This is a genomic window from Bacteroidota bacterium, assembly GCA_017303905.1.
Classification (GTDB): domain Bacteria; phylum Bacteroidota; class Bacteroidia; order B-17B0; family Aurantibacillaceae; genus JAHEYG01.
This window is the reverse complement of sequence record JAFLBH010000004.1, coordinates 57,672-115,342: the sequence shown is the minus strand read 5'-3', so window position 1 is coordinate 115,342 and position 57,671 is coordinate 57,672. Positions and strand designations below refer to the sequence as shown.

Sequence of the window (57,671 nt, the reverse complement as noted above, 5' to 3'; positions counted from 1 at the left end):
TTTGTTAACGAAGAAGTATACGGTGATTCCAAAAATGACCACAATGGTTACACAAACCAGCCCAATAATTAATGCAACTTTAGTTTGTGTTTTCATTTTTCTTTTATAACATAACCCATGCCTACTACTGTGTGAATTAGCTTAGGTTCGAATTCAGCATCAATTTTCTTTCTTAGATAATTAATGTATACATCCACAACGTTGGTGCCCAGATTAAAATTAATATCCCAGGCGGTTTCTAATAACTGCATTCGAGACAATACGTTGCCTTTGTTCTTTAAGAGTACTAACAATAAGCGGTATTCAGTAGCAGTAAGAGTTATTTCAATTCCCTTACGTGTAACGATTTTGGTTTTGTCGTTAAGTTCCAGGTCGGCAATTTTATAAACGATATTACTTTCTTTTTCATTGGCTTCATTTTGTGAAGAGCGACGTACTAAAGCATTGATGCGTGCATTTAATTCAATAAACTTGAAAGGCTTAACGAGATAATCGTCGGCACCAATATTTAAGCCAAGAGCAATATTTTCCGATGTTCCGAGTGCTGTTAAAAATAGAATAGGGGATTTTATGTTTTGTTGTCGCAATTTCTGACATACTTCAATGCCGGTGATATCAGGAAGCATGATATCTAGAATATATAAATCAAAACCGGTTTCTGCGCTTTGTTTTAAAGCCGACTCGCCATCAACGGCCACTTTAACAGTGTGTCCCGCTTCGGTTAAACCCTTTTTGATAAAATCAACCACGCCGGCTTCATCTTCCACTAAAAGTATATGTGCTGAAATCTTTGAATTCATGAATCGATTTTGATTTGTTCAACTATACTACTGAAAATTATTCATAATTGAACGTAAAATCTTTTATTTAACAATCCAAACGGGGGTTTCATCTCTTTTAGGTTGTGAAGTAATTTGTTTTCTTTCTCCACTCTGAATATTTAAAATCCAAATATCGTAATTATTAGAATTTCCGGATGTAAAGGCCAGCCATTTACCATCAGGTGACCAAGAGGGTGAATAATCCTCTGCAACATCATTTGTAATGTTTTTAATATTACTTCCATCCAGATCCATTAGAAAGATATCCCAATAACTTTTTTCGCTTTCGCCGTAAAAGGCGATGGTTTTACCATCAGGTGAAATTTGTGGTCCACCATCAAAACCTTCCCTTGTAGTTAATCGCTTTTCACCGGTTCCATCAGTATTTATAATAAAAATTTCTCCGTTTGATTTTGATAGTGAATCAGACGGATCTTTTATATCACGAGTAAAAATTAGTTTTTTTCCATCCGGACTCCAAAAAACAGCATCTTCATAAAACATATTGTTTGTTATACGTTTAATTTGACTACCATCACTATTTGCAATATAAATCTCTCCTTGTTTTTCATCACGGTTAGATTCGAAAACTATTTTTTTTCCGTCCGGAGAAACTGTTGGTAATCTATCTTCTGATTTGTTGTTACTTAAATTTATAGGATTACTTCCGTCTAAATTCATTACATAAAGTTCTTCATTTCCGTCGCGATTAGTTGAGAAGTAAATTTTTTTGTTTTGTCGACTGTATGAAGCCCAATAATCAGTCTTAGAATGATTGCTTAAATTTTTTGCGTTTTGTCCATCAGAATCCATAATGTAAATTTCAAAATTTCCATCACGAGTACTCATGAAAGCAATTTGCCAATCCTTTAAGCTTTTTTGCGAAAATCCTAAAAAAGAAGTCGTCAGAAGAGTAAGTAAGCTTATATAATGTTTTTTCATTCTTTTTTGTTTGTTTTGAGTATTGGATTTTTTAGAAGTTAAAAATTGATGTTTTTAAATTTCAAGTTTTCTTGCTTTAGTGCCTTTTTCAAAACAGGAATAGCGCTTTTACCAATTCCATGTAGTTTTAGAATTTCCTTTTCGCTATATTTAGATAATTGGTTTAATGTTTTTATGCCTTCGTTTTTGAGAGCTCTTTGTGCAGGAGCGGATAAGCCTGACATAAACCCGGCACTGTCTTTTTTTAGTTTTTCACAAACGGGACAAGTGGGACAAGAGCTTGATTTGTAAAATTGATGCCCTTTGTTACATGTTTTTAAAATGCCCTTTGTTTTTTTAGCGGCGTTTTTTTCTGAAATTTCCTTCGCCCTGAACTTAACCATTTTGGTAATTAAGTCGAGAGGCAGTTCTTTATTTAAAGGAAACTGAACAGCGCCTTTAGAATGTTTGTATGGCGTCAATTCTTTTTTTAAATGAACGAGTGGAGAAGTGCTTGGGTAAAAACCAATGTGATTTTTGTAAGCGGCAAAATAAGCAAGCACACCATTTAATTTGTACGCCGGCATATTATAACCAATGTGTTCTATTGCATCCGGTGCTGCTTTTTTTATGCAAGCGCGTAGCTGAATCAACAGCTTCTTTTGAATAGGTTCTTGCAAATTAATGTATTCGTCAACGCTGATATATTTTTTCATGATAGTTTAAATATGAATCCCAATTATACAAACGTCATCTACTTGCTCCAGATTTCCTTTCCATGAATTAAATGCTTCGGATAATATTTCTGCTTGCTGTTTAGTTGGATGATGATAAGAAGATAACATTAATTCCTGCAGTTGTTTGTATTTAAATTTTTTACCGTTAGTTCCTCCAAATTGGTCGGCGTAGCCGTCTGTAATTAGATAAAATATTGTATCGGAGGTTAAGGCTAATTCATGCGTTGCAAACCGTTGAGGATTATCAATCATTCCTATCGGCTGCTTCGTGGCTTTAATTTCATTTAGTTCATTGTTTTGTATATACCAAAGCGGATTATTAGCCCCACTCCAGCTAACTTTTTTATTTTTTTTATCAATACATAATAAGGATATATCCATTCCGTCTTTTACATTGTTTTGACTTTTCTCGAAAGTTTCAATAACGAGTAACCTTGTCTTATCTAGTATTTCTCCCGGTTTTCTTAGGTTAAATTCTTTTACGGCTCTGTTTAAAGCATTTGAACAAACCACAGACACGAGTGCGCCTGGAACGCCATGCCCCGTACAATCTGCCGCGGCTATATAAAAACAGTCCTCAGCAACATCTGCCCAGTAAAAATCACCCGCAACAATGTCTTTTGGTTTGTAAAGTATAAAACTGTTCGGAATATGATGATTAATAAACTCAACAGGAGGAAGAATGGCCTCTTGCAAACGTTTGGCATACGAAATGGAATCGATTATTTCTTTTTGTTTTTCCTCTACCAGATGTTTTTGTTTTTCAATTTCGTTTTTTTGCTCGTTAATCTCTTTGTTTTGATTGGCTAAAAGTAAATTGGCTTTTTTACGTTGAATGTTTCCATAAATAACGTAGCCGGCTAAAACCAATAATAAAGTAATTCCCAGTATGGCAAATAAGAATTTATTTTCAGCATTTTTTCTTTCTAAGGATTCTTTCTCTGCTTTTTCGTTGGCGATTTTTTCTGATGCTTTTCGTTCAGCAATTTCTTTATCCTTTTTAGCTGTTTCATATTTGGTATTCATTTCGGCAATTTGTTGAGTGATATCTGCATTGTATAATGAATCCCAGGTTTTATGATAAAGAACTTCATATTGATAAGCGTTTTTATAATCTCTTAATTCACTGTAAGCATTTGCCATGGATAAATACGAGTCGGAAATCCCCAGCATATTATTAGCTTCTTTACGCATTTTGAGAGCACGTTCGTAATAGTTAACGGCTTCGCGATAATTCTTGGCGTCATAGTAAATTACTCCAATATTATTTAGTAATCCTGCAACACTTACCTTATCACCAATTTTTTCTTTAATTGTTAAGGCTTCTTTATAGTATTTAACAGCATTGGTATTGTCTCTCTGTCGTTTATAATTATTTCCAATACTTAGCAAAGAGGTGCCTTGCCCAGGAATGTCATTTAGTTTTATCGCTATTTTTAAAGCTTCATCCATATAAAATTTTGCCGAATCATATCTTCTCGTTTCGCTATGTAAAACGCCTAAACCATTTAACGTATGCCCATAACGGTATTCATCTCCTATGTTTAAACACATTTCCTTCGCCTTATAATAATATTTAAAGGACTTTAATGTATCACGTAATTCTTGATAAACGGAGGCGAGATTAACGTAAGAGTAGGCAAGCCCTCTTCCGTCTTTTTCTTGTTCTTTTATTTTAATGCCATCCAAAAAACATTTAAGCGCTTCACTTTTTTTTCCAATGTTAGAAAGTGAAGCACCTAAATTATCTAAGCAGCCGGATAATGCTAAGTTTTCTTTTAGTAATTTTAATATCAGTATTGCTTCCTTATAGTCCTCAATTGCTTTTGTTTCATTGCCCAATTGACTTTCGGTTATTGCAATGTTTTGTAAGGCGTTTGCAATATTTAAAGAGTCTTTAATTTCGCGCATTACTTTCAGCGCTTTTTCATAATAATCTAATGATTCTTTTGCCGCACCTTGTCTGTAATACATAATGCCGATATTCATTGTTAATCCGGCTATTTGATCCTTGATGTTGATTTTTTTATATTCTGCGAGTGACTTTTTAAAATACTCTAATGCATTTGGTAAATTTCCTTTAAAATATTCCATCGTTCCATGAAGATTCAGAAGATTAGCTTTCATTTCTGTGTTTTTGTTTTTTTCGGCAAAGAGATAGCCTTTATTCAAAGATTCTTCACACCCTTTCATGTCGCCCTGGTCGCGCTTGACTCTTACAATGGCAGAATAGATGGCAGATACTCCGTCTACATAATTAATGCTTTCACCTAATTTTAATCCTTCTTCAAAATAACTCAAAGATTTATTAGCGTCTTTCTCTTCTTGCAGTACAATTCTACCTTTGTTAAGCAGAATGGTCACTTTTCCTTGAGGGTAGTCAGCACTTAGCTTTTCAGCTTCACTCAGTAATTTTTTAGCCTCTTTAATATCATCTTTATAGATGTTTTTTATGAGTTTGTTTATTACATCAACTCTTTTATTTCCTTTTACTGTTTTTAATTCTAAACGTAAACTGTCGGTTTTGCTTAACTCGGCAGCATAAGTTAATTGATTCAAGAAAATTGCAAGAAGAAAAAATATTTTTTTTGACATGTTATAGGTTTTGTTTAATCGTATTATTTCTTCGGTATGTTCTTTAAAATCTCCAAAACATAGTTCCAGTATTTTTCTGCTGAAGCAATATTGGCTCTTTCATCCGGAGAGTGCGCGCCTTTAATAGTCGGACCAAATGAAATCATGTCCATGCCAGGGTAATTCCTTCCCAATATGCCGCATTCCAATCCGGCGTGACAAGCTGCTACTTTTGGTTTTTGTCCGTTTTGTTTTTCATACAACTTTATCATCATGTCTAATAAAGGTGATTCTACATTGGGTGTCCATCCCGGATATGCACCCGCAAACGTGACTTCACAACCACATAATTCAAAAGCACTTCTTAAAGCATCGGCTAAATCATATTTACTGCTCTCTACGCTTGATCGCGTTAAACAGAGGATTGTTATTTCGCCATCTTTCACTAATACTCTGGCTACATTATTGGAGGTTTCAACTAAGTTAGGAATATCAGCACTCATGCGGTAAACGCCATTATGCGCCGTGTAAATCGATTTTAGCAATGATTTTTGTGCTTCTGCTTCCATTACTTTAGAAGGAAGAGAAGTTTCTACTAATTCAATTGTTAGATTTTTCTCGGTTGTTTTGAATTCGAATTTTAATTCCGACTTGCGTTTTTCAAATTCTTCTTTCCATTTATTCGAATTGTCTGACGGTACTACAACTACAGCTACACTTTCACGGGGAATGGCATTGCGTAAACTACCACCATTAATTTCACTCACACGTACACCGAATTTTTCATAAGCCGAATACAATAATCGGTTCATCATCTTATTGGCATTGCCTAATCCGCGATGAATGTCCATGCCGCTATGTCCGCCGTTTAAACCCTTCACCGTAATGGTAAATGCTTTATTATTACCGGATACACTTTCTTCTTTGTAATTTCTCTTCGCGGTTACATCCAATCCACCGGCACAACCAATGGTTAACTCATCATCTTCTTCCGTATCTAAATTCAATAAAAAATCACCGCTTAATAAACCGCCTTTTAAACCTAAAGCCCCCGTCATGCCGGTTTCTTCGTCAATGGTAAACAAAGCTTCAATGGCTGGATGTTCAATTTCTTTACTCTCTAAAATAGCCATGATAGTAGCCACACCTAATCCGTTATCTGCTCCTAAGGTTGTTCCTTTTGCGCGCACCCATCCGTCTTTCACATACATATCAATTCCCTGAGTGGAAAAGTCAAAATTGGTATCGTTGTTTTTTTGATGCACCATGTCTAAATGACTTTGCATCACAATAGTTTTTCTGTTTTCGTAACCTTTACTGGCGGGCTTTTTTATAATAACGTTTCCTGTATCATCTTTAATAGTTTCTAATCCTAACTTCTTTCCAAAGTTTATCATGAATTCAATCACACGTTCCTCTTTTTTAGAGGGACGAGGTACTTCATTTAAGTCGGCAAATTTATTCCAAAGTGCTTTTGGTTCAAGGTTTCTGATTTCTGAGCTCATGTTATTGTATTAATTTGTTTAAAATGTCTTTTTCAAATGCTTTGCCGTTATATCCTGTAATGGCATCGCTAATCATTTTTTTGTATTTGCTTTGTGCGTAAAAGAATTTAATTGTTTCAGCGGCAGGGGAGGCAAGTCGACCGTTATTACTTAAAGCCGCGTTAATGCAATTATTTAAAAGCGTTGCATCAAAGTAGTTTAACTTTCTTAAAGATGACATGGCGTTGGCGCGTGTAAGAAATTCGTATGAGTTAGAAGTATAATTTACTAAGTCGTTTAAATACTTGTTGTCTTTCTCAGCAGCAATTTCCAGCCATTTTATTTTTACATTTCTTCCGCTGTTGCCTTCAAAGTCTTTTGTTGCATCTAAGTATTTGGCCGTATTTTCGGGAAATTGATAACACAGTTTTTCTAATAAGGAGGCAATCATCATGTAGGAAGAATCAGTGAGTAAACTTTCGTAATCATTTAGTAATTCTTTAGGAATGGTTCGTGTATTCATGGCAATACCTTTTCTCACCAAAACATTTTTATCATGCAGTGCTTGTTTTACTAATTTCATGCCGGCTTCATTTCCTGCATTTAATAATTGCGTTGCAATTTCTGTTTTAATAGCGTGAAATGAATTCTTATCGTAAGCCTCATTTAATACATCCAGTTTCATATCCACAGGAATGTGTTTCATGGCTTGAATGGCATCATATCGGTCTAACATATTTGGAGCTTTCAAAGCCTGTGACTTCAACATTTCCAATGGTTTTGTGAAGTTCACAGTTTTCATAATCTGACTGTTTGGGTCAAATAAAACAAAGTCAATCTCTTTATTGTTTTTGTTTTCAATTTTTACAATTTCAGTTTCTTTTTCAATCCAAACAGTTTTACTGTCTTTACTGCCATCTTTATAGTACACATCAAATACAATTGGCATTTTAAATAAAGTAATGATATCATTAGTTGCGTGTACTTGTTTTACCGTGAACTGAGATATGCGTTTACCATTTTGAAGGTTATCCTCATAGGTTACATTGTAAATTGGTTCTCCTCCTCTGTAAACCCACTCATCCCAAAACCACTCAAGTCCCATGCCTAACTCTTCCTGAAAAGCATTCAATAAATCATCCGAATCTACATTGGCGTATTTGTGATTAAGTAAATAACGCTTTACGGATTTATTAAATGCTTCACGTCCGGTTACGTATTTCAGCATTTCCAGTACTTGTGAGCCTTTTTGATAAATAGTAGTGGATGAGGCACCGCTATGAGAAATGGATTTTTTATCCTGAACGCCAATGCCCGCTAAGTGAGCCTGACGACGCGCCCAATCAAAATGATCTTGTCCGAAACACTCACGCTCGGCAGTTACATTATAATGTGTAGCAAAACTTTCTTGTAACCAGTGACTGTTACTGCTGCGGGCTGTAATAAAATCCCCAAACCATTGATGAGCTAATTCGTGCGCGTTTACGGCAACATAATTTCTGTCATTATATCCGCGTGCATCTACTTCAAAAAAATCACCGAATAAAGTAGCGGTTGTATTTTCCATGGCGCCAAACATAAAATCCTGCACCGGAATTTGTGAATAGGATTCCCATGCATATGGCACACCAATTTCACTCTCTAAAAAATTAAAAATGGTTTCATTGTATTTGTAGGTGTAATCATAACGGTCTTTCCATTCCGGATAATACCACTGACGTAAAGGAACACCGCTTTTCGATTTGGTTTCTTTTATTTCATATTTACCAATACCTAACATAACTAAATAGCTGGCATGCGGATGACTCATTTTGTAATTCCAGGTTTTTGTTCCGTCTTTGTTTTCCTTTTCTGCCACCTTCACACCATTCGCTAAAACTTTATAATCCTTATTGAATTTTACATATACTTCAGTAATTAGTTTGTCATTTGGCGTGTCATAGCAAGGAAACCAGTGACGGTTATCAATGCCTTGTCCTTGTGTCCAAATTTGTTTGCGACTTATGTTTTGAGGGTCATTCCAGCCAATGAAATAAATTCCCTTTCGAGGATAGGCTTCATACGTTATCACTAAACTGTCTTTTTCTCCCCAATGTAATGTAGAGGAAGGAAAGAAAGATATTCCATCTGAATTGTTTTTGAATTTAATCTCCTTGCCATTTAGTTTGGCCTCCTTAATACTAATTCCGGGCCCATCTAAAAAGAAAGAGTCTACATTCTGACGCAAAGGCGTAAAGAAATGGGTTATTTTCCCTTTCACTAAACCTTTTTCAGGTTCAAACTCCACCCATAAACGCATGCGTTCGAAATCGAGAACATGTTCACGCATTGGAGCGCCCTCGTCGTATTGATAGGAATAGGTTTTGATTTGCGATTTTAAAATCGAAGTCAATGACAAAAAGAAAAGGGATGCAAAAAGGGATGATTTTTTCATTTTTTAATCGTATTTACAGGAAGCACAATTTCTTAAAAAAATACTTAAAAGCATCGCTTTAGCATAAATATTTAATAAAATATTGGTAATTCTTTTCGTTATATGGTTCGCTTAAAATGTGTATTTTTAGTGGTATTGTATAAACCCCTCAATAGATATTTATTATTTTGCTTTTTCGTAGTTTTTGCTGCCGTATACAAAGCTCAGTTTGCTAGGTTTAACCGTATTACTGTAGATGATGGATTAACGCAGAATTCGATAATATCCATGATACAGGACAAGAAAGGGTTTATTTGGCTGGGAACCTATAACGGCTTAAATAAATACGATGGCGTAAAAATTACCAATTACAACGCTAACATTGATGACAGTACCGCCATTTTTAATGGAGCCATCCGGTGTTTATATGAGGATGATGATGATAATTTATGGGGAGGTACTGCAGGCGGCATATTTAAAATGAATTTGCGTAATGGTAAAATCACAAATTTTAAGTACGATACTTTAAATAAAAACTGTTTAAGCAATGAGATAGTAAATACAATTGCGGAGTTCGAGCCGGGTAAACTTTACATTGGTACAAATGATGGATTAAATATCTTGGATAAAAAATCCGGAAAGTTTACTGTTTTCAGAAAGATGGGACAAAACAGTATCCCATTTCTGAGTGATCGCATTAAGCACATGGTGAAGGATACGCGGGGACATATTTGGTTCTCGCATTTAAATGCAGGTATAACAGAATTCGACCCTGTTACCGGAAAATGCAAGTATTACTCATCCAATGAAGGACACAATAAAATTAATTCTAATTCGGTGCGTGCTTTGTATCTGGATAAAAAAGGATACTTATGGATTAGTTGTTGGAATGCAGGTGCCAATGTGATAGACACCAAAACCGGGAAAATTTATAGCAGTCAAGATTCGGCACATCCTATAAAAATGTTAAAGCATGCTGCACTCATATCGGCATTCCATGAAGACGAGAAAGGAAATATATGGTGGGCAACCGCTGAGCGCGGTTTAGTGCGAATTAGCAGTGATTATAATATTATTACCTTTTTTGAGAATAATAAGGACGATAGCGAAACTATAAGTGATAATACTATATTCACCATTATGCAAGATAGAAGTGGACTGCTTTGGGCAGGAACTTGGCAAGGTGGAGTAAACACCTTGAATTTAAGAACACTCCATTTCGGTTATTTTAAGCATGAAAGCGCAAAATCAAATAGTTTATCCGAAAATTCAGTACAGTGTTTTGGTAAAAAATCTGAAACGGAAGTTTATGTTGGTCATAGCGGAGGGGTTGATATTTTTAACTTGGAGAAAAAGACTTTCAGTAAATTTCCAATCGATGAAAGTAATCCTAATTCATTAAGAAAAAATTCAATAGTACTGGAAGTTTATACCGACCCAAAAGACAGCAGCGTTTGGTTTTCTACTTCCGGCGGATATCCGTATCGTTATTTTCCAAAGAATAAAAAATATGCAAATTACATAAATAGCGGCGACACAAATTCATTTGGACATCATACCAGCTATACCATTATCAGAGACAATCAGGGTAAACTTTGGATTGCGTCTTCTTTGCAGGGATTGTACCTCTATAATGATTTGAAAGATAATTTTACTTCTATAAAAAGTTTGAAAGGCGATGAAAATACAATTTCTAGCAATTCCTTGACTAAAATACTTCCGGATGGTACCGGAAAATTCTGGGTTGTAACCATTGATGCGGGTGTTAATTTGTTTGATCCTGTAACACGAAAAAACAAACAGTATATACGCGACGCTGATGGAAAAATATTTTTTAAAGATGGTGGTGTATCAGGTTCCTATGTTGATCGTGACGGTAATTTGTGGTTGGGAACAACAATTGGTTTAGTTGTATTCGAGAAAGGTCAAACTAAGGCAAAAAGTTTCGATACGCTCAATCCAATTTTTAAATCAGTTATTTATTCAATTACACAGGATCTGTCAGGAAAAATTTGGTTTGCATCCGACAAAGGATTGGTTTGCTTTAATCAAAAGAATTTAAAGTTTGACATCTTTCAAAATGCGGATGGACTGCAAGGAAAAGAGTTTTCGTTGAATGCCGCTTTAACGTTGCAAAATGGCAAATTATTGTTTGGTGGTAACAATGGTATAAATGTGTTTGATCCAAACGATTTGGAGAGAAATACAACTGAACCTAAATTGGTTTTTACCGACTTTACTGTTCTTAATAAATCAGTAAAGCTACCGTATGATGTTGCCTATACCAATGAAATTGATTTAACCTATCGCGATTATTTCTTTTCCTTTGACTTTGCAGCACTGGATTACACAAATAGCTCGGAAAACATCTATGAGTACAAGCTTGAAGGTTTTAATGAAGCCTGGGTAAATATTGGTAACGAACATCGCGTCACATTCACCAATTTGGATGCCGGTACTTATACTTTGATGGTTAGAGCCTGCAACAATGATGGTGTATGGTGTAAAGAACCCGCTTCTGTAACTATTACAATTTCTCCGCCTTTCTGGAAAACAAAATGGTTCTATGGCTTATGTTTGTTGTTAATTGTTGCAATTATCTACGCTTATATTAAATGGCGAGAACAAAAGCTCTTAAAAGAAAAGGCGATACTCGAAAGTAAAGTGGAGGAGCGTACACTCGAGTTAAAGGAGGAAAAACAAAAAGTGGAAGAGGCTCATAAGGAGATTAAAGACAGTATTAATTACGCGAAACGAATTCAGGAAGCAATACTGCCGTTAAAAGAAAGTATCGATAAATACTTAAATGATTACTTTATTTTATACCGACCGAAAGATATTGTCGCGGGAGATTTTTATTGGTTCCATGCACTGCCAAATGAAAATGCAGTATTGATTGCGGCGGTAGATTGTACCGGACATGGTGTGCCGGGTGCTTTTATGAGTATGATTGGTAACGAACAATTATCTAAAATCATTAATGAGAAAAATATCACGCAGCCCGATTTAATACTAAACGAATTGCATAAAGGAATTCGCGCGGCACTTAAACAAGATCAATCGGTAGGTGAAACACGTGACGGAATGGATATCGCTTTATGTAAAATTTATTTAAAAGAATCTTATTTGGAATACGCCGGTGCTATGCGTCCGTTATGGTTGGTTCGAAACGGAGAGTTAATAGAATTAAAGGCCGATAAACAACCGATTGGCGGTATCGATGCAGATTATAGAAAACCATTTACGAATAACAGAATGGATATAAGTAAAGGCGATTCACTTTATATGTTTACCGATGGATATGCCGATCAGTTTGGCGGTGAGAAAGGGAAAAAATTCATGGTTAAGAATTTTGAAAAATTACTTATCGAAATAAATAATCAATCGATGACACAGCAACTTCATTTGTTGGATGACAGAATGAAAGACTGGAGAGGAACACATGAACAGGTAGATGATGTATTAGTTATCGGCATACGAATTTAAATCATGAACTTATTTGTAATTGGCGACGTACACGGTTGTTATCATACTTTCAGGGCTATGCTGGAGTTTTGGGAGCCTGAAAAGGAAATGCTGATTCAGTTGGGAGATTTAATTGACCGTGGAAATTTTACGCCGCAGTTGGTGAAATATTGCCGAGACTTAGAGCAAAAACATCAGGCAGTTTTTTTAAAAGGTAATCATGAATGGTTGGCACTTCAGTATTTTAATAAGGATAAAGAGGAAAAATGGTACGATAAATATGGGAAGAAAGTGCTTTGGCAATATGTTTTGGCTGAGAGGAGTTTCGAAGAGGATGCCAAATGGTTTAAAAGCATGAAAACCTATTGGCAAAACGAACATGTGCTTATTAGTCACGCCGGCATTAGTGAATCACCTTTTGCATTTGAGGAAAGTCATTATAGCGGATTGTTGTGGCAACGATTAGGAATTAAAAACATTGGAAAGGTGCAGATATATGGTCATACACCGGTGAAAGGGAATAAAATAACTTTTGATCATTCAACAAATTCTTACAATATAGATACCGGGGCATATCTCGGAAAATCGCTTACCGGCCTCAAATTGAAAGAGAATGGCGAATTAATTGATACCTTTACCATCCGAACAATAGAAAAAGATATAGACTAATATGAAGAACTTAAGAAAGCCAAAAACAATTTTATTAATCCTCTTTGGGATAATTTTGTTATTGCAACTATTTCAAACGAATAAAAATGAAGGACAAGCTTTTGGTGAGAATGATATTCTGCATGCTACAAACGTACCGGATGATATAAAAAACATTTTAGTGACTTCATGTTACGACTGTCATTCGGATTTTACCAATCATATGTGGTATGAAAACATTCAACCTATTGGTTGGTGGATTCATCATCATATCGATGATGGTAAACGTCATTTAAATTTCTCTCAGTTTAATACCTATAAAGATAAAAAAAAGGCGCATAAGCTGGAAGAGCTTAGCGAAATGGTAAGTTCAGGAGAAATGCCAATGTCGTCTTACACTTTAATTCACGGTAATGCCGAATTGACGGATGTTCAAAAGAAAGCTTTGATTGACTGGGCTAATGCGGCGCGCTCGCAATTTGCCAGTACCGAACAGGAAGAACACCAAGAGGAACATCATTAATCTATTGAAGCTTAAAGCGCATCAATAAATTAATTGTTTCTCCTTTTTCATTAAACTCCAACTTACTTAAGTTCTCCTGAACGAATTGTTTGATTTTTTCGTTCTCCGCATTAATAATTACTTCTTCTGCTTTACCTTGCTCATTTACCTTAAAAGATAAACGAATTTGGTTTTCTGATTTGTTATCGAATAACTCAACAGGTAATTCGAGTTTGGTTTTCAATTTTTCTACTGCTTCACCTGTACCTTGGTCTGATGGCTTTGCCGCTAAACTCAAGAAGATGAAAAAGAAGGCCGGGATGATTGCTTTTGTTTTCATGACTTTATTTTTTATAGTTTATATTGTTATTTTGAGTGCTTTTAGTAATTAGACGTAAAGTTCCGTGGTTTAGTTACAGTAGTTGTAAAGAAATGTGTTAACGAATGTAAATGCGTTTAAAAATCACGAAATTGAGGGGAGAAGCTTATAACGTAGAATGGGGGATAGAAGCCAATAAAAATTATTATCTTAGATTAAACCTTTATTGATTTTGGAGGTCTTACATTAAACTATCATCCTCATGAAACAAAAAATACGTTTATTATTCACTTTATTATTTATTTCGGCAAGCTTTATTTACGCGCAAACCGTATCAACACAGTTTGGTCCGGTACAAGGAAGTTTAAACGGAACTATTCATCAGTTTTTAGGAATTCCTTTTGCTAAACCGCCTGTAGGTAATTTAAGATGGAGAGCGCCTCAAAATCCAACAACATGGACCAGTACATTGCTCACCAATAGTTTTGCGCCGGTTTGCCCTCAGAAAAAATTCACTCAAGGAAGTTCAACGTATACAATCACCGGAAATGAAGATTGTTTGTATTTAAATATTTGGACGCCTCAAACAGGCGCTGGGTCGAGACCGGTATTGGTTTTTATTCATGGTGGCGGCAATCAACAAGGTGGCGCCAGTGAAGATGGTGGAGGTACTCAAATGTACATTGGGAAAAATTTAGCAGAACGTGGCGATGCTGTGGTAGTAACCATTCAATATCGTTTAGGGCCGCTCGGTTTTTTAGTTCATCCCGGATTGGAACCCGAGAATGCCAATAATATTTCAGGAAATTATGCGGTAATGGATCAGATATTAGCATTAACCTGGGTGAAAAATAACATTGCTAATTTTGGTGGCGACCCTAACAAAGTAATGATATTCGGAGAGAGTGCAGGAGGAATTAATGTTGGAAATTTAATGTTAACGCCAATGGCAGCTAATTTGTTTCAGAGAGCCTGTATTCAAAGCGCCGCACCTGTGGTTGGCGACTACAACACCGTAAAGAATGATGGTGTGGCTTTCGTTGATAGTTTTATTTCTACTGGTACCGATGTGCAGAAAATATCATTTATGAGAACAGTACCCGCTGATAGTTTGGTGAAAGATCAGGAATCGCCACTTACCGGTGGAACAGTAGGATTAAATTGGTTAGCCGTAAAGGATAATGTATACTTTAATGATTTTCCGCAGCAAGCCATCCAAAACGGAAACTTTAATAAAGTTCCTTTTATGATTGGTTCTAATTCCGAAGAAATGAGTTTATCCGCGCCTCCAACGGTTTTACCGGGTATGGTTACCTTGTTAATTAATGCAACGGTGCCTTCCAGTTTACAAGCCCAGGCAACTGCTTTATATCCTCCGGGTACAACAACTACACAAGCACGCCAATCTTATATAGGCATATTAAGTGACGCGCAATTTACGGCTAATGCCAGAAGAACGGCGCAATGTGTTAGTTTAAATCAGACACAACCGGTTTGGCGTTATTTCTTTACGCATAAACATACGGTTAGTGTTTTAGCACCATTAGGTAGTTACCATGGAATGGAATTATTTTATGTGTTTAATAATTGGGAAAATGCAACCTTGGGGAGCGGACCGTTATTTAAACCACAAGATGATTCGGTACAGAATGCGATGTTAAAATATTGGGTGAATTTTGCCAATACAGGAAATCCAAACGGAACGAACTTAGCATCCTGGCCTCAATATAACGCAAGCAGCGATTGTTATTTGGATATAAAAGCAACACCGAATGGAAGTCAGTGTGGTATAAGAACAGCCGAATGTAATTTATGGGACAATTCCATTGCGTATACGCCTTGCATTAGTACAATAGGGATCAATGAGGGGAATAAGCAGCTTTTTACATTGAATGTTTATCCTAACCCAACCCATGTAAAAGCGGTACTTGAAATGCCAAATGATATGGAGAGTTGCGAGCTGCAAATATTTAATGCTATCGGACAGTTAGTATTTAAGAAGCCGGTTTATGCAGGTGAAAATCAATTGGATTTTGAGTATTTATCAAAAGGACTTTATACTTGTACCCTTTTAGAGAAGGGGATGCCTATTGGCCGTTGTAAATTGGTACTTAATTAAACTAGGTAAAGAATACCTTTTCTTATATTGTTTTTAAAACTATATTAGTAGTCAGCGAATCATTTGGTTTGCCAAGCTAATATTACGAATCTGGACTTTGAACTTAAGGAAACTAATAGGTGTTATTTTTATTTTTTTTGCTATTCATACGCAAGCAACAACTAGGCATTTTCTTGATAGTTTGTTAAAAGCTCTGGATACCACAAGTGAACCCCTTGCAAGGTTAAATTGTCTTTACACCCTAAGTTTTGAATATGGATTTATTGATCCGCCTTCCGGTATCCGTTATGGTTGGCAATGTCTTGGTTTAGCGAATCGTGAAGGCAATTTGCAGTATCAGCTTAATGCTTATAATGGAATTGCCAATAGCTATGAAACTTTAGCAAAATACGATTCGGCTTGCCATTTTCATACTTTATCATACAATATTGCAAAGAAAATGGGAGTGCCTCAAAAAATGGCATTAACACTCTTTAATGTTGGTTTGTGTTATAAAGAACTAGGTGAATATGAAAAGGCTTTAAAGTATTATTTAACAGCCTATCGTTTGTTTGAACGAGATTCCGTCTATAATCCGAGAATCCATTTTTACTTAGGTGAAATGTATCTTAAGATGGGAAACTATAAAGATGCGGAGTACCAATCCAGATTAGGAGTTAGAAAGTGTAAGGAGTTTAATCATGATTATGTAATTTATAATTTATACATAAACCTAGCCAAATGTTTGAGTCATAAAAATCAAATCGATTCGGCAAAGCACTTACTTAATACAACGTTGCAAGGCTTATTAAAGCATACCGACGAGAACAGTATTGCAATTTGTTACAATGCGCTGGGCGAATTGCACTTGTCTTGTAAGGAGTATGATAAGGCTTATGAAAAGTTTGAAAGTGAGTTAGAGATTCAAAAGAAACTAAATAACTCAAGCGGACAGCAACTGGCATATTTAAATCTTGCTTACTGTTCTGCGCATATAAATCCCACTAATTCGGCAATTATAAGTAATTACGTAAATGAGGCTGAAAAATTGTTCCCGTCAATTACAAAGAATGACGATTTGCTGTTGGAGAGCTATCGCAAAATGGCCGAAACAAACGAACTTGTTAAGAACAGCTTACAAGCGATAAAATTTTACAAATTATTTTACGCTTTGCGTGATACGCTAATGAATAAGGAAAAATTAAGATTAGTATACGATTTGCAAACTAAATATGAAACCGAGAAGAAGGAAACGCTGATAAAGGATCTTGAGCAAAGTGACTATATAAAGAGTCTCGAAATTAAGAAACGTAATATGTATATTTTGATCGTGTTGCTGCTGATTGTGTTTGTTGGCATATCTGCATATCTTTTATTGTATAAACAACGTTTAAAGGCAAAATACGACGAGGAAATAGCAATTAAACGTACAGAAGAGAAGGAGAGATTAAGGATGGCTAAAGATATTCATGATGATTTAGGTTCAGGTTTGTCAAAGATTAATTTTTTAAGTGAGTTGATTAGTCGCGATAAATCACAAAGCAAGGAGGTTTCGGAGAATGCTTCGTCTATTGCAGAAACTGCGCAACGTTTGGTTGTAAATATGCGCGATTTAATATGGGCTTTGGATCCCGAAAATGTAACTTTACAAGGACTGGTAGCGCGCATAAGGGAGTATGCGGCAGATTATCTGGAAGATGTTTCCATTGAGTTAAATGTTCACATGGATAAAGACATACCTATAACACCAATTAAACGCGAATCTCATCGCGAAATTTTGATGGTTGTGAAGGAATCATTGAATAATGTTGTCAAACATTCTAAAGCCGATCAGGTAGATTTAAAGATTAGTTTAAATAATCAGGTTTTAACCGTTTCCATCAAGGATAATGGAAAAGGAATTTCTGAAGTGGCCCAACAAGGTAACGGATTAAAAAATATGAGAAATAGGGTTGAAAGTATTGGAGGGTCTTTTAATATACACACAAATTCCAATGGTACATTAATTGATGTACAGGTACCATTGCAGGCTATTTTAACGCACTAAATACCACTTAAGTAGTAACTGTAAAATCAACCTTGTGATTATTTTTGTAAGATGGAATTGAAAATAGGGATCATAGAAGATGAAAAGCAAATTCGTGAGAATGTTACAGCTCTAATTAATGAAAGTGAAGGCTTTTCCTGTGATTATGCTTTTGATAATGCGGAAGAAGCTATAAAATTGATTCCTAAATTGAGTCTTGATGTTGTATTGGTGGATATTCATTTGCCTGGTAAAACGGGTATAGAATGTATTGCTGAACTCAAGCCGCTTTGCAAATCCACTCAGTTTATAATTTTTACTTCGTTTGAAGATACCGAATCTGTTTTCAATTCACTGAAAGTTGGAGCAACAGGTTATCTTACAAAAACAACTCAGCCGTCAAAGATATTAGATGCTTTGGTTGACGTTTATAAAGGCGGCTCGCCAATGAGCAGTCAAATTGCCAGAAAGATAGTTAGCTCATTTCACGTTACTGAAAAAAACGAGGAATTAGAAAAATTGACTTCCCGTGAACAAGAAATCCTGAACCTATTAGCAAAAGGTTATCGTTATAAAGAAATCGCAAACGAAATATTTTTAAGCACCGAGACCGTACGCACACATATTCGCAATATTTATATAAAACTTCAGGTTAATTCAAGAACCGAAGCTCTCAACAAGGTTTTTCCTAAGATGTAGTATAAGAATTACTACTTTTTTCGTATTGCTCACTCTTTATTTTTAGAGCACTTTTGAGGAATAAACCTACAATTATGAAAACAAAGAAAATGCTGGTGGCATCGCTGCTATTTTTAAGCGGAATACTTTCCTCACAAACCGAATTTAAAAAAGAATGGGAGACTAAAGTCGATGTAGAAAACAAATGGAATTCCTGTAACGCGGATTTGTCAATGATTATTATTGGTGATTTAAAAGCCTTTTCGATGGTGGATGGAACCAATGGTAAAACATTATGGACATTTAACGCAAAAGAACGTCTAGGTATTAAGTCTGTTGAAGACTGGACTTTCTTATGGGCTAAAGAAGGAGATCCGGTTGAAGTGGTTTATAACAAGCCAAAAGAAGATACTAAAACTACAATTTACCTCGATTCCAAAACCGGACAAATAAACAGTTCAGTTACTGAATCTACTCTGAAAGACAAAAGTAATAAGATTAAAAAATCGAAGGTAAAGCAAACATTTGCTACCTATACAGTTGATGAAGCTACTAATACATTCGTTGAACTTTACTTCAAAGATAAATTTTTAAAGAACTCAAGTGCGGGTAATACGTTTGATGTAACCGTTAAAGCTTCGGGAGGAAACACTTGGTCAACTGCTATTAAAGCCAGGGCAGTAACGCATATTAACCGTTTGTTGTTGAGCAGTGATGACCCAGATATTATGATGAATGTAATGGTTAAAAACGGAAAGGTGTTTGTGATTTATGAAGGTATTACTGTATTAGATTTAAAAAATGGTTCAGTCTTATGGACAACTACTTTTGATATGGTAGATGCAGGCATGACATCTCAAGAAATCGGGAAATCACCGTTACCTACCGTAGATAAAGATGCGGTATATCTTTGCGACTTGTCAAAAGGCGAGAAGGCAATCAAAAAACTTGATATAAATACCGGTTCACTTTTATGGAAGAGTGAAAAGTTGGATAATAATGATGTTGTTTCTGAATTATTAGTATCGGATAATGTTTTAATTGCAAAGTTTGGCGGATATATACGTAAAGCAAAATCTGTATACAATGCTAATAATGGCGCAACAACAAATATTGCAAAGGTAGTTTATGAAGGAAAATCGGATATTCGTGCATTCGACGCGGCTAGCGGAAAACAATTATGGACTGCAGAGACGGTGTTTACAGAAGATAAATTTTCAAAATCAGAGTGTACTATTTTGATGGATGGAAATACACTGGTTGCCTGTTCTCCAAAGTTTGTGTATTATTTAGAACCGTCAACAGGTAAAGTAAAGAGTAAAGTAGAGTTGGGTAAAGAAATTGGAAAACCGAAGTATATTTTTGAGTACGACAAAAACTATATTGTTAAGGGTGAAGAAGGAATTGCATCTTATTCTCCGGCAGGAGTAAAAAATTACGCTACTTCCACAAATAAAGTTTTGTTTACAGAATTTAAAGGAGATGCTTACATTGTATGGACCGGCAAGGATGAAGATGATCAAAATGAATTTGTTCGTTTTGATTTGACAAGTGGTAAAATATTAGGAAAGCTTAAGGGTTGTTATGCACCTCGCTTCGATCAAACAGGTAATTATTTTATTCGATTTAACGAACAAACAATTACCAAACACAAAACATTATAAAAAAACGATAATTGCGATTAAGCCTCATAACATAAAAGTTATGGGGCTTTTTAATTAAAATTATTGACGGTTAACTCAAAGGTTTTATAGTATTTGTTGGAACGCATCCAGCCTTTTACCAGATTATCGCTATCAGGATAATACGGGGCATGAGTGATGATGTCGCGGCAATCATCCATAGAATTTATTTGATGACTGGAGTCAATAAAACCATATCCTTTGTATTGATTGTTTTCAATTAGAATCAAAGCTCTTTCTTCATGATGGCGGCCTTTGTCGAGCAAGATGAAATTTGATTTTTCATAGGCTGATTTTTTTATCACCTCTTCAGCACGTTTGTTATAAGCTTCAACTTCTTCTTCATTGTTACAAATGCCTTTACATTTTTTTATCTGATGATTAAAACAAACAGAGTCTTCTCCTGTTAATCCGCAATAACGTAAACACAACTCATATTCATCAATCCATTTTTCGAGTTTTTCGCGTGCTGAAGAGTAGGTGACGAATGACTCAACAGCGTTTTCCGATTCTTCGTAAGGCACAATCTTAAAGTTAATGATGTCGCTTTTGTCTTTGAAGGAGTCGATACTGTGAGTAAATTCATCGGCTTTGCGTGCACGGTTATATTTGGGTTTATGCTTTTTAATTTCAGAAGATTCATGCAGCAGCGCTACTAATTCACTTCCGGTAACTACAAAATCAACATTGTATAAATCATTCAGGAGCTTTTTGCTTTTGTTCTCCTTACTGTTAAAGTGCGCAATAGCCCGCTGATACATATTGGTACTTTTTCCAATGTAAATAATCTCTTGTTCCTTATTCAGGAAATAGTAAACGCCACATTCCTCCGGTAATTTTTTAAGAATATATTCTTTAATTTTATCAATGCGGCGCGTCATGATTTCTTCTACGCCCATATTTTTGTATTGAGGATGTTGTGATTTTAATTGCAATAACAAATCAAATAATTTAGCCGTAGCTTCCGCATCTCCTTGTGCGCGGTGTCTTCCTTCAATTTCTATTCCCAAGGAGGCGCATAAATGACCTAAGCTGTAGGAAATTCTTCCCGGGATTAATTTTCTGCTTAGTCTAACTGTGCATAAAGTATCCTTTCTGTATTTGTATCCTAATGACTCAAATTCTTCTTTTATAAACCCATAATCAAAACCTACATTGTGCGCAACAAAAATGCAACCTTCGGTCATTTCAATGATTTTCTTAGCTACTTCATAAAATTTAGGGGCATCAGGAACCATGTCATTGGTTATACCGGTGAGGCTGGTAAAGTAAGTGCTGATATGGCACTCCGGATTAATGAGTGTCGACCAAACATCTACTACTTGTAAACCATCGTGCTTTACAATACAAATCTCAGTAATTCTTCCATGGCGGAAATCAAATTTTCCCCCGCAGGTTTCAATATCGATAATTGCAAACACGGGATAAATTTAAGCACGGATTAAGAAAATTGTTGCTACAAATTGTAGAATTAAAAATCTTTATAATATAAAACCTCTTCCGTTTTATTAAAACAAGCGTTAATCATCGCTTTTGAGAGTTGGCTCACCTGAATGCCTTTGTATTTGGATAAACTGCCGAATAAAAGAGGGTTGATGATGGAAAATAAAGCAATCCCAATCTTTTCACCAATACGCATTTCTTCTCTGTTACCCAATAAAAAAGAGGGACGAACAAATACGGAATGTTTAAAATTTGATTTTACACCTTCTTCCATTTCACCTTTGGTACGTAAATAGAAATTCGATGATTTGGCATCAGCGCCAATAGAAGAAACTGTAACCATTTTTTCGGCGCCAAGTGTATTAGCATATTTGGCAATTTCAATAGGATAATCACGGTCAATGATTTGTTGTGCTTCTTTTGAACCAGCTTTTTTTATGGTAGTTCCCAAGCAACAGAAAACGTGATCAGCCTTTATAGAAGGCATTTCTTTAAAGTTTTTATAATTGAAAAGTATTTCTTCAACTTTTGGATGTATAAATCCGCAAGGTCGTCGGGTAACGATATAAATTTTGGAGTAACGGGCATCCTCTACGATATTGTGCAAAAGAGCTTTTCCGGTTAAACCAGTCACTCCAAATATAATGGCTGTTTTCATGAATAGACGAACTTTGAACTCTTAACTCCGAACTAACTAAACCGCTTCGCTTACCACTTCTTTTACGTGATCAGGTAAAAGGCGCTTTAATAAAGCTTCAATACCGGCTTTGAGAGTCATTGTGCTGCTCGGGCAACCACTGCAGCTTCCTCGCATTTGAACTGTTACAATACCGTCGTTTAATTCTTTAAAGGTGATGAGTCCGCCATCTTGTTCAACAGCGGGACGAATATATTGCTCGAGTACTTCAATGATTTTGTTTTCAATATCATTTTTGGGAGCATTATGTTGAGTATTGATATTAACCGTTTTTGTAAAAGAAGAGTCCGCCGCAACTTGTTGCTCGGGTAATTTATCTACAACAGTATTTCCTTTATTTAAATAATCCGTAATAAAGATGCGTAATTCATAAGAGATATCTTCCCACAATACTGAGTCGTGCTTGGTAATGGTAATGTAGTTAAACGAAATGAAAACATGTTTTACAAAAGGGAAATTAAACATTGCTTTTGCGATGGGTGCATCTTTGGCATCAGCAACTGATTTATAATCGGCCGTTGCACCACTCACTAAGAGTAAACGGTTTGCTACAAATTTCATGGTAGCAGGATTAGGAGTTTCCTCGGCGTAAATGATGTATGGGATTTCGTTCGGATTCATGCGTCAAATTTACGAACAATAAAGCGTATAATTGTTTACCTTTGAGTGTTAAATTATGCAACATAAAACCGACTATTTAGTAATTGGTTCTGGTATTGCCGGCCTCAGTTTTGCTTTAAAGGTAGCGGAAACCAAAAAGGTGTTTCTTATTACCAAAGCAAATGAAGAGGAGAGTAATACCAAGTACGCACAGGGAGGTATTGCCGCTGTGTGGCATGATAAGGATAGTTTTGAGAAACATGTTCAGGATACATTAGTGGCTGGTGCCGGATTATGCGATGAGAAAATTGTGCGAAAGGTGGTAACCGAAGGAACGCAACGCGTAAAAGAATTGATTGAACTTGGTACACGTTTCGATAAAGCACAAAATGGCGAGTATGATTTGGCAAAAGAAGGTGGTCATAGCGAACATCGCATTTTACATCATAAGGATATAACCGGATATGAAATTGAACGGGCTTTAATTGAACAAGTACGCAAACATCCCAATATTAATATTCTCGATCATCATTTTGCTATTGATATTATTACGCAACATCATTTAGGTGAGTTGGTAACGTCAAAAACAAAAGGAATTACATGCTATGGAGCTTATGTTTTAAACACTAAGTCACAAAAAATTGAAACGGTGTTGGCAAAAGTTACGGTAATGGCAACGGGTGGGGCAGGACATGTGTATGCAACTACTACTAATCCAACGATTGCTACAGGTGATGGTATTGCCATGGTGTATCGCGCCAAAGGTCATGTTAAAGACATGGAGTTTGTTCAGTTTCATCCAACCTCGCTTTATAATCCAAATGAGCACCCGAGTTTTTTAATTACAGAAGCAATTAGAGGATTTGGAGCGGTATTGAAGACACTCGATGGAAAAGAGTTTATGCAGAAATACGATTCGCGCGGTTCTTTAGCGCCACGTGATATCGTTGCACGCGCCATCGATAATGAAATGAAAATACGCGGTGATGATTTTGTGTATTTGGATTGCCGGCATTTAGACCGTAAAGGATTCATAGAGCATTTCCCGAATATTTATAATAAATGCATGAGCTTAGGTATTGATCCTTTCATGCGTATGATACCGGTGGTGCCTGCTATGCATTATTTATGCGGAGGAATTATTGTAGATGAAAACGGTAAATCTACAATTGATAATTTATTTGCGATTGGTGAATGTGCTTGTACCGGATTACATGGCGCAAACCGATTGGCAAGTAATTCGTTGTTGGAAGCCTGCGTGTTTGCACATAGCGCCGCTGAACATGCTTCGTCAATGATTGATTCTATTCAGTTCAAAGAAAATATTCCTAACTGGAATGCAGAAGGAACAGAGCAGGCGGAGGAAATGATTTTGATTACACAATCTCAAAAGGAAGTGCAGCAAATTATGAGTAACTATGTTGGGATTGTGAGAAGTAATTTACGTTTAAAGCGTGCCTTCGATCGTTTAGAAATTTTATACAAAGAGAACGAAGCGCTTTACGATAAAACTATTATTACACCTAAATTATGTGAGTTAAGAAATATTATATGCGTTGGCTATTTAATTATTAAACACGCCATGCAACGCAAAGAGAGTGTTGGCTTGCATTATATGCAGCAGTATAAAAAAACAGAAGTTGTTGAATAAAAAAGCCCCGATAATTCGGGGCTTTTTTTAAGTATGTACTACTTCAATTTCGTTAATCAATTGGCTTTTTAAAACCTTTAATGATTTGGAGTAGTTTAGAATGTTATTGATGCAATTAGCTGAAGGCTCTGCGAATTCAGGTAACTGCTGTTCTTCTTTTTTAGAAGTTTCAGTTTTGTTTTCGGTGTGTAAAGAAGAAGGTAGAGTAGATGTTTTTATCATCGGCGGGGATTTATGGGTTTATACTTTCATTTTAAGTAATAACGGAAGGTATTCCAAAATATTGTCCGCCTCCAAAAAAAGGGTAAAAAAAATCCCGACCGGTTATTAACACGATCGGGACCTCAAAAAACTAAAAACCATGGCGTGTTTTTAGTTTGCTCTATCCGGAACTCGTCCGGACGGATTATTTTTTAGTTATTCGGCTGATAATCAATGAATAACTAGCGGCTTATTTTTTGCCGTCCATTTTGTCTTTAAGGTCAGATAAAGCTGAAATATCACCTAAAGTGGTTTTTTCAACATTGTCTTTAACCTTTTTTACTGCTTTTTTAGCGTCTTCGTAATCCGCTTTTTTAGCCGCTTTGTCAGCTTTCTTAGCTTCTTCTTTCACTTCTTCGTGTAAACGAGCGTGAGAAACTACGATACGCTTAGCATCCTTGCTAAATTCGATTACTTTAAACTCTAATACTTCTTCAGTTTTAGCAGTTGTACCATCAGCTTTAGCTAAGTGGCGAGCAGGACAGAATCCTTCAACACCATAAGGTAAACCAATGATAGCACCTTTATCATTTACACTCATAACTGTACCGTTGTGGATAGAGTCGATTGTAAATACAGTTTCAAATACATCCCAAGGATTATCTTCTAATTGTTTATGGCCTAAAGATAAACGACGGTTTTCGCCATCAATTTCCAATACAACCACATCCATTTTATCACCTACTTTGCAGAATTCGCTAGGGTGTTTAATTTTCTTGCTCCAAGATAAATCAGAGATATGAACTAAACCATCAACACCTTCTTCTAATTCAACAAACACACCAAAATTGGTGAAGTTGCGAACAGTTCCTGTGTGACGAGTACCTTTAGCGTATTTCTCCATAATCATATTCCAAGGATCAGGAGTTAATTGCTTCATGCCTAAGCTCATCTTACGCTCATCGCGGTCTAAGGTTAAAACTACAGCTTCAACTTCATCACCCACTTTTACGAAATCTTGAGCGCTACGTAAGTGTTGACTCCAGCTCATTTCACTTACGTGAATTAAACCTTCAACACCAGGAGCTACTTCAATAAATGCACCGTAATCAGCAATAACTACAACTTTACCTTTTACTTTATCACCAACTTTAATTTCGGTGCTTAAAGCATCCCAAGGATGAGAAGATAATTGTTTTAAACCTAAAGCAATACGTTTTTTGTCATCGTCGAAATCAAGAATAACCACTTGAATTTTCTCGTCTAACTTAACGATTTCTTCAGGGTGGTTAATACGACCCCATGATAAATCAGTAATGTGGATTAATCCGTCAACACCACCTAAATCAATAAACACACCGTAAGAAGTAATGTTTTTCACAGTTCCTTCCAATACTTGTCCTTTTTCTAATTTAGAGATGATTTCACGTTTTTGGTTCTCGATTTCAGCTTCAATTAATGCTTTGTGAGAAACTACTACGTTTTTGAATTCGTTGTTGATTTTTACAACTTTAAATTCCATAGTCTTACCAACGTAAACATCGTAATCACGAATTGGTTTAACGTCGATTTGAGAGCCAGGTAAGAATGCTTCGATACCGAATACATCCACGATAAGTCCGCCTTTGGTGCGACACTTAACATAACCCTTAATAACTTCGTTAGAGTTAAGAGCTTCATTAACGCGATCCCAACTTTTGTTAGCACGCGCTTTTTTATGAGATAAAATTAATTGGCCTGCTGCGTCTTCAGCTTTCTCAATGAAAACTTCAACTTTATCACCAACTTTTAAATCAGGATTATAACGGAATTCTGATAAGGCTACAACACCATCCGATTTATAACCAATGTTCACAACAACTTCACGGTTGTTTTTTGCCACTACAGTACCTTCCAGAATCTGAAGATCGTTTACAGTACTTAATGATTTACCATACAATTCATCAAACTTAGAACGTTCGTCGTTTGAATAATTGTCTTGTTTTTTTCCAATGGAATTCCAGTCAAAATCCGGATTTCCTACTAAGGCTTTATCTGCCATTTTTTAATTTACTTGTATCGGGTTTATCAGGGTAAAGCCGAGGGGTTTAACTAATTAATTTTATAAAATCCGTTCTTCCCTGAAAAAACGGGCTACAAATATACGATTTAATTCGGTTGAAAGGGGCTTTAATTCTAATTTTAACGAAAAATAAGTATTTGAAAATTAGATTGTTAAATCTTTTGTTTAGAAGGTAAAAAAGATATTAATTTGTAGGCGCGAGGCATTTCTTAAATCCACAAAAATGACCAAAACCTTAACTCATAACATTGAAATTTCTGTCGAGTGCAAATATTGGCCGGAACAATCGAATCCTCGTGAAAATCATTATTTCTTTGTTTATTATATAACCATAGAGAATAAAGGCAATCAAGCCGTGCAGTTAATTAAACGGCATTGGGAAATTTTCGATAGTATTAATGAAGTTAGAACGGTTGATGGTGTTGGTGTAGTTGGTGAAACGCCAATTTTAGAGCCGGGAGAAAAGTTCGAGTACAATAGTGGTTGTAATTTAGTGTCTGAAATCGGGTATATGCAAGGCTATTATACCATGAAGAAAATGAGCGATGGTTCCGAGATAGAAGTTACCATTCCGCAATTTAATTTAATCGTTCCCGCTAAACTTAATTAGTCGGGATAAATCACAAAATTTCTAGGAGTTTCGTATAATGTAACTTGTATATCGAATTGTGTGTTAATTTTCGGTCGCATAATATTATATACAACTTTCGCGATGTTTTCAGCTGTAGGATTCAGATTTTTGAATTCAGGTACATCCAAATTTAAGTTACGATGATCAAAACGCTCCGAAATTTCTTTGTTTAGTATATCACTGAGGTCTTTCAAATCCATTACAAATCCCGTTTCAGGATTTACCTCACCGGTTACTTTAAACAGCAAATCATAATTGTGTCCGTGATAATTAGGGTTAGCGCATAAACCAAAAACTTCTTTGTTTTTAGTGTCATTCCAATTGGGATTATGCAGGCGATGGGCCGAGTGAAAAGTTATTTTACGTACTACAGAAGTCTTCATTTATTTACAATATTGTTCAATTAATTTATAAGCCATTTGATCACCAAGAGCATCGGCTTTTTCCAAATCCTGACATGCACCGCGTTTATCTTTGCTTGCAAATTTAAGTGCTGCGCGGTTAACATAAGCGGCCGGATAGTTAAATTTTAGCTTGATGGCATAATCCAGATCTTTTAAACCTTCAACTATTTGCTTATTTTCTCCTTTGGCTACGCCTCTGTAATTATAAATAACAGGGTTTTTAGGATTTAACTTCGCTGCATCATCGAGGTCAACGATTGCCGAGCTAAACTCATTTGAGTTAATTTTTGCTGCGGCACGTGAAATTAATGCTTCTTCCTGATTGGGATTCGCGTCAATATATACGTTCCAATCAGTCACAGCGCCTTTATAGTCTCTTAGCTCGAACTTCGTTTTAGCTCTTGTCTTATATAAGTTATAATCAGGTTTATCGGCAGGAATAGTTTTTTCCGCATCGTTTAATTCTTTTAAAGCGTAATTATAATCTTTCATGGCTAAACGTATTTCTGCTTTGAGCAAATAAGCTTCCGTATATTTTTTATTTTCTTCTGTGGCATAGTCGGCCAAGCTTAGGGCCTTTTTATACTCTTTTCCTGTAAACATTAGTTTAGCGCGATAGTAAAAAAATTCAGGATCATCCACCCTTTGATTACCCGCGCTATCCATATACATTTTGGCATCGTTGTAGCGTTTGTTTTTAAAATAAATGATTCCCAAGTATTTAAGCGCTTCAAAATTGTTTGGCTCAATCTTCAACGACCATAAATAATCAAACTCAGCCCCCATGAGGTCTTCTAAGTTGTATTTGGCAAAGCCCATTTTATTACTGGCGTTTAAATATTCAGGGTTTATTTTAAGTGCTTTCTTAAGAGGAATCATCGATTCTTTCCATTTAGCGGAATCCTGAAGTTTAATGGCTGCCTTATAAAAATCTTCTTCCGGTTTTTTTTGAATGGTATCTACGGAAGAGGTCCCGGCATCTTCAACCGAAAAGTCCCCCTTTTTCTCTTGTGCGTTTAACAAATGTGCCAAAAACAACAATAAATATATTAGTAACCGCTTGTCCATTTCTGTTACCTTAAAAGTAATAAAAAATCAGGCTCTCTTGTTTTTTTGATATATTTAAAAAAAAATAAAAACATGGGAATTGGTACAATTATTTTATCAGTATTAGGATTACTTCTATTGCTGTTATCATTTAAAACCGTACAACAAGGTACTGTTGCGGTTATTACAGTGTTTGGAAAATACAGTCGCATTTTGAGACCGGGATTAAATTTCAAAATTCCTTTTATTGAACGTGTAGCAAAAAAAATCTCTATTCAAAACCGAAGCGCCGAATTGGGGTTTCAGGCTGTAACTATTGATCAAGCGAATGTGAACTTTACCGCAATGCTACTTTATTCAGTGTTGAATCAAGAGGAAGAAACGATTAAAAATGTAGCATTTAAATTCATTGATGAAAGAAATTTTATGCAGGCTTTAGTTCGTTCGGTTGAAGGTTCGGTACGTGCTTTTGTGGCTACTAAAAAGCAATCGGAAGTGTTAATTCTCCGTCGTGATATAGTTGAAGCAGTAAAAGATCAATTGGATAAAACATTAGAAGAATGGGGGTATCATTTAATAGATCTTCAATTAAACGACATCACTTTTGATGAAGAAGTAATGCGCTCGATGGCTAAAGTAGTAGCAAGTAATAACCTAAAGGCAGCCGCCGAAAATGAGGGCCAGGCCCTTTTAATTACTAAAACAAAAGCAGCCGAAGCTGAAGGAAATGCCATTAAAATTGCGGCTCAAGCCGAGAAAGAAGCTTCCCAATTACGAGGACAAGGTGTGGCTTTGTTCCGTGAAGAGGTAGCTAAAGGTATGGCCGTGGCGGCTCAGCAAATGGTTGATGCTAATTTAGATGCAAATCTAATTTTGTTTAGTATGTGGACGGAAGCCATTAAAAATTTCGCAGAACATGGGGAAGGAAATGTTATTTTCTTGGATGGTAGCGTTGAAGGAATGCAAAAAACCATGAAAGATATGATGGCCTTAAATCAACTAGGTTTAAAAGACAAAAAATAGATAAAAATTTGCATTCAGGACTTTGATTTTGTAACTTTAATGAAATAAACACACACAAACACATGAAAAAATCCATACAAACTTTATTACTTGCTTTCTCATTGAGCGGCACAAGCCTTCTAGCTCAAGAACAGCAAACCGTAATGCCTTGTGCTACCTACGACGCCATGGAGGCCGCTTTTCAAGCAGATCCTTCTTTACGTGCGAAATACGAGGCCGAACAAGAAAAACTTCGTCAAGCTACAGTTGCCTATGAGGAAAGCTTAAAAAATCAAAAAGTAGGCGCTGCTTTTCAATACACCATCCCTGTTGTATTTCATATTTTACACGAAAATGGTGCTGAAAACATTTCAGATGCGAATTGTATTGCTGCGTTAGCTAATATAAATAACGATTACTCAGCTGCAGGTTCGGATGTTGGTACAATTAGTCCATTGTTCTCGTCTTTATATATCAATAGCGATATTAAATTCATGTTAGCTCATAAAGATCCTAGTGGAAACTGTACATCAGGTATAAACCATTACTACAATACAGGAACTAACTGGAATCAGGCGTCTCCTAGCTATGCGTATTCAGGAACAGGTGCTACTCAATGGAATCCAACTAAATATTTAAATATTTATGTTGTAAAATCTATCTGCCCTAATACCGCGACTTGCTCATCATCAGGTGGAGTAATTGTTGGATATACTTATAAGCCCGGAACATGGCCTGCAGGTAATTCACGCGATGCATTTGTTATTCGTTCAGGTTGGGTAAGCAGTAACTACATCGATTCACGTACTTTAAGTCATGAAATCGGACACTGGTTAAACCTTTCTCATACTTTTGGTAATACTAATAACCCTGGCGTTTCTTGTGGCGATGATGGTATTGCTGATACACCTATGACCAAAGGATATTTTTCAACTTGTCCGTCCAGTGCTTCAGGTAATACCTGTGTTGGTAGCGGTCAGGCTAACGTAGAAAATATTATGGATTACTCTTCTTGCCCTAAAATGTTTACTAACGGTCAAACAAACGTAATGCGTGCCGCCTTAGCTTCAAGTACAAGCGGACGAAATAATCTATGGGCTACTGCTAATTTAACTGCAACCGATGTTAACGGAACAGGTACATGTGCACCAATCGCAGATTTTCACTCTGTTTACGGTACAGCAGTTAACGTTTACACAGTTTGCGCAGGTAGTACTTTGAATTTTATTGATGATTCATATAATGGAGCTGTAACCGGTCGCGCTTGGACAGCTACAGGAGGTGCGTCAATCGCTAATCCAACCGGAGCTTCAACAGGTATTACTTTTAGCTCTGTTGGCACACAAACTGTAACTTTAACTGTTAACAATGCACAAGGTTCTTCTGTTAAAACAAAAACAGTGAATGTTATTTCAGGTGTTGCTAATGTTAGTGGAAGCTACCAGGAAAGTTTTGAAACTGCAGGTTTACCTACAAATTGGGCAATCATCAATCAAACCGGTGGAACAACTTGGCAACAAAATACAGGTGCTGCGGCATCAGGAAGCAATTCGTATTACATGAATAACACTATCAATCCGGGTGGAGCAATTGATATCTTAGAAACTCCTTCTTATAACTTTGCAGCAAACTCAGGAGCTACATTTACTTTCAAATATGCTTATGCACAGTATAATGGAACTTGGGCAGATGTATTTAAAGTACAAGCAAGCTCTAACTGCGGTGGTAGCTGGACAGATATTTATGTGCCTGCACCTTCAACAATGGCTTCTGGTTCTGGTGGTGTAACAACTACTCCATTTACTCCAACTCCTGCTCAGTTTAAGCTTTATACTTTAACTTCTCATCCGGCATTTAATACATTCAAAACTCAACCAAACGTAAAAATCCGTTTCTATTTCCAAGAGAATACTGCTTCCGGATTTGGTAATAACTTTTACCTAGATGATATTAATTTTAATACACCTCTTGGTGTAAATGAATTAAGTCAGTCAATAGGTTTAGGTTTATATCCAAACCCTACAAATGGTTCAGCTAATGTTGTATTTTCTTTAAGTGATCATGCAGAAATTAAAGTATCGGTAACTGATGTTATCGGAAAAATAGTTGAAGCAGAAAAGATATTTAATTTAAATTCGGGTGATCATACTGTAACAGTGAATGAATTCCAGCAATTAAAAGCAGGTATGTACATTGTTAACGTTGAAATGAACGGGCAAAAAATCACCAGAAAATTAATTATCGAATAATTATCAATTAGTAAATTGAACGCCGCAGCAAAAAACTGCGGCGTTTTTTTATGTTTAGCACAATAATTTAAAGCTTGTTTATCAATTAAATCGGGACTATTTTTACCGTAAATTCAAATACTTTATGCCATTGAAGATTCTTTTGTTGTCTGATTCACGCTCCGAGCATACCGAAAAATGGGCTATGGGCTTGGCATCGAAAGGAATTCATGTAGGTGTTTTTAGTTTTAATAAAGCAACATACGATTGGATTAATAATCATCCGTTGATTACTCTGCTGCACGAGGCGGAAGAAACGGTTAATGCCAAAAAATTAAAGACAAAAATAAAATACATTAAAAATGTTGGCGCATTAAAAGCCGCTATTGCAACATTTAAACCAGATATATTACACGCACATTATGCAACCAGTTACGGGTTAATTGGTGCGCTTTCCGGATTCCATCCTTACATTATTTCTGTTTGGGGAATGGACGTGTATGGTTTTCCCAATGCCTCTTATCTCCATAAATCACTATTGAAGTATAATCTCCGTAAAGCTGATATGATTCTCTCAACAAGTGAAATCATGAAGCAGGAAACATTAAAATACACTGAAAAAAACATTACGGTGACTCCTTTTGGTGTTGATACGGCCGTATTTAAAAAAGCAGAAGTGTCTAAAGAGTCAAATACAATTTACATCGGTACTATTAAATCCATTGAAGAGAAATACGGAATCAGATATATTATTGAAGCTGCGAAAATCTTGAAGGATCGTATCAGAAATCAGAAATTAAAATTTTTGTTGATTGGTGCAGGTAGTCAATCCGATTATTACAAAAAACAAATTGCCGCTGAAGGATTAACCGACATGGTAGAATTAACCGGGCGGATAAAATTTTCAGACGTCCCGCATTACCATAATTTATTGGATATCTTTTTAAATGTATCTATCGATGACAGCGAAAGTTTTGGTGTAGCTGTTGTAGAAGCAATGTCGAGTGAAACGCCGGTTATTGTATCGGATGTAGGAGGGCTGATGGAAGTTATTGATAAAGGTAAGTTCGGTATCATTGTTAAGAAAAAGAACGCTTTGGAGATTGCTGATGCCATTGAAAAATTGATAAACAATCCGCAATTAAGAGAGGAAATGGGTAAGAAAGGACGCGAACATGTTTTAAATACTTACGACTTTAATGTGAGTTTAAATAAAATGATTGAAGCCTATAATTCTGTTTTGAAAAAATAAAGTGATTTTAAAGCCGGTTGAAAATAAGGATTTGTTTTACGAGAAAGCCTCAGCGGCTGTTGGTGTCTTTGCCTCTAAAGAATGGTTATCTATTTATGGTTCTGAATTAAAATTAGTGGGAATACATAACGATGATCAAAAATTTATCGGTGGTTTCTATTATTCTCAAACTAAAAAATTAGGCGCTTCATTTATAAAATTACCACCATACACACCGCATTGCGGCTTGTTTTATTTCTCGGAAGCAAAGAACCAGGCATCGGTCAATAGTTTTTCAAAAGAGGTTGTTTCCGAAGTTTGCAACTATTTGAGTTCACTGAAAAGTAAATTACTGGTCTTAGCTTTTCATTCTTCTGTGAAGGATATGCAGCCTTTTATTTGGGAAAAATATAAAGTCATTCCGAATTATACCTATCGTATCGACCTCCATAAAAGTCTTGATGATATTTATTCCAATTACGATCCTAAAAACAGAAATAAAATCAACGCTTGTCTCAAACAAGAACTTTCAATAAAAGAAGACGGATTAAGCAACGAAAATATGTTTGCTTTCTTTAAGCAGGCATTGCAATCGGCCGGTGCTAATGTTTACGAAGCGGAGTTGAAAAATATTTTTTTAAAATTCGCTAAGCCTAGCAATTCGTTTTGTTTGAGTGCGTTTCAAAACGGCAAGTTGCAAGGCGCCGTTTTCTGTGCATACGATAAAGAAGTATGTTATTATTTATTCGGCGGACTCGATAAAAACGCTGAGGTGAGTGGTGTCACTAATTTACTTTTACATAAAGCTATCGAGAAAGCGAAGAGCTTAGGTTGTCAAACGTTCGATTTTGAAGGCTCCATGTTAAAAGGAGTGGAGAAGTTCTTCAGGAGTTTTGGTCCGCAATTAGTACCATACTTTACCATTAATAAAGCCTCTTTGCCATTGGAAATGCTATTGAAGTTTAAAAAACGGGAGTTGTTCTAATGAGTAAACTACATTACATAACTCACCGTGAAATTGATTTCCTTAAATGGGATCAAACGATATTAAATTCAAAAGCACCCTTGGTATTTGCACAATCTTTTTATTTAAATGCCACTTCACCCGGATGGGATGCCTTAATCGGTGAAAATTATAAATGTGTTTTTCCCATTACTTCAAAAACAAAGCACGGAATAAACTATTTGCCACAACCTCATTTTACATCGCAATTGGGTTTGTTTGGTGATTTTACGAAGGAAGATTTAAATTTTTGCATTGATTATATAACGAAAAAGTACAAGCTTATTGAGATTGAATTGAATCATTTATGTAATCATAGCACAGCGATAAAATGTACCTTTGTTATAAATTATAAAAAATCGTATTCGTTTAACGAAAACACCAAACGCAATATTTCAAGAGCGCAGAATAACGGTTTTAAAGTGGAGGAAGTGAAGGGTAGCGATGCTATGCATTTATCTCAAACCTATTTAATTCCTTTTTTGAAAAACGAATTGGGATTAAATGAAGAAGCACAATCTGTATTTATGATACTCCTCAAAAATGCGGCTGAGGTAAATAAACTCCATACCTTTAAAGTGATAAATGCAAATGGGGAGGTCATGGCAATTGGTACATTTATTTCAAACGGAAAGCATACCATTTTTTTAAAGGGCACTAATTTTGATAAGAAAGAGAATACCGGAAGTATGCATTTATTAGTGAGTCATGCTATCAAGTACTTTGAAGATAAATCAGAAACCTTTGATTTTGCCGGCGGTTCTTTATCGGCCGGCTTAGCAGGTTTTTATAAAGGTTTAGGTGGCGAACAATTAGATTACGGTTATTTAAACATCAATAATTTACCCTGGTATATTAAATTATTTAAGAAGTAGTGAAAGCAATTATTTCCCACGATATTGATCATATTACGGTAAGCGAACACTTACTGCGCGATATGATTGTGCCGAAATTCATGGTACGCACCAATATTGAGTTGACTTTAGGGAAAATCGGATGGCAGGAATACTTTTTACGTTGGAATGATTTTTTAAAGAATAAATGGCAAAACATTGATGAATTAATCGCTTTTAATAAAACTAAAAATATTCCCTCCACATTTTTTATAGGCGTTGATAAAGGAATAGGATTAAATTACAGTAATGATGCAGCCGCTGTTTGGATAAAGCGAATTATAGAGCAGGGTGAGACGGTTGCAATACATGGCATTTGTTTTCAAAGCTTAGATAAAGTAAAAAACGAAAAGCAATGTTTCGAGAAAGCGTTTAATATTAAGCCTAAAGGAATGCGCATGCATTATGTAAAACGAAACGAGAATACACTTAATTATTTTAACGAAGCGGGATACCGTTTTGATACAACCGTACACGCTTATGAAAATCCTTATAAAGTTGGTACTATGTGGGAATTCCCCTTTCAAATTATGGATGGCTGGGTTATTGAGAATGGAAAGAAGTGGCAAAGCCGTAGTTTAGAAGAATGTAAGGAAGCGACTAGAAAATCCATCGACAAAGCCTTTGAGAGCAATTTAAATTACATTGGTATCGATTTTCATGATCGTTACTTCAGTAATAGTTTCAAAACCTGGATAGATTGGTATATTTGGCTTTGTGATTATCTGATTGAAAATAAAATCGCTTTTACATCTTTTGAAAATGCGATGAGCGAATTAGAATCACAAACGCAAACTAAACTTCAAGCTACACTATAATTGGCAATCAAATTACTCATATTAACTCAATACTTTCCGCCTGAAGTTGGCGCACCGCAAAACCGTTTGTATGAATTGGCCGTGCGTTTAAAAAACAAAGGTGTCGATGTGAGCGTACTAACCGCCATGCCCAATTATCCTAAAATGGAAGTGCAGAAGGAGTACGCCGGTAAGAAATATATGTATGAAGAAAGTGAAGGGTTGAAAATTCATCGCAGCTGGATTTATGTTTCTAAAAGCAAAGGCATCATTAAACGCCTCTTGAATTATTTTTCTTTCGTATGCTCAAGTGCCTGGTATGGAAAACGAAAAATTGGGGATGTAGATTTTATTTTATGTGAATCGCCACCTTTATTTCTGGGTTACTCGGCTTTGCGTTTAGCTAAAACCAAAAAAGCCAAATTAATCTTTAACGTCTCCGATCTTTGGCCGGAGTCGGCCGAGAAACTTGGCGTGGTTACTAATTCTACCATGCTTAAAATGGCGTATAACCTCGAAGAGAAATTATATAAAGCTTCGGTGTTGGTAAGCGGACAAACACAAGGGATTTGTCAGAATATTAATCAACGCTTTCCACAAGTTAAAACCTATTGGCTGCCGAATGGGGTAGATATGAATTATTATAACCCTCAGCAGATAGCGGCCGGTGATTTCAGAATTAATAACAATATCGCTCAAAATGATTTTGTTTTCCTTTATGCCGGCATCATTGGCTTGGCGCAAGGGTTGGAAATAATTCTGGAAGCGGCTAAAGCGATAAAAGATAAACCGCATTTGAAATTTGTGTTATTGGGCAACGGTCCGGAGAAACCAAGACTCATAGAGCTGCAAAAGCAATACGGATTAAGCAATGTGATATTTATTGATTTTGTGCCAAAGAGCCAAATGCCTCAGGTATTAAAATCGGTGAACGCAGCTATCATTCCCTTAAAGAAACTCGATTTGTTTAAAGGTGCTATTCCTTCCAAAATATTTGAAAGTCTGGCTATGGAACTGCCCATTTTATTGGGTGTAGATGGTGAGGCGCGTGACTTGTTTATCAATAAAGGCCAATGCGGATTGTATTTTGAACCCGAGAATGTAAATGAATTGGTAAAGGCTGTAATTGATGTGTCTTCTGATTATACAAAGGCCAAACAATTAGGTGTGAATGGCAGAAACTATGTGAACCAAAATTTTAACCGCGATACCATCGCTGAAAAATTTTACAATCAAATAATTCAATTGTAAGTGAAAACGCGCAGCCAAATATTTTTTGAAAATCTGCCGGTGTTGTTCACCTTCTTAATGCCATTTGGATTAAACTTATCCATTCTCATCATACTCTGGTTTATTACCTCTTTGTTTGTGGCCAAAAAAGACGATATGTTAAGCGGTTTAAAAAATCCATGGTTCCTTGTGATGCTAGGTTATTTTACATTACACGTTATCAGCGCAGCTCTTTCTGATAACAAACATGAATCCATCCGGGCCATTGAAGTAAAACTGGGTTTTTTAGCCTTTCCATATTTTTTCTTTCTATTTAAAATCAATACAGCCACCATTCGACGTATCGTGATTGCTTTTGTAAGTGGATGTTTCTTTGCCTTGATAGCTTGTTTAATGCGGGCCTTGTGGATTTATATAGTGGACGGAGAAAATCATTTTTACTACAATAAATTTTCTTATTTCATGCATGCGGGTTATTTCTCCATGTACATGTTGTTTGCTTCAGTCGTTTTATTTTTAGTTTATCCTGTATGGTTTGAGAAAGAAAAATGGCTCACCATCATGCGCGTGTTTTTAATGCTAAGTTTTGTGACCGGCATCTTTTTATGCGCATCTAAAATCGGTATCATTGCTTTATTAGCTGTAGGTATTTTGCTTCCGATTATTAAATACAAGGAGGTAATTACACCCGGAAGATTTGTGGTGTTTTTATTAGCGCTTTGTGCTTTAGTTGGCATTTTATATGTGGCTTTACCAACACCATTTGAAAGACTCAGTAATGCTTTTAAAACAGCTTCTTCAGCTAACGTTGATAAAACTTCCGTGGAGAGTACAGCCGTTCGTATGTTGATTTGGGGAGAAAGCATGGAAATCATTAAAAATAATTTCTGGTGGGGAGTAGGTGTAGGCGATGCGAATGATGTTTTACAAGCGGCCTACAAAGAGCATGGACTCACCGGCGCCTTAGAACATAATTTAAACACCCACAATCAATACTTTCAAACCTTTATCGGATTGGGTGTAGTTGGGACATTGCTTTTAGTAATAGGGACGCTTGGTGGAATGATTTATGGATTTGCTAAACGTAATACTGTTTTGGTTTTATTCAGCGTGATTATTATGCTGAATTTTTTGGTAGAGTCGATGCTGCAAACACAAGCCGGTAATTTGTTTTATGGCTTTTTTGTGTGTTTGTTGTTGCGGTATGAGTTGATGATTTTACCTGAAAATGAGACAAAACATCAGCATTAAACCTATTTCAGGTTTAACAGCGAGTGATAAATCTTCGTAGTTGCGGAATTAAAAGAAAATGCAACAGAGCATAGCAGTAACAACGAAGTAAATCACAATATCCAGTAAACGTTCCTGAGTATTCATTTAATCATTCAAATTACTTTTATATAAAGCTATTACAATTTGAACGCTTATTGTGTTAAAGGATTATGGGTTTTGAACAGGGTTTTGTTCATTCGGTAGTTCTTTCTTCTTCCCGCCCAAAATGGCAAATAGCATTACCGGCAGTAAAAAGATATCGGCGAGTACGGCAATGATAATGGTGACGCAAATTAAAAAACCGAAATAATAAGTACTCTGAAAATCGCTGATCATTAAACTCATGAATCCTCCCATTAAAATGAAAGTGGTGAGCAATATGGGTTTTCCTGTTTCAAAATAGGTGCGCTTAAAAGCGTACATTAAACTCTTGCCGTAACCTAATTCTATTTTTAAACGCGATATAAAGTGTATGGTGTCATCAGTAGCTACACCAAAAGCAATGCTAAACACCAAAGAAGTGGCCGATTTTAATTCGATGCCCATAAAGCCCATCACGCCCGCCATAATGGCTAAAGGAATAACATTCGGTAAAATAAATACCAATACCATTCTCCAGCTGCGGTGTAAAAAGTAAGTGAGGATGACAATCACAATAATCGAAAACAAAAAGCCCTGCATCATGTTTTCTACCATGTAATCGTTATTCAAATCTACCAAATGCGCCGCTCCTGTAACTGTTATTTCTAATTCTTTGGCATTAATGTTTGCCGCTACATATTCGTTTAATTTTTGATTGTGTTCTTTTACAATGCTACTGCCCACATCCTGAATTTTTGCACTGATGCGCGCGGTTTTAAAATCGGCACTCACCAAACGCTTGATGTCTTTGTTCTTTTTGTTGTTTTTTAATTCCTTGGTAATGGTTTCAAAGTCTTCTTCATTCGGTATAGTCAGACCCGCATTATCATTCAAAGCTTTGTTGAGCGACTTTACCAGCGAAGCAGGTGAATACAAAAATCCTGCCCCATATTCTTTCTTAATGAATTCGTCAAGTCCGTTCAACTGTTTAATGATGCTGTAATCCCAAACGTTTTTGCCGGTATCCTTTACGGTGATTTGTATTTCGAGCGGACGAACACCGCTGTATTCTTTATCGAAGAAGTTAAAGTCTTGTTTGATTTTTACACCATTGCTTAAATCATCTAACAATAGATTATTCACCTTTATTTTATAAATCCCGGCAACGGAGGTAATAATTAGTAAAACAGTGATGGCAACGATGGCTTTCTGGTTTCTGAATATCCAGAAGAGCATTTTACGCATCACATTATAAGTGTTATTGTCGTGGCCATGCACGCTTACCAGTTTTTTAGGCGTGAAGAAAAATAAAAGCGCTGGAAGCAAGGTGTAGCTTAAGATAAAAGCAATTACAATTCCCACTGAGGTGTAAATTCCGAAATCACGGATGGGTTGTATGCTCGAAAATAAGAGCGATAAAAATCCAACCAGTGTGGTGATTAAAGTAAGGAAAGTAGGGAAGCCCACTTCTTTTAAAATGAGAGGATAAATTTTGCTGCGCTCGGTGTTTTTAGATAGCTCTTCGAAGTATTTGGAAAAGAAATGCACCACATCACTCATGCCGGCAATAAATACCATGGTAGGCAGCATCACCGACATTAAATCAATAGGTTTACCAATCAAAGCCATGATGCCTAAGGTCCAGAAAATAGAAATAAGAACTATAGAGATAGGAACAATAATGCCGTAAACACTTCGGAAGGAAAACCAAAGGAAGATAATGACTAAGGCAAAAGAAATAGTGAGGAAGTACACAAATTCTTTTTGAAGATTTTGTAAGTACACATCCTGCGCGAAAATTCTGCCCACAAAATGGATGTCGTCGAATTTGTATTTGTTAATACATGCTACGATTTGATTTGCCAGAGAATCGGATTTTACTTTACTGAGTTCGTCGCGGGTTTTAATGTAAATGCTGAGTGATTTTGCATTCTTCGGAAAGAAAGAACCAACAAATTCTCCTGAGCTGTAAATGGCGGTGCTGTCATCTTTATACAAATCGGGATTATCGTAATGCAATACTTTGGTTTGAACCGGAGCGAGTCCGCCAAGACTAAGCATTTTTAAATTGGTTGGTGAAATAACTTGCTTAACGTAGCTTAATTGGTTTAAGTCGTTGGTAAGCGCGTCCACCTTTTCGAGGTAACTTTTATTAAAGATGCCGTTTTTGTTTTCAAGAGCAATTAATACGAATTCATTGTCGTACTCGAAATTGTGGCGGTACTTTTCGTAGAACTCCAACTCCTTATCTTCATTCGGAAAAAAAGCTTCGAAGTCGTAATCGAATTTAAGGCTTGAGATTTTGAAGCCGCAGAGTACTGAAAATCCGATAACAAAAATGATAACAAAAATGTAATATGACTTCTGATTTTTGATGGCTTAAAGTTACGGCTTATGTGATGAAATAAAAATGCATTTTAAACAAAATGTCATTCCAACCGGAGGGAGGAATCTATCAGGAAAGTAGATTTCTCACTAACGCTCGAAATGACAATTACCAAGTTCTCGACTACGCTCGAACCGACAGTAATAAAAAATGTCATTCCGACCGAAGGGAGGAATCCATCATGAAGACAGATTTCTCGCTAACGCTCGAAATGACAATTACCAAGTTCTCGACTACGCTCGAACTGACAGTAATAAAAAATGTCATTCCGACCGGAGGGAGGAATCTATCATGGAAACAGATTTCTCACTAACGCTCGAAATGACATTATGATTAGAAAGGAATTTAAATTCCTGATGTGCCTGACATAATGCTAACGTCTGAATCGGTGTTTTGTTCAGGCGTAATGGCAATCACCGGAATATCCGAATGATGAATGACCTGTTGCGCATACGGACCTAAGAAGAAACCGCTGATTTCCGCTTCCTGATCCGTCATAATAATGATTAAATCAGATTTGGTTTTTTCGGCTTGTGCAATCGTTGCCTTTGCACGGTTCTTAACATCTTTCAAAATTTCGCTGGTGGCGATTACGTTTTGTTTTTTTGCTAATTCTTTAATTTGATTCATTACCACACCCATACCTGCTGCTTCATTTACATCATCGGCCCCTAAAATTCCTGCAACGTGTAAGTGCGCGCTGAATGTTTTAGCTAATTCGATGGCGTAAGTTACTTTTTGGCGACTGTGTCCTGATGTATCAATAGGTAATAAAATGTTTGTGTAACCGAATTTCTTCGCTTTTTGACTCATGGTCATAACCGGCACACTTCCTTTGGTAATTACCTTTAAAGTGTTGCTTCCGATTACAAATTCTTCAATCGGTGAATAGCCATGAGTGCCCATTACCACCATATCCGCACCAATTTCTTTTTCGGTAGCAATGATTTCTTTGGTAGGATTTCCCATTTTCACAATTGTGTTAATGGTTACTCCATATTCATCTTTAATCTGATTGGCTAAAAAGTTTAATTTATTAGTTGCAGCTTGTTCAAATTTTTCAGGTCCATCAATATGCATAGGTTGTTCTACGACAGCATAATGTTCATACTGCTTATTAATAACGTGCAATAGGTATAAATCGCCTTTAGTATATTTCGCTAAAAAGGCTCCATGTTTAATGGCTAATAATGAGGTATCCGAAAAATCTACCGGAATTAAAATTTTGCCTGATTTAAAATGTATCATAGTGTTTGTGTTTTTTAATTAGGTTAAATATAAGTTTATTTTTTAATTATCAATACTGACCGAAATCAAGTCTAAAACTGACGGATATGTGTTTTCTTTTACAATAGAATGTATAGCGTTTTTATCCATCCATTCCACTTTTTCAATATTCTCCTCGGTTTGCGGAATGAGCTCTCCTGAATGTGTACTATTCATTAAGTACCAATACGTGATTTTAAGGGCGTATTTCCCTTTATAGGGATAAATATGGTAGGAGGAAGGTAGTTCTTTTACGATCTTAAGTCCTGTAATAGCGCATTCCTCTTCACATTCACGAATAGCGGCTTGAGGTGGTTTTTCGCCCGTATCTATTTTGCCTTTGGGTAAATCCCATTTATCCAAACGATAGATGAAAAGAAATTTATTTTTTTGTGTGATGAGTCCGCCTGCCGCTTCAATGTAAACAAATTGTGTCTTTAGTTTTTCAAAAAAAGAATCTACGTTTTTGCAAAGAAAAATCAAATCCTGTTTGGTGTTTTGTTGAATAAATTCTTGCAAAGAAAGCTGCCAAAAATCATCCGTAACTTTAGAGGTATCTACAATTAATTGATTGCCCGAAGGTTGAATTGTCTCTTGTGTTAAGAGAATATATGCATTATTGAAATAAATTTTTTTGTTCATAAAAATCTCTTTCTAAAGCCTTTTATAAGGCTAATTTTGTGCCCATGACCTCATTTGACGACTCGGCGTTTAAAATTGCCGAATTTTTATTACAAATCAAAGCTATTAAGTTAAGTCCGGATAAACCATTTACCTGGGCTAGCGGGCGTAAATCGCCAATATATTGTGATAACCGTAAAACATTATCTTATCCTCAAATTCGTACGTATATCCGTCAGGAATATGTTAACACCATCAACAAACATTTCGGTAAGCCGGACGTAATTGCAGGTGTTGCTACCGGAGGAATTGCTCAAGGCGCCTTAATTGCACAAGAAATGGGATTGCCTTTTGTATATATTCGCAGCGAAGCTAAAAAACACGGCTTAACGAATATGATTGAAGGTGTTGTTGAGAAAGGACAAAGTGTTATTGTGATTGAAGATTTAATTTCAACCGGAGGCAGTAGTTTAAAAGCAGTTGACGCTTTGAAAGAAGCAGGTTGTGTGGTTAAAGGCATGGTAGCTATTTTTACTTATGGATTTGATGAGGCAGCCGATAATTTCAAAAAGGCGAATATTATTGTAAAGACTTTAACCGATTATAACGTACTTATTGATGAAGCTTTGAAAAAAGGTTACATTGATGAGAAGGATGTGGAGTCATTAAAGCAATGGCGTAAAGATCCTGCCAACTGGGGCGTTGTAAATAATTAATTATCGTGGCTGAGTTTACCATCGTTAGCGATACGCATTCTACCCAAAGTACTTTAAAACACATTTATGAGTTTTTGGCCGATTTCAAAAACTTCGCGGCTATTATGCCTGAAGATAAGGTCGAAAATTTTGAATGTGATGCCGAAAGTTGCAGCTTTAATATACGGGGTGTAACGCCTTTAAAGGTGAAGTTTAAAGAGAAGAAACCTTATTCCTTAATCATTTTTGAATCAGAAGGATTAGCCAAATTCAATTTTTTGTTGGAGGCCGAATTAAATGGCGAAGCCGATGCAACCGGACAATGCACCGTGAAGTTGCATGGCGACATCAATCCTTTTATAAAAATGATGGCTGAAAAACCGCTCACGCATTTGGTGAATACTATGGCATTAAAATTATCGCAATTAAAATAAAAGTATGAGTGATTATACCATTAACGCGGCCATTCAACTGTTGCCTATAGATACTGAACAGAAAAGATGGGATGTGGTAGATAAAGCCATTTTGTTAATTCAGAAAAGCGGATTAAAGTATAAGGTTTGTCCTTTTGAAACAGTGGTTGAAGGAAAAAGCTCAGATGTATTTGCCTTAATTGACGGCATTAAAACTATTGCACTACAAAATTCAAACGAAATTCTCATTAATATAAAAATACATGCGGCTAACCGTGATGTGTTTTTCGAGGAAAAATTAGAAAAATATTAAGGTCGGATTAAAAGGAAGGAAGGTGTTTCCTTTTCACCCATCACAATGTCTTCCGATAATAATTTAAATCCATCAATACTTAAAATGGCCAAGTGATGATTGTAAAACTCAATCATCTGCCAGTTCTGACGGTTTATTAAATGGAAATTTCCAGGCGCGTAGTTTTCAAGGTTTGTTATTTCCTCTTTTAGTTCGGTGTTGGCTTCAATGATGCCGTTCAAATCCACTATGGTAATTTGAACGTTACTGTTTCGGATTATTTTTTTAGCGTAGAATAAAAGAAAAACATCGCTTATTGAAACCACCGGCATTAGTACTTTTTCTACCTGGTCTAAATTATGATCAATAAAAATACCTACGGGAATTTTACTATTATTGATGAAGGCATTTGATTTTTCATCAAGAATATTTGATGTTTTAAAAATCCCGCCTTTTCCCGTGAGTGTTCCTATTAATTTATCCGGATTTAAAGCATTGGCGGTGATACCTATGAATTGACCAAGCAAAGTTCCTTCAAATACGGATTGTCCGACGCCCACCAACATTATATCATAATGACCGGAATTAGCATCACTTAAAATTTCTTCGCTCACATCGTTACTTACTTTATAATTGGTTTTAATGGTGAGGCCTAATTTTAGTGCTTCTGATTTAATGGGTTTAAAGCTCTCCTTTTCGTACTCTGCAAGTTGGTAAGCGGTGATATCAGCAGTTGGCGTTACGTGCAAAGCCATAATTTCAGTTGAGTTTTTCGAGTAACCTGAAATTAAGTTAGCGATTCTTGCCAGTTTTTTACCACTACCGGGATTGGCAAAAGAAAGCAATACTTTGAATTTGTTTTTTGTTTTGAGTGGAATTTCATCACCGTCTTTCCTATAAACAAACTTAAAAATATCAAGTAAAGGTCCGGTCATAAATGTTGTCACAATAACCATTAAAACCATCATAACAAATAATTCGGGTGTAAAAACTCCTAACTCGTAACCAACACTAATTATGACAATTTGGATTAAACCCCGTGTGTTCATTAAGGCACCAAGATTTAAACTATCCTTCCAGCTGTAACCAGCTATCTTGGCCCCCAGCATATTTCCGCCAAACTTTCCAATTATACCTGTAGCTATAAGTAAAAATGTTACCTCATAAAGGTGTAAGTTGTTTAACAATCCAAGATTTGTTTTTAAACCTATAAAAGCAAAGAACAATGGCAATAAAAGTCCAAGGGAAATCGATTCAATTTTTTCAATGATTAGGCGTCTAAAATTAACCGAAGGCGGCATAATGGCTCCTGCCATAAAAGCTCCGAATAAAGCATGAATACCTAAAGATTCAGTGATTAATGATGAGAGTAATAATATACCAAAAATTGTACCTGTGATATTAAGATTAAGGGATTCTTTATTAGAGTAAACCTCACCAAATTTTCTGAGGAAAGGTTGTACTAATTTAATCATGATAAATAAATAGAAGGCCGCAAACATTATTGTAAATACAGAGCCTGCCAAACTTCCTGCTTTTATGATAGCAATGACAACTGCTAAAATGCACCATGCTAAAATATCATCAGCCGCGGCAATTGTTAATGCTAAACTTCCGATTTTTGTTTTAGTTAGATTACGTTCATGAATAATTCTTGCAAGAACAGGAAAAGCCGCAATACTTAAGGACACTCCCATAAAGAGAGAGAATGATAAAAAACTGACTCCTTCAGGCGCGAATTCAGCATAAATAAAATAGGACAATAAAATAGTCAATGTATACGGAATAGTAATTCCGGTAATAGTTATGACAGCAATTTTCGATGTGTTACTCTTTAAGATTTTAGGATCAAGTTCCATTCCAATAACAAACATGAATAGTACTAATCCAACTTGACTCAATAAATGAAGATTCTCCAAAGATTCTGGAGGAAACAGGAATAAGCTGGCTTCAGGAAAAAATACACCTAATATGGAAGGGCCTAATACAACTCCCGCTATTATTTCACCTATAACGGTTGGCTGACCAAGTTTATTGAAAATATAACCAAAGGTTCTTGCAGTGAAAAGAATTGAAAAAATCTGAAATAATAAAATTGCAAAAGGGTGTGTAATGTTTTCCTTGAAAATATAGTTTAATTCATCAATGAGAGAAAAAACTGATTGCTTTGGGAGAATATTTTTGCCTTCTTCAAGAGATTTTCCGGAATGAAGAAGGAAATAAAAGGATAAAAAACATAGCAGTAATACTATTACAAAAAAGCCAATGTTTTTAGTTTTTCTTACCACTTCAGTTTTACAATTCAAATGTATGAAATTAAATGCCTGAAATGAGTCTTTTCTACAACTTTTCAGCCACTAATGCATAAACCATCGGAATTCGATTTCCAATGTGCTTAATGTGCCACTTACCGGGTTCAGTTTCTACAACATGATTAAAGCAAGGGTAGGGCGAATAATCGAATTCCTGAATCTTATTTAATCTTAAACCATTTTTAAGTAAAGCTTCCAAAACTTCTGCAAGTCCGTGGTTCCAGCTAATGGTTGTTGTTTTAATAGGTGCGGATTTATCGGCATAGGTGCCATTTTCGGTTTCCACAATGGCGTCGGCTTTGAAATAATTATATTCTACTTTACTGAAATCGTTATCAAACATCCACACCACAGGATGAAATTCAGCCATAACAAATTTCCCTCCGGGTTTCAGGAAATGGGAAATTACGCCGGCCCATTTATTCATATCCGGTAGCCAACCAATCACACCATAAGATGTAAATACAATGTCAAATTGCTCGTTTAAATGTTGTGGTAATGTATACACGTCACAGCATATAAAACGGGCATCTAATTTTAAATCATCGTTTAATTGTTTGGCTTTTTTAATGGCTTCTTCCGAAAAATCAACGCCGGTAACTTTAGCCCCTATTCGCGCTAAACTTAAAGTATCTTGTCCGAAATGACATTGCAAATGCAAAACGCTTTTACCTTTTATATCGCCGAGTAAATCCAATTCTATGCTGTTTAGCATATTCTTACCTTGCTTAAAAGCATCTACTTCATAAAAGCCCGAATTAAAATGATGTTCGGTGCGCGCGTTCCACGACTCTTTATTGTATTTTAAGTAATCTTCGTTTTTCATTGTATTTTTTAATGTATTTCCAGTTTCTGATTTTTCCTTCAGCCATCCATTCAATGGCAGTTTCCATTCTTTTTAGTCTGGTTTCATCCCTTTTAGCTTCTGTTATCCAGACTATATATTCCTTTTTATTCGCATGACTGAAATTTTCGAAAGTATGTAGGGCGTTTTTGTTTTTACTAAGAGCCTTCTTAAAGTAATCGGGTATAACTAAAGCTTTCCTTTCTTTATCATCGGGCTTCTTACTTAGTTTTACACCCGTATCAATCAGTTTCATGGCTTCCTTAATGTAATCTTTCAGAATTTTATCACTCGGTAAATCTTTGATGTTTGTTAATTTTCCCAGCGAACCCATTCCGTTTTTTGCTTTTCCGCGTGATAAAATCTTTTTGGGATCTTTCATTTTCGATTCTAACCAAAAACCAAATGCGCAATGTTGTTTAAAGGCGGCCATGCTGCATAAAATACTTCCTTTATACATGAAGCATGGAAAACTCCATTTCATGGTTTCTTCGGCATCCGGACAAACTTCGTGAACTAATTCTGTTAGATGCCATAAAATTTCCTGTGCAAAAGGCGCAGATTTACTGATGTATAATTCGACGCGTGTATCCGTTTTTCCCATTTTTATTGTAACATTTTTAAAATTCCAATGGCAATTTGATCAACCGACAAGCCGGTATTGTTTAACACAACCACCCCAACATTTTTACTTTTAATCAAACCGCAGAAACTGGAAAAGCCCTGGGTCATTCCGTTGTGCCAAATTAATTCATTTCCTTTTTTAGTGGTAACTAGTTGCCAGCCCATAGCTACTTGATCGCGTCCGTTATTAAAAGTAGAGTAGTGCGATAATTTAAGTGCGGGCACAGTATCTTTTAAATTGGCCTTTACAAATTGTATCATGTCCTCGCTGGTCGACCGTAAGCCGCCGGCTCCCGAAAATGCCCCCAAATCCCATTTATCAGTGGTTTGTCCGTACGAATTATGTCCTTCTGCAAAGCGTTTTTCATCCTCGCTGTTTAAAGTGATTTTAGTGTCATTCATTTTAAGAGGAGATGTGATTTTTTCTTTTACCAGGTTTTCATAGGTTTTATTATACACTTTTTCTAAGGTTACCGCCAGCAAGGCAGCACCAAGATTAGAATACTCGTTTTTTAAACCAGGAAACGTGTCAATTGAGATTGTAGAAATGTAATTGAGAAGCATTTCTTTGGTATAATGCTTATAGGGATTGGAGGCATCATAACCTTTTTGTGTGGTTAAATCGGAGGGAATACGCTGAATGCGCGATGTGTGATTACTCAAATGAACCAATTCAACTTGTTTACCCTTATAGGCTAAATTTTTATACGAATCGCCTAAATACTTTTTAAGCGGGTCGTTGGCGTTTACTTTTTTTTCGGTTATGGCCTGCGCCAATAGGATGCTTGTAAAAACTTTACTTACGGAGCCAATTTCATAAATGGTTTTTGAATTGGGTAATTCGTTTTTTCCTCTGGCAACTTCACCATAATTGTAAAATTTGGTAGTTTCTCCATTGTAAACTGCAATACTTAATCCGCAAACACTGTTGTTTTCATAGTACTTTTTCACAATAGAATCTATTTGTAACTCCAGTTGATTAGATAAAGGATTGTCGCTTCGTAATTCGCCATTGTTTAGCACCGGAACTTTCGGTAACTTTTCTTCATGTATGGTCCAACCCATACCGGTAATTTCTTCTTCCGCGTTACAGCTGAGTTGAAGATCCATTTTCCCATTATTAAATTCCGCTACAAATAGGTGCATGCTGCCTTTATAGTCGCTGTGCTGAATGGAAAGCATCGCGCCATACTGATCGTAAATATTAAGTTTAAAGAAATCGCCCAGCTCTTTTTCTGAAATTTGTTTTTTAAAATCCGCATCCAGAAGCTTATAAATGCCTTTGTAATTCTGTGCGTTATATTCTTTCAATAGGATGGCTGCCGTTTTTTCATGCGTTTCTTTGGAGGCCAGTTGAGCCATTCCAAAAAAGGTAAAAAGGCAGAAAATAAATAGGGTAAAAAGGCGTTTCATACTTAGATTTAAAGTAAAGAAATAAATAAAAGAAATGCCATTTTTTTATTTAGTATAAATGGTAAAATTTATTAATAAATGAGTATTTTTAAGGTTCAGATGAGAGCTCTAAAACTAATCCTTATTTTCTTAATGGCTTTTGGTGCAATATTACCTGCACAAGAAGATAAAGAGCTTTTGCCTAGGGTAGCAGTTCGTGCTTTCATTGGTGTTCCAAAAGTAGTGGGCAGTCAGGCGTATCGTGTGAGTTTTAACGGACTTTACGATGGAGGTTTAAAAATAACCTTACGTTTATTTAATAACTTTTGTTTAGGTGTCGGTTATCAAAATGCACTTTTTAATACGACTACCGAATTTAGAGATGTATACGGACGGAACATTAATACCCGTCAGCAAATGCATAATGGTGTATTAGCCTTTCATTACGATAAACCGGCAGGACCAAAAAGTTTTTGGTCTTTAAGTTTAAGTACAGGCGCTTCTTATAATTTTTATACCGGAACTGTAGCGGTGAAGGATAGTATGTATAAAAATATTCCTACTTCATTTACCACAGCGTTTGTAAGACCGGAAGCCAGTATTAATTTTTTGGTGGAAGATAATTTCGCTTTCAGTATTTTTCTCGCCTATAACATGACATTACAGCAATTCAATCCGGAATTACCTCGTTTGGATGGCTGGAAGAATTATGAAAAAATTCGTAATAAGGCGAATATGGGATATGTTTCTTTTGGTTTTGGTTTCTATTACGGATTCAAGAAGAAAAAAGCGAGTGCTTAATGCATCTTTAAATTGAAGTTAAGAAGTTGGATAGTTGTTCTCTTGTTGATAAGCAAAGTCTATGCTCAAAATTTCAGTATCAGCGGTTATATTAAAGATAAATCTAACGGTGAGAGTACACCGGGAGCAACCATCCTTATTAAGGAAATAAACAAAGCTACTTCCGCCAATCAATACGGATTTTATTCCATTACAGTTCCGAAAGGGAAATATACTTTAGTGTTTAGCTTTCTGGGATACGAAACGCAAACGCAAACCATTGAGTTAAATAAAAACACTTCTATTAATATCAATTTAAATCCGGGTGAGAATCAATTAGGGGAAGTAGAGGTAAGTACTGACAATCCCGATAAAAATGTGAGTTCTACTCAAATGAGTTCCGTTAATCTGGATATGGCTGACATTAAAAAATTACCGGCCTTTATGGGGGAGGTGGATGTTTTAAAAACCATTCAACTTATTCCGGGTGTGAAATCAGCGGGCGATGGTAATTCCGGTTTTTATGTTCGTGGTGGTGGCCCTGACCAAAATTTAATTTTATTGGATGAAGCGCCTGTTTATAACGCCTCTCACTTAATGGGTTTTTTCTCGGTGTTTAATGGTGATGCGATTAAAAATGTCAACTTAATTAAAGGTGGTATGCCGGCGCAATACGGGGGTAGACTTTCGTCGGTGCTTGATATCTCCATGAAAGAAGGGAACAACCAAACTTTTCATGCTACAGGCGGAATAGGCGTGATAGCTTCACGATTAACAGTTGAAGGTCCTATTAAAAAGGATGTTTCTTCATTTGTTTTCAGTGCGCGCCGTACTTACATCGATGTGCTTTCGAAACCATTCTTTAAACCGGGTAGTGAATTTGCAGGCACCACTTATTACTTCTATGATTTGAATGCTAAAATCAATTATAAGTTTTCGGATAAAGACCGTTTGTTTTTCAGCTCTTATTTCGGACGTGATATCTTTAAGTTTAATGATACGGAAGCGGATTTTAAAACAACTATTCCCTGGGGAAATGCAACAGCCTGCTTACGCTGGAACCATTTATTTAGTTCGAAGTTATTTTCTAACGCTTCAGTCATATTTACAAATTATGATTTCGCGTTTGGTGCAGAGCAAGATAATTTTGAAATGACTATTAAGTCGGGAATAAAAGATTGGAATTTTAAGTACGATGTCAATTATTTTCCGAATCCGCGCCACAATATAAAAGTAGGATTAAATTATATTTTCCATACGTTTATTCCTACCAGCGTTTCAGCAAAGCAAGGCGATACAGAGTTTGACTTAGGAAACATTATTAAATTGTATTCACACGATGCTGCTATTTATGCAGGTGACGATTGGGAGATTACCGAAAAACTGAAAGTAAATGCAGGGCTGCGCTTTAGTTATTTCCAGCAGTTTGGTCCGTTTACACGCTATATTAAAGCGCAAGTGGGACAGCCTGCTGATACCATCATTTATAAAAAGGGTAAAAAGGTGGTTGATTATTACGGATTGGAGCCGCGCTTATCACTCCGTTATGCATTTACCAAATCCTTATCTGTTAAAGCATCTTATACTCACAATTATCAATACATACACTTGGCAACAATGTCGTCGGTGAGTTTACCAACTGATGTTTGGATGCCGAGCACGGAAGTGATTAAACCACAAATTTCTGATCAGTATGCTATAGGAATATTCAAAAATTTTAAAGACAATGAATTTGAGACTTCTATCGAAGCTTACTACAAAACCATGCAAAATCAGGTGGATTATAAGGAAGGCGCACAACCATCCGATAATGTGTATGATAATCCGGATAATGCTTTCACCTTCGGAAAAGGCTGGGCCTATGGCGCTGAATTTTTTGTGAAGAAAAGTGTAGGGAAGTTTACAGGTTGGATTGGATATACATTATCGTGGACATGGCGACAATTTAATGAGATTAACTACGGACAAAAGTATTTAGCGAAATACGACAGAAGACATGATGCTTCCTTGGTATTAACCTATGATCATAGTAAAAAATGGAATTTCGGTTTGATTTGGGTTTACGGAACCGGTAACAGAGGAACTTTACCCGGCGGATTTTTTATTTATGAAGGAAGTGTAAGTTATGATTATGGATTACGTAATTCCTATGAATTTCCGGCATATCACCGCATGGATTTAAATATTACGTTTACGCCCGACAGAGAGAAGCATTTGTTAAGGAAACGGGAAAGATTAGTGAAACGTTACACCAGGAAAGGAAAGGATGTTAATACCATTGAGCTTCCGAAAAAATGGATGAAAAATTTCGAGAATAGTTATACGCTCAGCATCTTCAATGCTTATAATCGTTACAATCCTTATTTTATTTATTATAAACGCGAAGGTGATTTTATGAATGGAAATTTAAAGGTAACTGCCAGACAGGTTTCTTTATTTCCGATTTTACCGAGTGTAACCTGGAATTTTAAATTTTAAATGAAAAAGTTAGTTATATATTCATTCATCGTATTTGTTTTGGCGGTCATATTCACCTCCTGCCGAAAGGATATTGATGTAAAGTTACCCGAGTACAAACAAAAACTGATAGTAGAAGCGAGCATAGAAACTAATGGATTTCCAATTGTGCTTTTGTCGTGGTCGGTTCCATTCTTTGGCGACTTTGATTTCAGTCAGCCCGGAAATGCTTTTGTAAAGGGAGCTTTTATAACCGTTAGTGACGGAACTATTACCGATACTTTAAAAGAGTTAGATCCCAACACTGGTTACATTTATGTTGGTACAAAAATCACAGGGCAGGTTGGGAAATTGTATTACTTAACAGTAACAGTAAACGGGAAGACTTATACAGCCGATACTTTTATCAATCCTCCGATCGCCTTGGATAGTTTGTTTTTTAAAGGCGAACAAGATAGTTTAGGTTTTATGTGGGCACGTTTAACAGAGCCGGCGGGACTTGGCAATAACTACCGTTGGTTTGCTACAAGATTAAATAAAGACGATTTATATGCCGCGCCATTCAGTTCGGTGTTTGATGATAAGTTTGTAGATGGTAAATCCTTTGAGTTTGGTTATGAAAGAGGTCCGCAACCTAATGAGATACAAGAATACAATGATGATCCTGAGCGTGGGTTTTATAAAAGAGGCGATACGGTTGTAGTGAAGTTTTGTACTATAGGAAGGAAAGAATATTTATTCTGGAATTCTTATTACCTCAATAAATCCAGCAACGGAAATCCGTTTTCTTCACCTTCCAATATTATGAGCACGTTTGAATCGCAAGACGTTGTTGGAGGATTCTTTGGATATTCGCCAAGTTTTGATACTTTAGTTATACCAAAATAGGTTATGATGTTAGATGTTAAACTAAACATCAATAATTAAACAAGCAACAACAAAGAGTATGAGCAACGAATTCAGTGAAAAAACAGCCGAGGTAGGCAACTTTATTAAGTGTAAAGACTGTGGTGCCAATTTAAAATACCTGCCCGGTACTGAGCATCTCAATTGCGAGTATTGTGGCGCCAAGAATGATATTCATGAAGGTGCTGAAGCTGCCACAGCTGTTGTTGAAAATGATTTTGAGAGTTTTTTAAATGAGCAAGCTCACAAGGAAGATAAACAAGAAGTAAGTACTGTAAAGTGTGATAACTGTGGTGCCGCAACTACTCTTGGTCAAAATATTACAGCAAGTAATTGTCCGTATTGCGATACGCCATTAGTTGTGAAGAATGCTACAACATCCAGCATCATTAAGCCTAGTTATTTATTGCCTTTTAAAATAGAGAGGAAGGGCGCGAATGAATGTTTTGTGAAGTGGGTAGGAGGTTTATGGTTTGCTCCAAACAAATTAAAGGAATACGCTCAACACAGCGCCGAAAAACTGAATGGTATTTACATGCCTTACTGGACCTATGATACCAATACAATTAGTCAATACAGCGGTATGCGCGGCGATCATTATTACGTAACGGAGACGTATACCGACTCTCAAGGAAAACGACAAACACGACAGGTGCGTAAAACACGTTGGACATCAGCCAGTGGAACGGTTTACAATAAATTTGATGATGTGTTAATTGTAGCTTCACATTCATTGCCGGAAAAAATGGCACATGATTTAGAACCTTGGGATTTACATGAATTGAAAGCTTTCAACGATAAATATTTAAGCGGATTTGTAAGTGAGAGTTACCAGGTTAATTTAAAAGACGGATTTGAAAAAGCAAAGGGTAGAATGGATGGTACTATTCGCTCGAGCGTAAGAAGTGATATTGGAGGTGACGAACAACAAATTTTATCTTTAAATAATCAGTATAATGATATTAAGTTTAAACACATCTTACTACCGGTTTGGTTAAGCGCTTACCGCTACAATGATAAAGTATATCGTTTTATGATTAATGCCAGAACAGGAGAGGTACAAGGTGAACGACCATGGAGTACGGCTAAAATTTTATTATTGGTATTAGGTATAGTTGCCGTAGGTGTTGGTATTTGGTATTTTGCAACACAATACAATCACCCAACTAATTATTAAATTGTTTTTTTAGCGATTAAAACAAGATCCGTATAAGTTAAGCCATCTGTGCCTTTGCTTTCTAAACGATGTGTATCAATGTTTGTGAAACCATTTTTGAGGAGCTCTTCTGTTAAATAAGCCGCTTCATGAAAGTGCATGAATATCTCATCACCCTGACTTCCTTTTTTCGGGCCGGATTTAGAATAATCATCTTCCATGGTACTAATGTAAATAACACCATCTTTCAATAATACAGTAGCTGCATCCTGAATGAAACGCAAAGCTTCTTCTTTTGAAAAATAAGGAAAGCAAAACCCGCACATGATACCGTGAAATTTTTTATTGAGTGATTTGATTTCACGCGCATCCAATAATTTAAACGAAGCAGTAGGGTTATGTTGCTTTGCAATTTCAATCATTTGTGGTGCAAGGTCGGTGCCTGTTATCTTCAATTCAGAATTTTGAGATAGAAGATATTTTGTGATGTTACCCGGACCGCAAGCCACTTCCAATAGTTCAGCTTTTTTTAGTGGTAATCGGGATAAAAAAGAATCAAAAGTTTTATGGTATAAACTTACATCCATAAAACGCTCACTGTATTGCTGAGCGTATTTGTTAAAGATGTCGACGGCTATTTGATTTTTATTCAAGTCCGGATTACTGCTTTTCCTTTATGGTATCACAATGCCATTTTTTAGTTAACATTTCATTCCCAAGCGAATCAAAATTAGATTCAATTATGGTATCACAAATTACCTGGGGCTCCTTAGTTGATTTTTCTTCTTCCTTAGTATTCTCTTGGCTACAAGAAATGACAAGAAGCGTTGTCAAACAAATAAATAATTTTTTCATAATTATTAGTTTATACAGATTAATTAAAGTAAATATAGTTAAGAAAACTGATTTATCGGAACGAATAATTCGGAAGGAAAAGTGAGCTATTTTCCTCTTCCCTGAATCACTATAAGAATGGTGTGAACCAGAATTTTGAAATCGAGTAGGAGACTCATGTTCTCAATATATAAAATATCAAACTTTAAGCGGTCAATCATTTGGTCAACATTCTCCGCATAACCGTATTTTACTTGTCCCCATGAGGTGATACCCGGTCTTACTTTATGCAAATGTTTATAATGCGGCGCACGCTGTACGATTTGATCGATAAAGAATTGTCTTTCCGGACGAGGTCCAACCAAACTCATATCGCCTTTTAGAACGTTTAAAAACTGAGGCATTTCATCCAGTCTTACCTTGCGTAAAAAGCGTCCGACCTTAGTAACACGAGGATCATTTTCGCTGGATAGAGCAGGGCCCATTTTCTCGGCATCGCAATACATAGTTCGGAATTTATAAATGTAGAACGGGCGACCATGAATACCTACGCGAACTTGTTTGAAAAATGCCGGACCTTTAGAAGAAAGTTTTACGGCAAGAATTAGGATTAAATACAACCAGCTGAAGCACACCAACACGAATAATGATAAGAACACATCAATAAAACGTTTCACGGCAATTTGCCAATCGGGAATGATTTGGTTTTTAATTTCGATAAGTGGTGTTCCGAATATGGAATTCATCTTCACCTGTCCGGATAAAATATCGTACATATCCGGAATAATTTTGATGACAACGCCAAGATCGCTTAGCTCGTTAACAATGGCTTTTAAGTATTCGTGTTCAAAAGTTTCGAGGGCAATGATTACCTCTTCAACATTGTTTTTTTCAATAATGTCCTTTATCTCATGATATTCACCCAAGTGAGGCAATTGTTTTTTTAACACCTCCGAGTAACCGTTTTTACCTTCAATGTGTACGTAACCTATAAACGTATTGCCAATTCCTTTTTTCAAGGAATTAATTTCATTAAGAGTACTTAATGCGCGCTCATTGCTACCGATAATAACAGTTCTGAAACCAAAACTTCGGTTCGCGATTTTGTAATTGGTAATACTCGATAAAATTAAACGGAAGAAAGCGGTGATTATAAAATGCAATCCGAATAAGGCAAAAAAGAGTTTATAGTAGAATTTATAATTCGTTACATAATCATCTAATAAGAGCGCAAAGAACAAAACCGTAACGCCAAGTAATGAAACTGCAAAAGTTTGCACAAATTCGTTAATACGTGAACGGCGTAAGACATTGTTGTAAGTTCCAACTAAATAATAAAACAATATCCAGAGTAGAGGAATGATGATAATGCTTTTGTAGTATTGGGTATCGAACAATACATCCGGCATTGTGCCTATTTTGAACGGATCGATAAAGTTTTTACGGTACAGGTAAAAAGCGGTCCATGCCGTTGAAGCCGAGAAGAAATCGAACAACACATATTTTATGGTATGTACCGTTTTGTTCATTTAGTAACTGATGATCTTGATGTTGTCGATATAAATTTGTGGTGTATCTGTTTGTTTAACAGCCTTCATAAACCATCCGGCAGTTGCTGCGAGATTAATAGTAACGCCCGCACTCAATTGGATATAGATTTTCTTCCATTCGCCATCACTTGAGTTCACGGATGAAACATAAGTAAAGCTACTTCCATTGTACACACCAACATCAAAAGGTTGATTGCATTTATAATTCATTTCTAAATAAACCGGTGCGCCACCTTTTGGTAATGTAAACGAGGCTGTAGATTGACACTGAAAAATCGGGTGATCATCATCAAGCGCCGCAT

The 57,671-nt window shown here is 36.1% G+C and carries 49 protein-coding genes and 1 pseudogene (2 of these 50 cut by a window edge); 24 read left to right on the top strand and 26 right to left on the bottom strand.

What is annotated here, in order from left to right:
- From J0L69_13790 to J0L69_13760, 7 genes and pseudogenes are all read right to left on the bottom strand, one after another.
- Window positions 1-96 carry the start of a two-component sensor histidine kinase gene (locus tag J0L69_13790; protein MBN8694261.1) on the bottom strand. Its footprint begins 1,278 nt before the window's first position, so only the first 96 of its 1,374 coding nucleotides appear in the window; its start codon is at window positions 94-96; the stop codon falls past the left edge of the window.
- Entirely contained in the window at window positions 93-800 is a 708-nt protein-coding gene (locus tag J0L69_13785; GenBank protein ID MBN8694260.1) for a response regulator transcription factor, read from the bottom strand. The genes J0L69_13790 and J0L69_13785 overlap by 4 nt, the downstream gene beginning before the upstream one ends.
- Window positions 801-863: 63 nt before the next feature.
- Entirely contained in the window at window positions 864-1,763 is a 900-nt protein-coding gene (locus J0L69_13780; GenBank protein MBN8694259.1) for a PD40 domain-containing protein, read from the bottom strand.
- Window positions 1,764-2,113: 350 nt separating this feature from the next.
- Window positions 2,114-2,458, bottom strand: a pseudogene (locus tag J0L69_13775) (DUF1801 domain-containing protein).
- 6 nt (window positions 2,459-2,464) lie between these two features.
- Window positions 2,465-5,074: a tetratricopeptide repeat protein gene (locus J0L69_13770; GenBank protein ID MBN8694258.1), complete on the bottom strand. Its 2,610-nt coding sequence runs from the start codon at window positions 5,072-5,074 to the stop codon at window positions 2,465-2,467.
- A gap of 23 nt (window positions 5,075-5,097) precedes the next feature.
- A complete protein-coding gene (locus J0L69_13765; protein MBN8694257.1) occupies window positions 5,098-6,558 on the bottom strand; it encodes an aminoacyl-histidine dipeptidase in 1,461 nt (486 codons plus the stop codon).
- Window position 6,559: 1 nt separating this feature from the next.
- Window positions 6,560-8,971, bottom strand: coding sequence for a M1 family metallopeptidase (locus tag J0L69_13760; GenBank protein MBN8694256.1), 2,412 nt, complete (start codon window positions 8,969-8,971; stop codon window positions 6,560-6,562).
- A 267-nt stretch (window positions 8,972-9,238) separates the two neighbouring features.
- Here J0L69_13760 and J0L69_13755 point away from each other — a divergent pair, with 267 nt between their 5' ends.
- Genes J0L69_13755 through J0L69_13745 form a run of 3 tightly spaced genes read left to right on the top strand, consistent with a single transcriptional unit; the run spans window position 9,239 to window position 13,586 of the window.
- Complete coding sequence (locus J0L69_13755; GenBank protein ID MBN8694255.1) at window positions 9,239-12,436, top strand: SpoIIE family protein phosphatase; 3,198 nt, start codon at window positions 9,239-9,241, stop codon at window positions 12,434-12,436.
- Between the two features lie 3 nt (window positions 12,437-12,439).
- Window positions 12,440-13,084, top strand: a complete 645-nt coding sequence (locus J0L69_13750; GenBank protein ID MBN8694254.1) for a serine/threonine protein phosphatase — start codon at window positions 12,440-12,442, stop codon at window positions 13,082-13,084.
- Window position 13,085: 1 nt separating this feature from the next.
- Window positions 13,086-13,586 (top strand): heme-binding domain-containing protein, encoded by a 501-nt coding sequence (locus J0L69_13745; protein MBN8694253.1) that lies wholly within the window; start codon window positions 13,086-13,088, stop codon window positions 13,584-13,586.
- Window position 13,587: 1 nt separating this feature from the next.
- Here J0L69_13745 and J0L69_13740 read toward each other — a convergent pair whose 3' ends face one another.
- Window positions 13,588-13,905, bottom strand: coding sequence for a hypothetical protein (locus tag J0L69_13740; protein ID MBN8694252.1), 318 nt, complete (start codon window positions 13,903-13,905; stop codon window positions 13,588-13,590).
- Window positions 13,906-14,146: 241 nt separating this feature from the next.
- On the opposite strand from J0L69_13740, the gene J0L69_13735 reads away from it, so the two are divergent.
- The 4 genes from J0L69_13735 (at window position 14,147) to J0L69_13720 (ending at window position 20,350) form a co-directional block, all read left to right on the top strand.
- Window positions 14,147-16,003: a carboxylesterase family protein gene (locus J0L69_13735; GenBank protein ID MBN8694251.1), complete on the top strand. Its 1,857-nt coding sequence runs from the start codon at window positions 14,147-14,149 to the stop codon at window positions 16,001-16,003.
- 181 nt (window positions 16,004-16,184) lie between these two features.
- Window positions 16,185-18,029 (top strand): tetratricopeptide repeat protein, encoded by a 1,845-nt coding sequence (locus J0L69_13730; GenBank protein MBN8694250.1) that lies wholly within the window; start codon window positions 16,185-16,187, stop codon window positions 18,027-18,029.
- 51 nt (window positions 18,030-18,080) lie between these two features.
- A complete protein-coding gene (locus J0L69_13725; protein ID MBN8694249.1) occupies window positions 18,081-18,707 on the top strand; it encodes a response regulator transcription factor in 627 nt (208 codons plus the stop codon).
- Between the two features lie 74 nt (window positions 18,708-18,781).
- Window positions 18,782-20,350, top strand: a complete 1,569-nt coding sequence (locus J0L69_13720; protein ID MBN8694248.1) for a PQQ-binding-like beta-propeller repeat protein — start codon at window positions 18,782-18,784, stop codon at window positions 20,348-20,350.
- A 50-nt stretch (window positions 20,351-20,400) separates the two neighbouring features.
- On the opposite strand, the gene J0L69_13715 is transcribed toward J0L69_13720, so the two are convergent.
- The 3 genes from J0L69_13715 to J0L69_13705 are packed head-to-tail and all read right to left on the bottom strand — an operon-like array spanning window position 20,401 to window position 23,129.
- Window positions 20,401-21,789, bottom strand: coding sequence for a GIY-YIG nuclease family protein (locus tag J0L69_13715; protein MBN8694247.1), 1,389 nt, complete (start codon window positions 21,787-21,789; stop codon window positions 20,401-20,403).
- A 50-nt stretch (window positions 21,790-21,839) separates the two neighbouring features.
- On the bottom strand, window positions 21,840-22,469 hold the full coding sequence (locus J0L69_13710) for an oxidoreductase (protein ID MBN8694246.1): 630 nt from the start codon (window positions 22,467-22,469) through the stop codon (window positions 21,840-21,842).
- 36 nt (window positions 22,470-22,505) lie between these two features.
- On the bottom strand, window positions 22,506-23,129 hold the full coding sequence (locus J0L69_13705; GenBank protein ID MBN8694245.1) for a NifU family protein: 624 nt from the start codon (window positions 23,127-23,129) through the stop codon (window positions 22,506-22,508).
- A 55-nt stretch (window positions 23,130-23,184) separates the two neighbouring features.
- On the opposite strand from J0L69_13705, the gene nadB reads away from it, so the two are divergent.
- Window positions 23,185-24,759 carry an L-aspartate oxidase gene (gene nadB, locus J0L69_13700; GenBank protein ID MBN8694244.1) on the top strand — a complete coding sequence of 525 codons (1,575 nt, stop codon included), beginning with the start codon at window positions 23,185-23,187 and terminating at the stop codon, window positions 24,757-24,759.
- 27 nt (window positions 24,760-24,786) lie between these two features.
- On the opposite strand, the gene J0L69_13695 is transcribed toward nadB, so the two are convergent.
- Together J0L69_13695 and rpsA are read right to left on the bottom strand one after the other, a co-directional pair.
- Entirely contained in the window at window positions 24,787-24,981 is a 195-nt protein-coding gene (locus J0L69_13695) for a hypothetical protein (protein ID MBN8694243.1), read from the bottom strand.
- Between the two features lie 229 nt (window positions 24,982-25,210).
- On the bottom strand, window positions 25,211-27,001 hold the full coding sequence (gene rpsA / locus J0L69_13690) for a 30S ribosomal protein S1 (GenBank protein ID MBN8694242.1): 1,791 nt from the start codon (window positions 26,999-27,001) through the stop codon (window positions 25,211-25,213).
- 244 nt (window positions 27,002-27,245) lie between these two features.
- Here rpsA and apaG point away from each other — a divergent pair, with 244 nt between their 5' ends.
- Window positions 27,246-27,632, top strand: a complete 387-nt coding sequence (apaG, locus tag J0L69_13685) for a Co2+/Mg2+ efflux protein ApaG (protein ID MBN8694241.1) — start codon at window positions 27,246-27,248, stop codon at window positions 27,630-27,632.
- Here apaG and J0L69_13680 read toward each other — a convergent pair.
- Both J0L69_13680 and J0L69_13675 read right to left on the bottom strand, forming a co-directional pair.
- Window positions 27,629-28,036, bottom strand: coding sequence for a 6-carboxytetrahydropterin synthase (locus tag J0L69_13680; protein ID MBN8694240.1), 408 nt, complete (start codon window positions 28,034-28,036; stop codon window positions 27,629-27,631). The two genes, apaG and J0L69_13680, sit on opposite strands and share 4 nt — an antisense overlap.
- Complete coding sequence (locus tag J0L69_13675) at window positions 28,037-29,125, bottom strand: hypothetical protein (protein ID MBN8694239.1); 1,089 nt, start codon at window positions 29,123-29,125, stop codon at window positions 28,037-28,039.
- 72 nt (window positions 29,126-29,197) lie between these two features.
- Here J0L69_13675 and J0L69_13670 point away from each other — a divergent pair, with 72 nt between their 5' ends.
- From J0L69_13670 to J0L69_13635, 8 genes are all read left to right on the top strand, one after another.
- Window positions 29,198-30,127 (top strand): SPFH domain-containing protein, encoded by a 930-nt coding sequence (locus J0L69_13670; GenBank protein ID MBN8694238.1) that lies wholly within the window; start codon window positions 29,198-29,200, stop codon window positions 30,125-30,127.
- A 62-nt stretch (window positions 30,128-30,189) separates the two neighbouring features.
- Window positions 30,190-32,355: a T9SS type A sorting domain-containing protein gene (locus J0L69_13665; GenBank protein MBN8694237.1), complete on the top strand. Its 2,166-nt coding sequence runs from the start codon at window positions 30,190-30,192 to the stop codon at window positions 32,353-32,355.
- A gap of 130 nt (window positions 32,356-32,485) precedes the next feature.
- On the top strand, window positions 32,486-33,586 hold the full coding sequence (locus tag J0L69_13660; protein MBN8694236.1) for a glycosyltransferase: 1,101 nt from the start codon (window positions 32,486-32,488) through the stop codon (window positions 33,584-33,586).
- A gap of 1 nt (window position 33,587) precedes the next feature.
- Window positions 33,588-34,550 carry a GNAT family N-acetyltransferase gene (locus J0L69_13655; GenBank protein ID MBN8694235.1) on the top strand — a complete coding sequence of 321 codons (963 nt, stop codon included), beginning with the start codon at window positions 33,588-33,590 and terminating at the stop codon, window positions 34,548-34,550.
- Window positions 34,550-35,443 carry a hypothetical protein gene (locus tag J0L69_13650; protein ID MBN8694234.1) on the top strand — a complete coding sequence of 298 codons (894 nt, stop codon included), beginning with the start codon at window positions 34,550-34,552 and terminating at the stop codon, window positions 35,441-35,443. The genes J0L69_13655 and J0L69_13650 overlap by 1 nt, the downstream gene beginning before the upstream one ends.
- Window positions 35,443-36,279, top strand: a complete 837-nt coding sequence (locus J0L69_13645) for a hypothetical protein (protein MBN8694233.1) — start codon at window positions 35,443-35,445, stop codon at window positions 36,277-36,279. Before J0L69_13650 ends, J0L69_13645 begins: the two co-directional genes overlap by 1 nt.
- Window positions 36,280-36,285: 6 nt before the next feature.
- Complete coding sequence (locus tag J0L69_13640) at window positions 36,286-37,509, top strand: glycosyltransferase family 4 protein (GenBank protein MBN8694232.1); 1,224 nt, start codon at window positions 36,286-36,288, stop codon at window positions 37,507-37,509.
- Entirely contained in the window at window positions 37,510-38,739 is a 1,230-nt protein-coding gene (locus J0L69_13635) for an O-antigen ligase family protein (protein ID MBN8694231.1), read from the top strand.
- A 189-nt stretch (window positions 38,740-38,928) separates the two neighbouring features.
- On the opposite strand, the gene J0L69_13630 is transcribed toward J0L69_13635, so the two are convergent.
- From J0L69_13630 to J0L69_13620, 3 genes are all read right to left on the bottom strand, one after another.
- Complete coding sequence (locus J0L69_13630) at window positions 38,929-41,082, bottom strand: MMPL family transporter (protein MBN8694230.1); 2,154 nt, start codon at window positions 41,080-41,082, stop codon at window positions 38,929-38,931.
- A gap of 490 nt (window positions 41,083-41,572) precedes the next feature.
- Window positions 41,573-42,475: a universal stress protein gene (locus J0L69_13625; GenBank protein ID MBN8694229.1), complete on the bottom strand. Its 903-nt coding sequence runs from the start codon at window positions 42,473-42,475 to the stop codon at window positions 41,573-41,575.
- Between the two features lie 42 nt (window positions 42,476-42,517).
- Window positions 42,518-43,135, bottom strand: coding sequence for an NUDIX domain-containing protein (locus J0L69_13620; protein ID MBN8694228.1), 618 nt, complete (start codon window positions 43,133-43,135; stop codon window positions 42,518-42,520).
- Window positions 43,136-43,179: 44 nt separating this feature from the next.
- Here J0L69_13620 and J0L69_13615 point away from each other — a divergent pair, with 44 nt between their 5' ends.
- Genes J0L69_13615 through J0L69_13605 form a run of 3 tightly spaced genes read left to right on the top strand, consistent with a single transcriptional unit; the run spans window position 43,180 to window position 44,535 of the window.
- A complete protein-coding gene (locus J0L69_13615; GenBank protein ID MBN8694227.1) occupies window positions 43,180-43,830 on the top strand; it encodes an orotate phosphoribosyltransferase in 651 nt (216 codons plus the stop codon).
- A 5-nt stretch (window positions 43,831-43,835) separates the two neighbouring features.
- On the top strand, window positions 43,836-44,243 hold the full coding sequence (locus J0L69_13610; protein ID MBN8694226.1) for a hypothetical protein: 408 nt from the start codon (window positions 43,836-43,838) through the stop codon (window positions 44,241-44,243).
- A gap of 4 nt (window positions 44,244-44,247) precedes the next feature.
- The gene (locus J0L69_13605; protein MBN8694225.1) at window positions 44,248-44,535 is read left to right on the top strand and encodes a thiamine-binding protein; all 288 of its coding nucleotides are present in this window, start codon (window positions 44,248-44,250) and stop codon (window positions 44,533-44,535) included.
- On the opposite strand, the gene J0L69_13600 is transcribed toward J0L69_13605, so the two are convergent.
- The 4 genes from J0L69_13600 to J0L69_13585 are packed head-to-tail and all read right to left on the bottom strand — an operon-like array spanning window position 44,532 to window position 49,656.
- On the bottom strand, window positions 44,532-46,820 hold the full coding sequence (locus J0L69_13600; GenBank protein MBN8694224.1) for a cation:proton antiporter: 2,289 nt from the start codon (window positions 46,818-46,820) through the stop codon (window positions 44,532-44,534). The genes J0L69_13605 and J0L69_13600 overlap by 4 nt on opposite strands.
- A 34-nt stretch (window positions 46,821-46,854) precedes the next feature.
- Entirely contained in the window at window positions 46,855-47,652 is a 798-nt protein-coding gene (locus tag J0L69_13595; protein ID MBN8694223.1) for a class I SAM-dependent methyltransferase, read from the bottom strand.
- Entirely contained in the window at window positions 47,621-48,274 is a 654-nt protein-coding gene (locus tag J0L69_13590) for a YdeI/OmpD-associated family protein (GenBank protein MBN8694222.1), read from the bottom strand. The genes J0L69_13595 and J0L69_13590 overlap by 32 nt, the downstream gene beginning before the upstream one ends.
- Window positions 48,275-48,276: 2 nt before the next feature.
- A complete protein-coding gene (locus tag J0L69_13585; protein MBN8694221.1) occupies window positions 48,277-49,656 on the bottom strand; it encodes a serine hydrolase in 1,380 nt (459 codons plus the stop codon).
- 129 nt (window positions 49,657-49,785) lie between these two features.
- On the opposite strand from J0L69_13585, the gene J0L69_13580 reads away from it, so the two are divergent.
- From J0L69_13580 to J0L69_13565, 4 genes are read left to right on the top strand one after another with little or no spacing between them, the layout of a single operon-like run.
- Complete coding sequence (locus J0L69_13580) at window positions 49,786-50,487, top strand: hypothetical protein (protein MBN8694220.1); 702 nt, start codon at window positions 49,786-49,788, stop codon at window positions 50,485-50,487.
- A gap of 12 nt (window positions 50,488-50,499) precedes the next feature.
- A complete protein-coding gene (locus tag J0L69_13575; protein ID MBN8694219.1) occupies window positions 50,500-52,944 on the top strand; it encodes a TonB-dependent receptor in 2,445 nt (814 codons plus the stop codon).
- Window positions 52,945-53,811, top strand: a complete 867-nt coding sequence (locus J0L69_13570; protein ID MBN8694218.1) for a DUF4249 domain-containing protein — start codon at window positions 52,945-52,947, stop codon at window positions 53,809-53,811.
- Between the two features lie 58 nt (window positions 53,812-53,869).
- Window positions 53,870-55,006: a hypothetical protein gene (locus J0L69_13565; protein MBN8694217.1), complete on the top strand. Its 1,137-nt coding sequence runs from the start codon at window positions 53,870-53,872 to the stop codon at window positions 55,004-55,006.
- Here the strand turns inward: J0L69_13565 and J0L69_13560 are convergent.
- From J0L69_13560 to J0L69_13545, 4 genes are all read right to left on the bottom strand, one after another.
- A complete protein-coding gene (locus J0L69_13560) occupies window positions 55,003-55,638 on the bottom strand; it encodes a methyltransferase domain-containing protein (protein MBN8694216.1) in 636 nt (211 codons plus the stop codon). The two genes, J0L69_13565 and J0L69_13560, sit on opposite strands and share 4 nt — an antisense overlap.
- Window positions 55,639-55,645: 7 nt before the next feature.
- Window positions 55,646-55,840, bottom strand: coding sequence for a hypothetical protein (locus J0L69_13555; protein ID MBN8694215.1), 195 nt, complete (start codon window positions 55,838-55,840; stop codon window positions 55,646-55,648).
- A gap of 86 nt (window positions 55,841-55,926) precedes the next feature.
- The gene (locus J0L69_13550) at window positions 55,927-57,348 is read right to left on the bottom strand and encodes a sugar transferase (protein ID MBN8694214.1); all 1,422 of its coding nucleotides are present in this window, start codon (window positions 57,346-57,348) and stop codon (window positions 55,927-55,929) included.
- Window positions 57,349-57,671, bottom strand: partial view of a hypothetical protein gene (locus tag J0L69_13545; GenBank protein MBN8694213.1) — the end only. It continues 520 nt past the right edge of the window; the window shows 323 of its 843 coding nt (coding positions 521-843); its start codon lies off the right edge, out of view; the stop codon is at window positions 57,349-57,351.

Excerpts from the sequence above, each read along its gene's own strand:
- J0L69_13620 (MBN8694228.1), bottom strand. The coding sequence starts at position 43,135 with ATGAACAAAAAAATTTATTTCAATAATGCATATATTCTCTTAACACAA.
- J0L69_13585 (MBN8694221.1), bottom strand. The coding sequence starts at position 49,656 with ATGGCTCAACTGGCCTCCAAAGAAACGCATGAAAAAACGGCAGCCATC.
- J0L69_13780 (MBN8694259.1), bottom strand. The coding sequence starts at position 1,763 with ATGAAAAAACATTATATAAGCTTACTTACTCTTCTGACGACTTCTTTT.
- J0L69_13680 (MBN8694240.1), bottom strand. The coding sequence starts at position 28,036 with ATGAAGACTTCTGTAGTACGTAAAATAACTTTTCACTCGGCCCATCGC.
- J0L69_13625 (MBN8694229.1), bottom strand. The coding sequence starts at position 42,475 with ATGATACATTTTAAATCAGGCAAAATTTTAATTCCGGTAGATTTTTCG.
- J0L69_13650 (MBN8694234.1), top strand. The coding sequence starts at position 34,550 with ATGAGTAAACTACATTACATAACTCACCGTGAAATTGATTTCCTTAAA.
- J0L69_13615 (MBN8694227.1), top strand. The coding sequence starts at position 43,180 with ATGACCTCATTTGACGACTCGGCGTTTAAAATTGCCGAATTTTTATTA.
- J0L69_13785 (MBN8694260.1), bottom strand. The coding sequence starts at position 800 with ATGAATTCAAAGATTTCAGCACATATACTTTTAGTGGAAGATGAAGCC.
- J0L69_13740 (MBN8694252.1), bottom strand. The coding sequence starts at position 13,905 with ATGAAAACAAAAGCAATCATCCCGGCCTTCTTTTTCATCTTCTTGAGT.
- J0L69_13745 (MBN8694253.1), top strand. The coding sequence starts at position 13,086 with ATGAAGAACTTAAGAAAGCCAAAAACAATTTTATTAATCCTCTTTGGG.
- J0L69_13710 (MBN8694246.1), bottom strand. The coding sequence starts at position 22,469 with ATGAAAACAGCCATTATATTTGGAGTGACTGGTTTAACCGGAAAAGCT.
- J0L69_13555 (MBN8694215.1), bottom strand. The coding sequence starts at position 55,840 with ATGAAAAAATTATTTATTTGTTTGACAACGCTTCTTGTCATTTCTTGT.
- J0L69_13565 (MBN8694217.1), top strand. The coding sequence starts at position 53,870 with ATGAGCAACGAATTCAGTGAAAAAACAGCCGAGGTAGGCAACTTTATT.
- J0L69_13675 (MBN8694239.1), bottom strand. The coding sequence starts at position 29,125 with ATGGACAAGCGGTTACTAATATATTTATTGTTGTTTTTGGCACATTTG.
- J0L69_13570 (MBN8694218.1), top strand. The coding sequence starts at position 52,945 with ATGAAAAAGTTAGTTATATATTCATTCATCGTATTTGTTTTGGCGGTC.
- J0L69_13590 (MBN8694222.1), bottom strand. The coding sequence starts at position 48,274 with ATGGGAAAAACGGATACACGCGTCGAATTATACATCAGTAAATCTGCG.
- J0L69_13580 (MBN8694220.1), top strand. The coding sequence starts at position 49,786 with ATGAGTATTTTTAAGGTTCAGATGAGAGCTCTAAAACTAATCCTTATT.
- J0L69_13760 (MBN8694256.1), bottom strand. The coding sequence starts at position 8,971 with ATGAAAAAATCATCCCTTTTTGCATCCCTTTTCTTTTTGTCATTGACT.
- J0L69_13605 (MBN8694225.1), top strand. The coding sequence starts at position 44,248 with ATGAGTGATTATACCATTAACGCGGCCATTCAACTGTTGCCTATAGAT.
- J0L69_13695 (MBN8694243.1), bottom strand. The coding sequence starts at position 24,981 with ATGATAAAAACATCTACTCTACCTTCTTCTTTACACACCGAAAACAAA.
- J0L69_13765 (MBN8694257.1), bottom strand. The coding sequence starts at position 6,558 with ATGAGCTCAGAAATCAGAAACCTTGAACCAAAAGCACTTTGGAATAAA.
- J0L69_13725 (MBN8694249.1), top strand. The coding sequence starts at position 18,081 with ATGGAATTGAAAATAGGGATCATAGAAGATGAAAAGCAAATTCGTGAG.
- nadB (MBN8694244.1), top strand. The coding sequence starts at position 23,185 with ATGCAACATAAAACCGACTATTTAGTAATTGGTTCTGGTATTGCCGGC.
- J0L69_13550 (MBN8694214.1), bottom strand. The coding sequence starts at position 57,348 with ATGAACAAAACGGTACATACCATAAAATATGTGTTGTTCGATTTCTTC.
- rpsA (MBN8694242.1), bottom strand. The coding sequence starts at position 27,001 with ATGGCAGATAAAGCCTTAGTAGGAAATCCGGATTTTGACTGGAATTCC.
- apaG (MBN8694241.1), top strand. The coding sequence starts at position 27,246 with ATGACCAAAACCTTAACTCATAACATTGAAATTTCTGTCGAGTGCAAA.
- J0L69_13670 (MBN8694238.1), top strand. The coding sequence starts at position 29,198 with ATGGGAATTGGTACAATTATTTTATCAGTATTAGGATTACTTCTATTG.
- J0L69_13755 (MBN8694255.1), top strand. The coding sequence starts at position 9,239 with ATGATACAGGACAAGAAAGGGTTTATTTGGCTGGGAACCTATAACGGC.
- J0L69_13665 (MBN8694237.1), top strand. The coding sequence starts at position 30,190 with ATGAAAAAATCCATACAAACTTTATTACTTGCTTTCTCATTGAGCGGC.
- J0L69_13735 (MBN8694251.1), top strand. The coding sequence starts at position 14,147 with ATGAAACAAAAAATACGTTTATTATTCACTTTATTATTTATTTCGGCA.
- J0L69_13705 (MBN8694245.1), bottom strand. The coding sequence starts at position 23,129 with ATGAATCCGAACGAAATCCCATACATCATTTACGCCGAGGAAACTCCT.
- J0L69_13770 (MBN8694258.1), bottom strand. The coding sequence starts at position 5,074 with ATGTCAAAAAAAATATTTTTTCTTCTTGCAATTTTCTTGAATCAATTA.
- J0L69_13750 (MBN8694254.1), top strand. The coding sequence starts at position 12,440 with ATGAACTTATTTGTAATTGGCGACGTACACGGTTGTTATCATACTTTC.
- J0L69_13720 (MBN8694248.1), top strand. The coding sequence starts at position 18,782 with ATGAAAACAAAGAAAATGCTGGTGGCATCGCTGCTATTTTTAAGCGGA.
- J0L69_13595 (MBN8694223.1), bottom strand. The coding sequence starts at position 47,652 with ATGAAAAACGAAGATTACTTAAAATACAATAAAGAGTCGTGGAACGCG.